Source organism: Colwellia sp. C2M11 (assembly GCF_018860915.1).
Lineage (GTDB): Bacteria > Pseudomonadota > Gammaproteobacteria > Enterobacterales > Alteromonadaceae > Colwellia.
This window is the reverse complement of record NZ_JAHKQD010000004.1, coordinates 57,672-112,338: the sequence shown is the minus strand read 5'-3', so window position 1 is coordinate 112,338 and position 54,667 is coordinate 57,672. Positions and strand designations below refer to the sequence as shown.

The window sequence follows — 54,667 nt, the reverse complement described above, 5'->3', positions numbered from 1 at the left end:
CGTGGCTTAGGCATAATAATTACCAAACTTAATCAAGGTAAATTAAGCTTAGTTTATGGATTGAATTTCATCCACGTTATTATGGGTGGCCTAATAAGTTGAGCTCATTGCAGCCGTAGCCCCTAAACTACTATATGTTAATTTTGAGCTTGAACAGTCGTAAATGTTTATAGGTAGTTATGATGTCATAAGCTCTGCTTTGAGATATCAAAGCAGAGCTTCAAGTTTAGGCTATGGTTTTAACTAATTTCTGAGCTTGTCCCTTTCGATCTAGCATTCCACTATATCGAGTGAGAATAAGTGCAATTAAAACAACAACAGCGCCAACCCAAGGAGTATTCATTAAACCATGCTCTTTAACAATGATACCGCCTCCCCATGCTCCTATTGCAATGCCTACATTAAAAGCTGCGATGTTTAGACCTGATGCAACATCTACCGCATCAGGTGTGTATTTTTCAGCTAGTTTCACAATATAAACTTGCAAGCCTGGTACGTTGCCAAAAGCAAATGCTCCCCACACTAAAATAGTTATCACAGCTGCAACCGGGTTATAAGCGGTAAAGTTTAATACTAATAATATCCCTGCAAGTCCTGAAAAAATAATCGTTAATGCTTTAATAGGACCAAGATTATCAGCCATTTTTCCACCCCATATGTTTCCGACAGCAACGGAAATTCCGTACACTAAAAGTATTAAACCTACCGAACTAGATTCAAAGCCTGTCACTTCATTCAGAATGGGTGCTAAATAAGTAAAAGCAATAAAAGTTCCGCCATAACCAATCGCTGTGATCGCATAAACTAATAGTAACCTTGGATGTGTTAACACTTTAACCTGTGCAGCAAGATTAGTGGGTTTAGCTTGCTTTAAATTGCTCGGAACGAGTATAGCGCTGCCAATCATGGCTAATAAACCTAAAATAGATACCGTTAAAAAGGTAGCTTCCCAACCAAAAACTTGACCGATATATGTACCTAATGGAACCCCTGTTACTAAAGCAACAGTTAAGCCTGTAAACATAATAGCAATAGCACTTGCTCCTTTTTCTTTCGGCACTAAACTTGTAGCAATGGTAGAGCCTATAGAGAAAAATACGCCATGCGCCAAACCTGTTAGTATTCTCGCTATTATCAATGCCTCAAAACTAGGTGCTTGCCAAGCGACTAAGTTTCCAATAACAAATAACCCCATAACCGATAATAAGACGTTTTTTCTATTCCACTTACTTGTAAAAGCAGTTAAAACAGGAGCACCTATCGCTACACCTAATGCGTATAGGCTAACCAATAAGCCTGCTGAAGGGATTGATATACTAAGGTCTTGTGCCATTGTTGGTAGTAATCCAACAATCACAAATTCGGTTGTTCCTATCGCAAAAGCGCTGAGGGCTAATGCAAGTAATGCTAGTGGCATCATAATCTCCAAGTTTAATGAATACAGTGGTATGAAGTTAGGGAGTTAAAGAAACCCTTACTTCTATTTGTTGGTGTAATTATTACCTGATAAACTGTTGCAATAAACAGTGTTATTTACAAAATACTATTGTAATAAATGAGGTTAATTTGAATTTAAAAACAAGATCAGATGATTTAGAGCTTTTATTAGCCGTTGTTGAGTTTGGCGGATTCTCTGCTGCCGCTGACGCATTGAATATTCAAGTTGCTCGTATATCACGCTCGGTAACGAAAATTGAAAAAGAGCTTGGCGCAACTATTTTAATTCGCACCACTAGACGAGTTATGCTGACAGATGAAGGTAAAAAATTTGTTGATGCAGTAAGTATTGGTCTTCAGCACATTCAAAATGCAGAAGCAGATATAACCGTACAAGGAGAGATCCTTCAAGGAAAGTTACGTATTGATGCTGCTAGTCCATTTATATTTCATCAAATAGTACCTCATATAAATGCTTTTAAAAAAGCTTACCCTAGTATTGAAATTGAACTTAATTCTAATGAAGGAATCGTCGATTTAATTGAAAAACGTACCGATGTAGCAATTAGAATAGGGAAGTTAGATGACTCAACATTGCATGCTAAAACTTTAGGAAAAAGCTCACTTTTTATTGTGGCATCTCCGCAATATATTGCACAAAACGGCTTACCTAAAACACCAACAGATTTGAAAAATCACACCTTAATCGGTTTTTCAAATATCAAAACACTTAATAAATGGCCGATTAGAGGGGGAGATATAATTATACCAACAATAACGGCAAGCAATGGAGAGACCATCCGTCAATTAGCTTTATCGGGAAGTGGTATAACGTGCTTATCTGGCTTTATGGTTAATCAGGATCTCGAATCAGGTAAACTGATGTCATTGATAGACTCATATAGAGTTCAGGGTACTGATCGCGAGTTGGTGAATGCTGTATTTTATAAATCGTCAGCAGCATCTGAAAGGGTTAAAGCATTCATAGGCTTCATCAAACCGAAATTAACACTATGATTAATGTTAGTTTCGGTTTGTCATTAGTTTGTCAGAATACAACCATGCTTGATGATTCTCTCAATGACAGTTTTGACGATAAAGGGGCAATTTATACCAAGAAGCCGGATCGAGGCTAGGTTAGAAGCTCGTTAAATGCTGAACCACCTAATTATCAATAAAGATTTCCACAATAAAGCTTACTGATAAATTATTGATAAGCATTCTGATAATATTAGTTGATAGATAAACTAATACTATCAGATAAAAACAATCTAATTACCTTATAAATATGATTAGAAACTTAACGCATAGAACTCAGCGTAAATGCTGCCTTTTGCATCTCTAAACTATCAACCTTTAGTTTTAAACAATATAATATTTTGTAGTAATGAAGAGGTTAACCCAGCAAAGGAACCAATAGTCACAGCAGCTGCTAACGCTAAAAAATTGTCAATTGATGGTGTATAATGCGAAGCAAAAAATGAAACTAATCCCAAGAAATAGCACAATAGGTTGTTTATTTTAGGAGCACTTCGTAGTGATACTACTAACATCCCTACAACAAAAACTACGATGGGTAATGCACCCGCACCTAATACAGGACCAATTATTTTTAAAACTATTCCTGCAATCATACCGATAGTAATACCTAGCCAAACACAAACTAAATTAGTAATAGTATGGTTTATATTTACCCCTCGGGTAAAAAATGCAATCCAGCCAATAAACATAGCCCATATAGGTAACTGTAAATCATCAACTCCTGCTGCCGCTATTGCTGCTATTAAAGCGGCTATCGTCGTATAATTAACGTGGCGCATTATTGATTGTATAGAGTTATTTTGTTTATTCATGACAAACCTCTCTTAGACCATTCCGCCATTAGCTCGTAAAGTTTGACCATTAAGCCACCCCCCTTGATAGCTGACTAGAAAAGAAACAGTATTCGCAATATCGGTAGGTTCAGCTAAACGCTCTAATGGATTCATTTTAGCAAGAGCTTCAATTTGTTCATTTGATTTTCCATCCAAAAACAATGCTGTTGCTGTCGGACCAGGAGCCACCGAATTAACAGTAATTGAACGACCACGCATTTCTTTTGAAAGGATTGCAGTCATTGTTTCTACTGCTGCTTTAGTTGCGGCATAAACTGAATAGGTGGGTAAATTAAGACCAATAACTGATGTTGATAAATTAACAATTCGACCACCATCTTTTAGCTTATTTGAAGCCTCGCGTAATGTATTAAATGTACCTTTAAGGTTAACGGCAACTGTTTTATCAAAAAGTTCATCACTATATTCGGCGATAGGTGATAAATACATTATCCCTGCTGAATTAATCAATACGTCAGGTTGGCCATATATAGCCTCTGTTTCCTCAAAAAGGTGAGCGACCTCTTTTGCATTAGATACATCTGCTTGAATAGCTACAGCGCTACCGCCTAACTGCTCGATTTTATGTACAATTTTTAATGCTTCTTTTTCATTATTGGCAAAATTAACGACGACCGAAAAACCGTCAGAAGCCAAGCGAATAGCAATAGCTGCGCCTATTCCTCTAGAAGAACCAGTAATAATTGCGACAGATTTTTTATCACACATAATGAATTTCCTGATGATTAATAAGAGTTGTTATATTACAACTACAACGATTTTCTGCTAATACACAATGCCATTATAAACTTGCCTAATCCTCTAGAGGATGTGATTAAATTTGCAATTGATATTTTTAATCATGTAAATTTATATATAAAATGTAGCGGTGTGTTGAAAATGGATGATAACGTAATAAATGAAATGAAAAGTATCATTGACCGATACTCTTTATGTGATGGTATTCATGCAACTAAGATTGAGGGCTTACATTTTTATAAAATGTCCTCATTAAACGTTAGGTTACCTGTCATCTATCGGCCTTCTATTTATGTTGTTGTTCAAGGGTGCAAACAGGTTTCACTGAACGGAGAAGTGTTTCAATATACTAATAGTAAATATTTAGTTGTTTCAGTTGATTTACCATTGATAGGTGAAGTGACGAGTGCAAATAAGGACAAGCCTTATTTATGTATTCAAATTGATATTGATATGAAAACAATGGCAAAGCTTGTCGCAGAGTTGAATCTTAAAGCCTCTCATAAAACCGGAAAAGGGATTTTTGTTGGGAATATGGATGAGGTATTGGGTGAGCCTATTCTTCGATTGATGAAGTTGTTAGACGCACCTAAAGATATCCCTTATTTATCAGGAGTTTACTTTCTAGAAATATATTATCGTCTTTTAAACACCCCTCATGGCTCTTCAATCATTCAAACATCCTTGCATGGAAGTAATATGTATCGGGTGGCTAAAGTCATTGAGATAATGAAATTAGATATTGCGAAACCAAGGAGCATTGATGAATTAGCAGCAATGATTAATATGAGTACCTCTAATTTCTACAATCAATTTAAGAAAGTAACGGGGTTAAGTCCTTTACAGTATTTAAAGCAATTACGTTTAACCGAGGCTCGCCAAATAATGATTTCTCATAATACTAATGCAACAAAGACAGCTTATATGGTTGGTTATGAAAGCCCTTCACAATTTAGCCGAGAATATACTCGCTTATTCGGGGCTTCACCAAGAAGAGATATAAAAGCGTTTAGAAAGTAAACTTTCAATAAATATTCAATCGAAATTTTAACTTTTAAGCATTACTTACTAAGTACAGCTTCTTTTTCCAACTTAAGGACTTATTTACATATGAAACGTCAATTTAACTTATAAATAACGGTTCCAAACAAATTAAGGCGCGGGATAATACCTTTTCTAAAAACAAGCTTTAATCTTTTCTTTAAAATGAATCACATCTTCTTTACTTGCTCGGTCTGCATTTTCTAAATAAAGATGCTGCTTAATGGCTAAGCCAGAGTAGCTATAAATACCTTTATCAGACGTTAATGAAAGTGCGCTTTGCATGCCACTGCTTTGGTATTCACTGAATGATTTTCCTTGGGTATTAATCACCACAACCTGCTTACCAGAGAGTAAACCTTGTTGAATACCATTAAGATAACTATAAGCGAATCCATAACTAAACACCCTATCAATGTAACCTTTTAATATCGCTGGTAAACCAGTCCACCAGATAGGATGAATAAAAGTGATGCATTCAGCCCAACTAATAAAATGCTGCTCTATAGCTACATCAGTGGAAACTCGACCTTCACGCTGCCCAGCCATATCAACCAAGGATAAAACAGGATCGAAGCCTAATTGATATAAATCTCTGACTATAACCTCTTGTTGTTGTTTTTTTAAATAAGTTTCGAGCATATCTTTTAATGAATTATTTAAACTACTTTGATTGGGGTGTGCAAAGATTATTAAGTGTTTCATCACTAACTCCATTGTTGTTAATTAGTGTTGGCACTATAAAACCTAGCAACAAATAAATATTGTAAGAAAACGAAATCGTTTAAGTACATATAGAATTACGAGAGGATATGTATTGGGAGGGAGTACAGTTAAGATAATACTTAAAATCACGAATAAAATGACTTTGATCGTAATAGCCGCAACTCAGAGCAATGGGTAACCAGTCAAGAGGTGAGTTGTTGTGCAGCAATTTATCAAGGTAGTGGGTCGTTTTTAAAAAACGTTGGTAACGATGTAGTTCTTTCGCCGTAAAACCAAAGTATTTTTTGTGATGCACTTGTATATGACGAACTGATTTCTGTAAAAAATCAGCCGCCATTTTAATAGGATCTGCGGTGTTATTTCGAGCATTCAATAAAGGCTCAATGACTTGATTGCGAGCTGACAAGTACGGACGACAAAAATCTAAAATAAAGTCAATTCGCTCTGTATTACACTTTAGCTTTTCAATTTCTTGCCAAATGGCTGTAAAACAGTGCTCATAGAATTTATTTGCAACACAATGACCACTGTCGATTTCATCAGCTGATGCGCCAAAAAACCGATAAAAAGCATCGTCTTTAAAATTTAAAACAAGTATTTCTGAGTTCGGCGGCATCAAGTAATCAATAGCCTGTTTGACTGGGCCTAGAAGAAGATATTTATCTATCGTGATTTGTGATTTATTCTTGTTAATAAAGCTCAGTTTTGATTTAAAATTAAAAATACATAAGCTTTGAAATGAAGGGAATAATGTTCTTTTTATTGTATTTAAAGAGTTGTTTTGAGCATAATAAAAATGAGAGATAACATGCTTGAATTCGAACGGAACTTCTACCTTCCCTTGTTTAAAAAGGTTTTTTTGTTCTATAGAATCAATGCCATTCATTTTTAAAATACCTCTAGCAATATACTACATCGCTAAAATAACGTTAGAGCAATAAAAAAGGCTTATAAGCTCCATACTATATAAGCCCCATACTATATGAGAGCGATTATTTTACTTTAGCAACGGCTTCGATTTCAATTAATGTATCAGATGAAACTAGGGAGGCGACTCCAATCCCTGTCAAAGCAGGCCTTGCCTCTCCTAATGTCCCAGAGATAATAGGGATTATTGTTTCTAACTGCTCTTCGACTTCACCTCTTACATAAACTCTTAATTGAAGAATATTACTGACTGAAGATCCAGCTTCTTTTAACACAGTAATCAAATGTAGAGCGGCCATTCTAGTCTGCCCAGCTAAATTCCCCTTATTTACCGTTAAGCTATTTTCCCAATCAACTTGACCCGAAATAAAAACTAAACCTAAATCCGTATCAATAGTCGCTTGTGACATACCAGAAGGGGCGCCATCATAAATACTAAGTGGGTTGATTCTTTTAATTGTCATTACCTTAAACTCCGTTTACGAACTTTTGTTCGATGAATTACCGAGGACATAAGATAACAATAACCTCTGTTTAAGCCGATCAACTCAGACTTGTTATTGTTACAAGCTAAGGCTGATTAACGTTTAAATAAAATTTTCTTTAATCAATTCAATTAGCCATTTCAATAAGGGGTCTCTTGAAGAGTTTTGATGATAAGCTGCGACCATTTCATATCCAGGCGGATATTTCTCAAGCGGTATTTCAAATACCCCTGGCACAGGGAGTAATCTTGAGGGGATAAAAGCTACCATGTCTGAGTGTAATAAAGATTTTTTAGCCATGAAAAATGAAGGGACAGATAAGACAACATTCCTCATTAAACCTTGCTGTTGAAACCAAGTATCTGCGGAACCAATAAAACTAGCAGTGCCAGGAGATGTAATAACAAAATCAAATTTAATTAAGGATTCAAGACTTACCAAATTATCAATATTGATATTTTTATTAGCTGAAACACACCGGTACTTTTCAGTAAATAACCCTACTGAAAGAAGTCCATCAGGTACATAACCACTTGTTGTAAAAACAACATCTATCAAACCTTGATGCATTTTTTTAGTTAGATTTACACTTTCTATATTAGTTACAATTATTTTTATTTTTGGAGCTTTTTTTCTAATTGCTTTGAGTGCAAGTGGAAGTAATACTTCTTGGGCATAATCAGTTGCACAGATAACAAATGTACGGTCTATTTCGCTGAAGGGAGTCTCTTCATACATGGGAATATTATTCAAATGCACCAATACTTGTTGTACATGTGGCATGATCTGTAATCCATATGACGTTGGTATCATGCCATGACCAGATCGAACAAAAACCTGATCACCTAACATATGTCTTATATTTTTTAACTGCGAACTAACAGCTTGTTGAGAAATAGAAAGTTGTTCTGCAACTCCAGAAACAGAGCCACATTGATATAATGCATCCAATATTCTTAGGTGACTTATTTCGATATTTTTGATCAAATTTGCCTCGTTAATAATAAAATAAATTAACTTTTTATAACTTAAGGTTTATTTTAGTATAAATCTTAATGCTCCCTAAATTAAATAGAAACATGAATATTTAGTTGCGAATACCGTGAATATAGCGATTAATCCTAATATACCTCGTCCTCTTTTCTATTGATTGATTTCAGGAACATATCACCTAGTTGGAATATTGATTGTTTGTTCAATTCTTATGTATATGCGGTAAAATTATTGCAGTTAAACGAAATGTTAATTGTCAAAAATGATTGCGGATTTAATGTGATTCGCAATCAATCTATATAATTTAAAAAATTCTCAATATAAAAGAAGGGGTACTTAAAAGTATATGCCAAGCTAAAATGTTCAGGCGGGTGTCTAACTTACCTTAAACTTATATCATGATTGCTTAGCACGATTTGAAAAACACAATAATTGTTCTTATACTGTCTAACTATTAACGGTTAAATTATTTTATGCTTTAGCCAAAGTTAACTTATCTAAAGTAACTTCACCAAAACGTGTTAATAAAAAATCTTCCGAAGCCTTGAGTGCGTCACCTATTTCCCTATTAACCGCTTTTTCGATTGGGCATTCTGTATATTCGTCACTTAACCCGATAGTAAATACTGAACTTTCGCCCAATGCATTGTGAATATCAAGTAAGGTAATATCTTTTAGCGCTACATTTAAACGCCAACCACCACCGTGCCCTTTTACAGACGTGACATAGCCTTGTTCACGTAGACAGCCCATTGTGCGCCTTACTACAACTGGATTAGTATTTAGCATAGTGGCGATATGTTCAGAGGTCGCAGCTTCTTCCATATGATCCATATGGATTAGAATATGAAGCATGCGTGATAATCGACTGTCTTTTCTCATAAAATCTTCGTTTTTTATTTACAGAATGAATAGAAAAACTATATCACGAAACTTTTAATGTTTCATGTGTTGACTTTGATAATTCATGTAACTTATTATGTTTCGTGAGTTGGATTCATGAGGAATAAAAATGCAACAAGATGTAATCATTATTGGTGGCAGTTTTGCTGGTCTATCCGCGGCTATGCAATTAGTAAGAGGTCAACGTAAAGTCACAGTTGTTGATGCAGGTAAACCAAGAAACCGTTTTGCTAAATACTCTCATGGTTTTTTTGGTCTTGATGGCCAAGCCCCAAAAGCTATAAAACAAAAAACATGGCAACAATTACTGGAATATGACACCGCAACGATTATTGACGCAGAGGCCATCAATGTTGAAAAAACAGGTGATGGATTTACTATTCAACTAAGTAATCAAAGTCAATTAAGTGCTAAAAAACTAATTTTAGCTACAGGTTTACAAGACATACTGCCTGATATCAAAGGGATAAAGTCGCGTTGGGGGGAAACCGTTGTTCACTGCCCTTATTGTCATGGTTATGAATTGCGTAATCGTTCTTTAGGTGTTATTGCCACTGGCCCAATGTCCCTACATCAAGCTGGTATGATTCCCGATTGGGGAGTAACTACTTATTTCTCTCAAGGAGAACATTTTCCCGATACCGAACAAAAAATATTTTTACAGCAGCGTGGCGTTCGTTTTGAAGATACGCCTGTTATTGAAGTTTTAGGTGAAGGTACAGATATATCTGCAGTTAAGCTAGCTGATGGACGAGTTATTGAAGTTAAAGGCTTATATGTCGGTCCAAAAACACAAATGGCTAGTTCAATCCCTAAACAACTAGGTTGTGAATTTACTCAAGGTCCTATGGGAGAGATAGTTATTACTGACGATTTCAAACAAACCTCGATTAAAGGAGTATTTGCTGCCGGGGATATTGTTAATCCAATGCAAAATGCTACTTTTGCTTCCGCTTCTGGTGTCATGGCTGGTGTTGGCGTACATCATCAATTGATACAGGAATTATTATAATACTTAATTAGTATTAACCATAAAAGGCTAATGCATATGTTGGGACGCAAAGATACTCCAGAATTTTGGGAAAACAGCTTCAAAGAAAAACAGGCTATGTGGGGATTTGAGCCTACTAATTCAGCTAAGTCAGCACTTGAGATGTTTAAAAATAATGATTTAAAAACCCTTTTAATCCCTGGATTTGGTTATGGCAGAAATGCCAAAATATTTTATGACGATGGATTTGATATTACAGGAATTGAAATATCACAAACAGCTATTGAAATAGCAAAAGCACATTATGGTAATACCATGAAAATATATCATGGTAATGTTACTGATATGCCGTTTGATAATAGAATATACGATGGTATTTTTTGTTACGCCCTAATACATTTATTAGGTGAGAACGAGCGTAAAAAACTAATACGGGATTGTTACCTGCAACTTAAACCTAATGGCTACATGATGTTTGTCACTATATCTAAGAACACTGCAACTTATGGTGAAGGAATTGAGCTCAGTAAAAATAGATTTACAACCAAACATGGTGTCAATTTATTTTATTATGATACAACCACAATTCATAGTGAGTTTACTGAATATGGTTTAGTGGGAACCAAAGAAATGAATGAATCATCACAAACATTATTGTCGATAATATGTAGAAAAACTCTATAGTATTATTGCTAGATTTGTCATAATTATTTTAATTTGAAATTGTCTATGATTAACGTTCTGTATAAATATTTATTTAACTAATTGAGTAATCAATTGATTTACTTGTTGTATAGCCGTCTAAGGATAAAATTCTATTGATATCTGGTATAAATTGTCAGTTATTATATTTCACTAATAAAAAACGCTGTGATTAGTACTATTGACACTAACCACAGCGTTTAACGTTTTGCTTTACACTGTCACATTAAAATCTGTAACTGGCTCCTACAGTGATGCGACGCTCTGTTAAACCTTGATAACAAAGTAAGCCGCCTTCATTCACACATGATTGTGTAATATCTGATTCAGTTAAGTTTACACCTTCAATACCAACATTAAGTTGTTCGTTAATGTCATAGCTAATACTGGCATTAAGTTGTCCTCTATCTTCTTGTACAACGGGGAAGCCCCAAGGGAAGCTAGTAGTACTGCCAAAATCTTCAGATCGGTAGGCTTCGCGCCATGTATAACGAGCTCTGGCTGAAAGGCCATATTTTTCATAATACAGTGTGAAGTTATAAGCATTTTCAGATAAATCGGTCAGTCCTTGTACACGAGTTACATTAATATCTTCAATGCCTGTTGTTAAGGAGAACACTTCATTAGCACGGCTTGTTGCGGTATCGAATGCTTCACCACCAGAAAACTCTTGTTTGGTATAGTTAGCAATAACACCAAAACCAGAAGCCCAGCCTAAGTCATCTTCGAAGCTAGAAAGATCATACTGAACGGCGACTTCTATCCCTTTTTGTGTAGTTTCACCAGTATCATTGATTGTGGTCGAAAACGGTACACATACGCCAACACCAATATCAGGGCCAAATACATTGATGTCTGCTATTGGGTTGAAGATACCGCCAGCTTCACATGGGTTAGTTATATCACGATATCCTGTAACAGGATCTTCATAAGGATCCTCTTGTTGGCTAACATGAAGATTGCTACGTTTTTTATGAAAAATACCAATACTTAATACACTTGCTTCGGCAAAATACCATTCGGCTGATAGATCAAATGACGTGACTTCTTCAGGAACCAAGTTTGGATTACCGATAGCGACAGCAGGGTTCGGGCTAGTATCAAAGGTAAATGAGGTTGATAAGTCGTCAAAGTCAGGACGTCGAATATCTTTACCCCAACCTGAACGTATAACTATATCGTCAGTTAAGTCTACGCTTAGGTTTATTCTAGGTAATAAGAAGTTATAATCACCCGTTGTTGTTACTTTTGATACTAAGTCATTTCCATTCGCATCCGTAGTGGTTGAATTACCAATAGATTTAACGTCAGTTGTTAAATAACGTAGGCCGAAATTTCCTCGGAATATATCGTATTCAAAATTTGCTTGTGCATATAGTGCGTTAGTTTCTTCTTCAATATCAAAGAAACCGTCTGAGCTTGATGTTGGTGCATCAAGTGCGATTGAGCCTCCGATTGTGTCGATAGCATTTTGTAATACCGCTAAAGCACCATCTTGATCAGCAGCGACAAGTTCGGGATCAAGTTGTAGATAATCACGAACATATAACTCTCTTCCGTCAGCATCGTTAAAGTTAGTCGGTCCAGGAATAAGAAGCCCTGCGAATAAATCACCTGTTGGGCTATCAGACATGTTTCTTAAACCAATACTACTGATAACGGTATCTTGAACGCTTGATGTTTTACTATAACGATAACCAAAATCTACGGAGGTTATTACAGAGTCTAAGTAATAACTAAAGTCCATTCTAAACGCGTCTTCACTATTATCAGCTGTACTTCTACCTATTTCTACATCGCGTAGTACCGTATTACTTGGATCAAGCAATTGAGCCGTCGTTGGCGCATTTGCTTCGCCTGATGCTATGCCAAATGCTAATGATCCACCGGTTAAATCATATTGGAAAGGGGTGCCGTTTTCATTTGAAGCATTTGTTGCAACATTTGGGTTAATGAAGTTTAGTGTAGAGTTAAAGCTAGGTGTAGTTGTATCCGATTTCGATGATGAAGCTTCGATAGTGACTTTAAGGTTATCACCTTGCCATTCTCCGCCAATTCTAAATATTTCGCTTTTTGTTAGGCGTGAGTTTGTATCACCAGAAAAGCGAAGGTTTGGATCGGCACCGCCATCTTCAACCGGAATTACCCCTTGAACTGCGGCTTGTATAGAGCCAAGATCTTGACCATCTATTGTGCCAAAGTTAACGGTTTCAAATTCAGTAGGAATTGAAACATTGATAAGATCACTAACACCAGACGCTTGAACCCTTGAACTTTCTTCGCGGCGTTCTTGATCATTAATAACAGCATCGAAATAGAGTCTAGTATTGTCATTTGGCGCCCATTCTAATGAAGAGGCTATATTTATCGTTTCAGATTCGTAGTTATCATAATCTTGAACAAAAAATTGAATGGGTAAGAAGTCGAATGATTGAGCGCTAGCAACACCGCTATTGGATGCTACAGAGTTATCACGATCTGATCTAGGACGAAATGCAGTCGCTTCTTGTTCTGCATAATTGGCACTGATAACAATACCAAACTTACCAGCATCAGTATCCCAATTATCGCCAAAGGTGCCCGATAGTCTAGGTTTTAAACCGCTATCACTTGATAAACTACTATTTTCACCTTGTACTCTTATCGTTGCTAATGTGTCGCTTAGTTGAAGAGGGCGGATAGTTTTTAAATTAATTGTTCCGCCTACAGAGCCTTCAATCGTCTTTGCTTCAGAAGCTTTCGTTACTTCAACAGCAGCGATAATACCTGCGGAAACATCTTCAAAGTTGATACCACTTCGGCCAGTACCTGAGCCTACGGTAGAAACACCATTGATTTCTGTTCTATTTGCGTTAGTGCCACGAATTTGTACGCCTGTACCTACACCCGCTGTTCTTGTAATTTGTATACCAGTCACATTTTCTAAAACCTCAGCAAGGTTTTGGTCGGGTAATTTACCAATGTCTATGGCTTTAATTACCTCAACTAGGTTATTTGCATCACGTTTCTCTAAAAGTGCACTAGTAAGAGAGCTACGTATTCCCGTAACCTCTATTACTTCAACTTCCGGTGTATTTTGTGCGGATTGAGCTTCTTGTGCTGAAACAGAAGGTACAGCCAATAATGTGGCTAAAGCGGCACAATATAGTGCCGAATGTGAGCTACGGTTTTGCAGTACAGAGCTTATTTTATTTAATTTAATTTTCATGAATTCCCCTTTTACTACGTAATGTTGTATTTATTGTTTATGTAAATAAATCGCTTACAAGATGTAAAACCACAAAACAAATCGTTTTACTAAACCGATTTACTAAGGTAAAGTTAACATAAAATAACCAAATGTCAATATTTCAATACTTAGACCTTTGTCATATAAAAGCGTTAAACCAACGATGAAGCAGGGTAAGGTTTTAAAGTTATCTTGTTGTGTTTTTTCGTAAGGCTCTCATCAAGGAGAGAAATTAAAATCGTTGTGATATGAAATAATAGTAGTTAGAAATTTAGTTGACCAAGTGATTTCACATCAGTAAGATAATCGTTTTAGTAAATCGGTTTAGTTATCTTTTGGTTTGATAACCTAAATAAGGAAAAGCAATGAAAATTAAAGAAATAAAAGTATTCGTGTGTAGTCCAGGAAGAAACTTCGTTACAGTGAAAGTGATTACTGACGAAGGTACTTATGGCTTAGGCGATGCAACAGTAAATGGCCGTGAAATGGCGGTAGTTGCCTACTTAGAAGAACACGTTGTTCCTTGTTTAATTGGTCGTGATCCACAAGAAATTGAAGATATTTGGCAATATTTATACAAAGGTGTTTATTGGCGTAAAGGGCCAATCACTATGGCGGCTATTGCCGCGATAGATATGGCGCTTTGGGACATTAAAGGCAAAATCGCGAATTTACCTGTATATCAATTATTAGGCGGAAAAAGTCGTAAAGGCGTTACTTTTTACGCGCACGCTAACGGCGAAAATATTGACGATACCCTAGATAAAGCACAAGAGCATATTGAAAATGGTTTTAAAGCTATTCGCTTACAGTCTGCTATCCCTGGTTTAAAAGTCACTTATGGTGTACTTGGGGATAAAAAGGATTACTTTGAATTGCAAGGTAGCCGCCCATTACCACCAGAGGAAGAATGGTCAACCGCTAAATACTTTAATTCGATTGTTGAGCTATTTAAAAAGGCGCGTGAACGCTTTGGTTATGAGGTTAATTTTACCCATGATGTGCATAGTCGCTTAACGCCTATTGAAGCCGCAAAACTAGGTAAATTACTAGAGCCATATAATTTATTATTCCTTGAAGATGCCGCCATTGCTGAAAACCAAGAAAGTTATAAAATTGTTCGTCATCACACAACAACGCCTTTAGCTATTGGTGAAACGTATAACACCATTTGGGACTGTAAAGATCTAATTCAAAATCAATTAATTGATTATATTCGTGTGGCCGCAACTCATGCTGGCGGGATAACCGCACTTAAAAGAATTACTGATTTTGCCAGTGTTTATAACGTTAAAACGGCACCACACGGTGCACCTGACTTATCACCCGTATGTTTTGCTGCTCATATGCATTTAAATATTTGGGCACCTAATTTTGGTATTCAAGAGTTCGTTGGTTTTGGTAACGAAAGCTTAAATCGCATTTTTAAACATAAGTTCACTGTTGAAAATGGTATGGGGATGATGAGTGAAGCGCCTGGTTTAGGGGTGGAGTTTGATGAAGAAGCGGCAGCAGAATATCCATACAAACGTTCATACTTACCGGTAAGTCGATTAGAAGACGGTACGCTTTGGAACTGGTAATCAACTGTATTAGTAGAGAAATTTAGAATGTTTTTTTTCAAATAATTCCCTACAAAGAAAGAATAAAGACATCTCTTTATAAATATTAAAGTATTAGGAATAAATCATGAGTAATAAAGTAAAAGTATTAGTGCACGGTACTGGTTTTGCCGGACAAGGTCATGCTGAAGCATTTAGATACGCTGGCGCAGAAATAGTCGGCATAGTCGGTAGAACAGAGAGTGTTGTTAAACAAGTGGCTCAAGATATAGAAATTCCATACGCAGGTACTGACTGGCAACAAGCCTTAACAGACTGTAAGCCTGATGTTGTGTCAATTGCCACGCCGGGTGGTGCGCACGTTGAACCTATTAAGCAAGCGATTGCTTTTGGTTGTCATGTGTTTTCAGATAAGCCATTAACTGCCGATGGCAGTACTTCAAAAGAATTACATGAATTAGCCGTTGCTAAAGGAGTAAAAACAGCTTTTGCTTCAAGCTTTAGATACATGCCTGAAATATTACACGCTAAACGTTTAGTTGCTGCTGGCGCGATTGGTGAGCCATTAGAAGTTGAATGTATTTCGCATTTTAATTTAGAGCGTGATATTCCGTTTGGTTGGTCACATCGTCAAGAAGATGGAGGTGGTCGTTTAAACAATAACTTCACGCACATGATGTCGATTGTAACTTCGGTTGTTGGTGAGAAGATCTTATCAATTATGGGCGAAGTGCGTGACGATTTAGGCAAAGCGCCAATTGTAGAAGGTGTTCATAACTTTAAAACCCGTCGTGACTTTATCCCTGAAGATATTAATGATCCGTCATTAAAATGGGGCGAATCTAACGTTGAGTGGTCTTATAACGTGTTAGCACAATTAGAAAGTGAGTTTGCTAAAAAACCGGTTTCAGTAATGTTCAAGCACGGCGGTTTACATCCTCGTTTTAATGAAGATCATATCGTATTTTATGGTAGTAAAGGCGCTATTTACATTAAAGGTCATTACGGTGCAGGTCCACTTTACTTATATGGTGAAAGCAATGGCGGCGATGCTAAAGAGTGGCTAGAGCAAGCATTACCTGCTGATATTGCTGCCGATATTCCTAATGTTGAAGGTGATACCGAGCGTAACTGGCGTTACCTTATTCGTGAAATGGTTAAAGATATTGAAGGTGAAGACGTTCCTCCTTACCAAACCTTTAAAGAAGGTAGTCAGTATCAGCAACTTATCGACTTAATTCGTAAAAACGATTATTGGGTAGACGTAAGCAAACTTTAATAAAAGGGCGATAACATGATCTATGATTACGCAGTAATAGTTGGTTACTTCCTGTTAGTTGTTGGTATTGGGTTTACCTTCAAAAAAATGGCAGCTAAATCAACAAGTGATTACTTTCGTGGCGGCGGCAGAATGTTGTGGTGGATGGTAGGTTCAACCGCCTTTATGTCACAGTTTTCAGCGTGGACTTTTACCGGTGCTGCCGGTAAAGCCTTTACCGATGGTTTTGCGGTAAGTTTGGTGTTTTTTGCTAATACCTTTGCTTACTTTTGTGGCTGGGCATATTTTTCGTATCGCTTTCGTCAAATGCGTGTTGATACACCAACAGAAGGAATTAAACGTCGTTTTGGTAGCCAAAATGAATTGTTTTTCTCTTGTGCATTAATCGTATTCAGCTTTTTAAATGCTGGTATTTGGTTAAATGCTTTAGGTGTATTTACCAGTGCTGTGTTTGAAGCTGATATTAACGTTACCATTATTGCTACTGGTTTAGCTGTATTGTTTATTTCAGTATTATCAGGTGCTTGGGGTGTAGTTGCATCTGATTTTGTACAAACCTTAGTGGTTGCTGTGGTATCTATTGCTTGTGCTATTGTTGCATTAGTCATGGTTGGCGGCCCAGTAGAATTAGTCACTAAGTTCCCGTCTGACTTTATTATGGGACCTGATATGAATTATGGTTTGCTATTGGTGGGAACCTTTGTGTTCTTCCTTGCTAAACAGCTTATAACCATTATGAACTTGAATGATTCATTTCGTTTTTTAAATGCGAAAGATTCTGACAATGCACGCAAAGCTTCATTACTTGCCATGGTGTTAATGGGGATTGGCAGTATTATTTGGTTTATTCCACCTTGGGCGTCAGCCATTTTGTACCCTGATGCTGCACTAGCTTATGCCGACCTTGGTAATAAAGCATCAGATGCGGTCTATTTAGTCTTTGCAAGAAATGCGATGCCTATTGGTACAGTCGGCTTGTTACTCGCCGCGTTATTTGCAGCGTCTATGTCGTCAATGGATTCAGCACTTAATAAAAACTCAGGTATTTTTATTCGTAGTATTTACCAACCGTTTTTAGCGAAACGTAATCGAATTGTTGATGACGCGCATTTATTAAAAATGGGTAAGATACTAAGTTTTGTTAGTGGTTTACTGGTTATTGTAATGGCGTTATTTTTCAAATCGTTAAAAGAGCTTAGCTTGTTTGATTTGATGATGTCTTTCTCGGTAATGATCCAAGTGCCTATTCTTATTCCATTAATATTTGGCTTGTTTATTAAGAAAACGCCGTCTTGGGCTCCGTGGGTAACAGTAGTAATTGGCTTGTTTGTTTCTTGGTTTGTGATGAATATACTGACCCCAGATGTGTTCTCTCGTTTTATTGGTATACCTGAGTTTACGCCAAGAGAAGCAACAGACATGAACTTAATATTAACCATAGGGGCACATTTAGTTATTACTGCTGGTTTCTTCTGCCTAACATCATTGTTTTATAAAGAAGAGAAAGATCAATATAAAGAACAAACCGATGAGTTCTTTAAAGACTTGGTTAAGCCAGTAATTGCTGATGGTGAGCAAGATGATTATGACCGTCAACAGCGTAATAAATTAGGCTCTATGGTGATGTACATGGGCTATGGTATTTTCATGATGACATTAATACCTAACTCATGGTGGGGGCGTTTAATTTTCGTTTGTTGTGCATTAGTTATTTTGGGCACCGGGTTTTTATTAAAAAAAAGCGCGAGTCCAAAGCAAATTACAGCACAAATTTAAGGTAAAAAAAACAACTTAAAATATATTTTTATTAGGCTTTATTCGGCGCTACAAACATTATTGATGTAGCGCCTTTTTTATATAAAGGTTAGTTAACAAATAATAGTTACAACAATATTTAAAGTTATAGTTTAAGTAAGCGCAATAAAATTTGGAGGGAGTTCCGTATGAGGTTAACAACATTAGCAACAATACCTAAAAATCTAACACGTTGGGTTTTATTAACAGGCGTACTATCTTTTATTTCGGGTTGTTCTAGTGACAATCAACAAAGCATAGCGACACAAGCTGTACAACTGACTCATGGTATTGATGAGACGGCAGGAGGTGTGTCTAGCTATATCATTACTACAACCAATGCGACTTATTACCTTGAAAAGGAAGGTGGTGGTTTATCAAGTATGCTAGATAAGGAAGGGGTAGATTGGATCGGTTTTCATAATGAAAAAGGATCAGGTCATAAAGGTGAATATCGCGGCTTTCCTAACGCCATTCATAAACAAGACGGTAATTACTTTCATGCGCTAAATGCTGGAACAGACTTATCAACGTCGGTGATTGATATTGACACTAAACAACATGTTCGTATTACATTCACATCAGCAAACAAAAAGTGGGAAGGGCAATGGGATTTTTATCCTGATCGCTTAGATTTTACTATGAGTAAAGTGAGTGCTGGATACAAGTATTGGGTGCAGTATGAAGGGGTGCCTTTTGGGGAAATGGATGATACTGATTTTTGGTTTAGCGCGAATAATAACAAGAAGAACTTAATCAATGACCCCTTTTTAGGTGACCTACCTTCGCCTGAATGGATCGCTTTTGGTGATGAAAAAAGCTCACGTATGCTTTATTTATTGCATCATGAAGATGATGAGTATCCAGATAACTATGTTAGTCGCCCTGATATGACGGTATTTGGTTTTGGCCGTAGTAATAAAGACAAATACCTACAGACACCACAAACGTTTTCCCTTGGTTTTGTTGAGTCGGTGAATTATGAAAAAATAAAAACGGTTATTGAAAAAGTGATACAATAATCGGCTGATGGAGTTAAGTGATGAGTGGGTAACGAAGAGAATCACGCTTCATTGATTAGTACTAAAGTAAGTCTGTTTTTAGGTAAATATTATGTGCAGCGTTATTAGTTTGTTTGTATTAACGTTGCCTATCTCATTCTTAGCCACGATTAAAAAAATAGAAAGCCGGTATTGCCGTAACACCTTTTTCGAGTATATTTTGTTTTTTGTCTACTAATATTTTTGGCGTAGGTGCATATACATCACCATAAGAGGGACCTGATATAACGACTTTCTCAGACAGCTGTTGTTGAATCTCTATGGGTAAACGGCCGGTAAATATAATAGCTTCAGGGTCTAATAAACTTTGAATAGCTTTTAATGGAAATTTCATCGATTCAATACAAGCTGTAATCCAAGATGCTATATTGGTATCACCAGCATGAAATGCAGCAACTATTTTTTCATTTGTTACCGGTTCATCCCAAAGATTACTAAGATAGCTGTATAATGATCCTTCTGTTGGTCTAATCGCATTAAGGTCTTTATTGAATAGTGTCGCCACTTCTCCTGCATTTCCGTAGGTTCCATTCACTAATTGCCCTTCAAACACGAATCCGCCACCAATATCTAAGGTAAATAAAAGTAAGAAAAAACTATGGAGCTTGGCGCCTTCTGTTGATAGTGAAAAACCAATAGAAGCGGCACAGCCATCATTTTCAACATAACATGGGCAGCTATATTTATAAGCAAAGGTTTTTTGCCAGTCAATTTTAGACCAACCTTGAGGATCTTTCTGAGAACAAACACCACCTTCTACGTTAGTGAAAAAGCCAGATATCGATATACCAATACCTAATATTTTCAGGGTAGGATCTATTTGTGAGTAGATGTGGTCAAGCATTTCTGTTGCTGATTTTATCGCAATATCAGCAGTTAAAAATGTACCTTTTTGACTTATTCTTAATAAGTTATCGCCACTTAAATCATCGACAATAACGACAATTTTATCATGTTCAAAAACAATGCCAATAGAAGCAAAAACACCGGGAATTATACGTAAATAAATAGCAGGTTGACCTCTTAACCCTGACACTTTTGAGTCAACAGAAATAATTTTTAAGTCGATTAACTGTTTTGTGAGGCGTGTTAATGTTTGGTTTGATAAACCGGTTGCTTTTGCTATTTCTGCACGAGTAGCCTTATTGTGGCGCTTGAGGTATTCAAGTACTTTTTTATGGCTAAGGTGTAATTGTTTTTCTATTTGTAACGTAGATTTTAATGCTGAATGCTCTGGCACAACACTTCCTTATTCTTATAAAAGAGCTATTCCGCACTGCTCTAGATGAAATATATAACTCACTAATATAACAATATCATATAATTAAATTTTCTACTATGGAGGTATTTAGCCTGTTTACTATAACGCGTTGTACAGGTTTTAAAGAATGTACTTCGTTTTACAATAACGAAATACATTAGTTTTTATAACACTAAAATTAAAACAATCGAGAGCCCTTTAGCTCTCGATAGTAAAGATGCCTAACATCAATTAAAACTTATGCGTTACACCTAGGTTTACAGTTCTACCCATAATGCGGTTATGGTATAAAACCCCTTCACCCGTCATTTCTACACTATCTTCAGATGTTAAGTTAGAGCCATTAATATAAACCTTAGTATTTTCTGAAACGTTATATAGTAGTTTCGCACTTAAGGTTGTTCTAGCTTGGTTATATTGATCACCATTAGCATCACTTGGGTTAAATACAGTCGGTAATTCAGCTGTTCTGTTTAATGAAAGACTCGCATCGAAATTATCATCAGTATAAAGTAATGAAACATTTACAATTGAATCAGGTTGATAAAGTAAGAAATCAACTTTACCTCTTTCACCTTTGGTATCAAATGTAGTATCCATAAAAATAGCATTTGAAGAAATACCAAAGCTATTATATGGCTCAGGTAAATATGATACAAAGCTTAACTCAACACCTTTGATGGTTGCTTTTGAAGCATTTACAGGTTGAGTTACTTCATCATAGGTAACACCATCGATAGTAACATCAGTTAACGTTTCAACTAATATTTCATCTTTAATATCTTTAGAAAAGAAGCCTATAGTAGCCATGCTATCAGAAGTGAAATACCACTCTAATGATAAATCTAGGTTAGTTGATAAACGTGGTTTAAGATCTGGATTAGAGCGAGTAAGTGTATTTTGTAAACCAATACTTTCCAGCTCTCCTGATGGCGATATTTCAGGGAAAGCTGGACGACCTAATGTCTTACTGGCTGCAAATCTTAAGATTAAATCATCTTGAATGTTATAGTTTACTAATAGTGAAGGTAGTATAAAGTCGTAAGAGCCACTATTTTCACTTGCTTCGTACGTCCCATCTACTTCTCTAAAGCCAGAGCCGTCAGTAGTTGTTTTCTCATAACGGAAGCCTAAGATCGATTGGATTTTTTCTGACTGGTATACACCTTGAACAAAAAGTGATACTACTTTTTCATCTATAGCATAATCAGCGCCAAGTCTATTTGAGTCAAGGTTCTCAAATCGAAAGATACTAGTATCAGACAATGATGGAGTAACTGTTTTGTTTATTTCATTAATGTCAGCAAAAAATGCAGGGAAGCCACTGCTAGAGCCTGGAGGTGATAAGTCGCTTGAGTTTTCAGCAAATACATCACTTAAAGAAAAACCAGTTCCCTCAACGGTTTCATTGGCGATATCGTAATGAGTTGTTAAGTCGAAGTCATAGCTTCGTTCAGTTGTTCTATATTGAACACCTGTTTTTAGGCCCCAACCTTCATCATCAATATCAGCATTGTAGGCAACATCTATAATAGCGTCGAGCACTTCTTCTTTTGCTTTCTCAGGCAACATATTACGGTACAGTAAATTATATTGACTAGGATCGAAGTAGCTTTCAGGTGATGGACTAATAACACTTAGGCTAGGCTCTGTGATATTACTACTGTCAAATGCAATATCAGTAACCCCACCTGTTCTCATATATAAATAATACTCAGCTTCTCTTGAGTTATTAGCTTCAGAGTAGCCTGCTTTTGCATTAAAAGTAAAATCGTCATTAATAATTTTGTTTATACCAGCCTGGAATAAGGTAAGGTCGGCTTTATTAATAAATTCACCTACTTCAGAAAAAGCTGATCTACCTGTTCCAAAAGCAACATCTGAATCATCAATACGTAATGTACCTGATTGACCGCTAGCATCTAATGTTAAGCCTTCTGCACTTGATGGAATACGTACGTCTGATTTATTATGGTTAATTGTTTGGTCAAGGTCATTGTATGCTGTTGTAAACCAAAGATAAGTGTCATCATCAGGTGTCCAATCTAATTTAGCTGATAAGCCTATGCGAGTTGTTGGTGCTGATTCAGAAAGTATTCTGTGTTCTCTAACCACTCTGACATCTTCTTGGGTTGGAAAATCGATACTACGTGAACGACCACGGGTTAATTGTGAAGGTTTACCGAGATCACGTTTGTTATAACTACCCGATAGGGCTATGCCTACATTTTCAGTAATTTGACCAGCATAAAGTGCTTCTAGTCTTAAAGGATCATCTACGCCTTGTACAGCGTCATCTATTTCGGCCACACCCGTTTCAGCTGTTACTGTAAATAATGGTTCTGCTAAGTCTACGCCTTTTCGGGTTATAAAATTAATTTGTCCACCAACCCCACCAGGATTCATTTCAGGGGTAAAGGTTTTAATTACATCGGTTCTTGCAGCTAAGTTTACAGGGAAAGCATCAAGATAAACGGCTCTATTTTCAAAGTTTGATGTTGCCAGTGTTAACCCATCTAATAAGGTAATATTTAAATCAGGACGTATGCCTCGAATGCTAACAAATCTAACTTCTGGACCACTTGAACCGCCACTACCACGACCACTTAAATCTTCAAAAGGATTAAGGCCAGGTACCTGTGCAAGTAACTCTGCAGCATTACCTACAGGTAATCCGCCTATTTCATCTTGGCCTATAGAATCAACGATTTGTGCAGAGTTTTGCTTCTGAACAATCACATTTCGACTTACTAGCCTAGTACCGGTAACTCTGATAGTTTCAACTTCAGCTTCTTTCTCTGCTGCTGTACTCTCAGCAGCATAAGCAGAATTTACTGGGGATACGTTATAAAGTAACCCTAATAAAACTGCGGCGGAGACCTTATTAAACTTGTTTAATGATTTGTTTGTTTTTTTTAAATTTCTCATATTAACCCTTAATTAATTTTTGATGGGAACTACAGTAGACATTTGTTTTCTTTTTACGAAAATTCTTATTTAAATTAAATACCGTTAGGTGATTTAATATACACGTTTGATTATCTTTTGCAATGATTTAGGTTTTTTTTACTTGTTTTTTTGGTTTTTATTCTTTCGTTTATTTTTATTTTGTTGTTTTTAAAGGTTTTATATTGTTTTAGTTGTTTTGTTTTTATGTTAAATAAGTACTGTATTTGAATTTAATCGTTTTTTTTAGCTGTTTTTTTATGCTTTAAAAGTGTTTTTTATCATGATACCTCAAGAAACAGTATCATTAATTTCCTTTGTGGTATTTAATTGTTGTAAGTTGCGTTTTTTTTAGGTAGCTTAAGTCTCTTAATGGTATTTAAGTTTTTGTTCACTTTTTCTGTCTTGTTTGCATATCGATTCGAGTAAAAATTGTATTGTTATTAAAGAAAAACATGCGAGTAAAATGAAAAATTAATGAGGTTTTAATGGAACGTATGGGACATGAAAAATATTTTTTAGGTATTGATGGCGGTGGCTCTAAGTGCCGAGCAATTGTTGTGTCTAACAATAATGAAATATTAGGAGAGGGCGTTTCCGGCCCTGCTAATCCAGTGAATGGTTTGGATATAACAATAGCTTCAATTGTTGAGTCCGCTAGATTAGCACTTGAAAATGCGCATTTAGAGAATGTTCAATTAAGTGATCTTATTGTTGGAGCTGGCATTGCAGGTGTAAATTTACCTATGTTGTATAAGCAATTAACTGACTGGGAGCATCCTTTTAAAGTTTTTTATTTAACAACTGACATATTAATCGCTTGTTTAGGTGCCCATAATGGTGATGATGGCGCTGTAATGATTACTGGAACAGGCTCTTGTGGCTTCTCGTATGTGGATAATAAAACTATGGTTGTTGGTGCTCATGGATTTCCGCAAGGTGATAAGGGCAGTGGGTCATGGTTTGGATTAAAAGCGGTTCAATATGCATTGCTTGAACTTGACGGTATTATTGATTCATCTGTTATGAGTAGTAAAATCAGAGAACAGATAAATATTTCTAGTGCTGTTGAACTAGTGGAAGCAACTTCGGGTCAAACAGCTGGATTTTATGCTCAGTTTGCGGGTATTGTTTTTAATGCTGCTAATAATAATGAATTTGCTTTAAAACTAGTGAATGAAGGTGCTGACTATATTAATAAAATGGCGAAGTTATTAATGAACAATAACCCTCCACGTATTTCTATGCTAGGTGGTTTGAGCCCATTACTTATTCCTTGGTTAGCTGCTGATGTGCAAGATATGTTATCTCCCCCTTTGAGCCCTCCGGAGATAGGAGCAATATTTTTTGCTCAGCAGCAAGATAGTATCGCTTGCTAAATTGATGCAATTTAATAAATTTTAACTTAACTAATCTTTATATAGTGGGACAGAAAATGAAAAAAAGTATAGTGATTGCTCTAGCAATGATGGGTATATCTGCGTGTAGTAACCAAAATGTATTAACAGAGGAAGTAGCAACTTATTCCTCACCTAAAAACATTATTATGGTTGTTGGAGATGGTATGGGGCCTGCGTATATCACAGCCTATCGTTACTATCGTGATAACTTGAATACTGCAAACGTAGAACAAACAGTATTTGATCGTCATTTAGTTGGGTCAAGTAGTACATATCCTGCCTTGGTGTCTGGTTATGTAACTGACTCCGCTGCGGGTGCTACTGCTTTATCAGCGGGGGTAAAAAGTTACAATGGTGCGATTGGAGTAGATGTAAATAAAAAACCGGTTGAAACGGTTTTAGAGTTTGCAAAAAAGCTAGGTAAAAAAACGGGTGTTGTTGTAACAAGCCAGATAAACCATGCTACGCCAGCAAGCTATTTATCTCATAATGAAAGTCGACAAAATTATAATGAAATTGCAGATAGTTATTATGATGAAAAACTAAATGGGCTCTTCAAAATGGATGTTATGTTGGGTGGTGGTTGGAAATACTTTTTGCGTGAAGATAGACAATTAGTAGATGAATTTAAAAGCGCAGGGTTTCAATATATAGATAAATATCAACAATTAGATACGATTAAACCAAACCAACCTGTTATTGGTTTATTTGCAGATGTCGGTTTGCCTTGGGCGCTGGATGATGTGATTCCAAATCGTTTATCTGTAATGGCAAAAGCAGCGGTTAAACAATTAGATAACGAAAACGGTTTTTTCTTACTTGTAGAAGCTAGTCAAGTTGACTGGGGCGGACATAGTAATGATATTGTGGCTGCTATGGGCGAGATGGATGATTTAGCTAAAACGTTAGAATATTTTGAGCAGTATGTTAAAAATAACCCTGATACTTTAGTGGTTGTAACCGCAGATCATAGCACTGGTGGTTTAACGATAGGGGCGAATGGTACTTATGAATGGAAGCCTGAAACGTTAAAAATCATGAAGCATTCCCCTAAATTTATTGCGAATAAACTAACGGATGAAGAAGTAACAGCAGAATCTACCCAGTTATTATTTAACTTTGAGCTTACCGATGAAGAGTTAACATCTTTGCGTATGATTAAACAGCATACACAAACAGAGAGTAAAGAGGCTAATGATAAGGGAAACCCATATAAAGATAAAGATGCGAGTCAAGTTAATACCGAGCTATATAATGCAATAAAGCTTATCGCTGATCAGAGAACGAATACAGGATGGACTACTTCGGCGCATACTGCGATAGATGTACCTGTTTTTGCATTTGGGTCACATAGTAAAGAATTTATAGGGTTAAATAATAATATTGATATTGCGAACAAAATTTTCACCTTGTTAGGTAAATAAGATTAATTAACCTAAGACGCTAAGTTACATGCAATGGGGAGGTTTAACTCCCCATTTTTATAATAATATTTTAATTAAAACGATCAATTTTTTGAAAACAGTTATCAATAAATGAATAACTCTTACCAATATAAATAGCACTTCTGCTATAAATACGTTTAAATACCCCACACAAGCTCGAGTAAATAGTAGCTATGCTAATAAATACTAATTCAACAATTTACTTTTAAACCTGAGTTGAGCTCTATGGATAAGTGTTTGGCCATTAAGCTTAGGTTAGTTAAATAAATATAACATTAGATTAAGGAAATATAATGGTTATGAATACCATCTCAAAATTTTGTAAATTCATGGTAATCCCTTTATTGCTTGGCTTCCCTATTGCGGTTATTGCGTATCGTCTACAGCTTTGGTCGATGGGCGTCTCTTTTCAAATAATTAAATATACTGGCTATGTTAGTATTGCGGTATTTTTAATCGCGATATTAGTCACTTTATTTGCTTTATTTAAAAAACAAAAAGAGGTGACTAAAACCTGTGTAGTTGTTGCTTTATTATTAGCAATTCCGGTAATAGGGCTATCAAAGCAAGCCGCTAAAGCTAAATCTTTACCATTCTTGCACCAAGTAAGTACTGATACGGTTAACTTACCTGCATTTGATGTGATTATTGCATTACGTGGTGATACGAGTAACCCATTAGATTATGATCGTGAAAAACTCGCACCGTTGCAGCAAGCAGCTTACCCTGAATTACAATCTATTCTATCAGAATTTAGTACTGAGCAAGTGTTTACTAAAGCTGTTAATACGGCAATGGGTTTAGGTTGGGAAATTGTTGCTAAGAACCAAGATGAAGGTAGAATTGAAGCGGTAGATACCACTTCATTGTGGGCGTTTAAAGATGATATCGCTATCCGCGTTCAACAAACTGAGACGGGGAGCAAGATTGATTTACGTTCAATCTCGCGTGTTGGTGGTACTGATCTTGGTGCCAATGCCGAGCGTATAAAAAAATTCATCACTGCATTTAACGTTAACTAATCAGTGGATAAATATGATATTAAAAAGGCTGTTGTTATTATTAACAACAGCCTTTTATATTTAAGAAAACTTAACTAAGCCGTGATCAACTTGTGTTTGTTAAAAGTACCATGGCGCGTTAATTCTGATTTTATTCATTACTCAAAATTACCTATTTGTCGTTTACGTTTTATTTTACGCGTAAGAAATGTTACTAACCCTGTGCCAGATAAGATAACAAGACTCAAACCGGTTAACAAAACAAGTATACTTCCGCCAAGTTTTCCAAAGCTATATCCGCCATGTAAAGAGAGAAGCATTCCGGTTGCTTGAGCCGAAAGGCTTAATGTTTCAGCGTTTTCAATATAGACCAAGTTTTTACATGAACTATGAACAAATATACGGCTGTCACCGTCACGTTTGTTGTTATCTTTACTTGATCTATACGTCAACATATAAGGACCATTTTTTTTGTTAGGAAGAAAAAATATCGCTAACTCTTTCGTTGGAAATGCTTTTATCCCAGCCATTTCCGCGTCAGAGGGGGTTATAGTTTCATGACAAGTTTTTTCAAACCCTGCACTGTCAGGTACTTCATAAGTGGGAGGCGATAACAAAGGAGAAAACCAAGCGGGTTTAGCTAAAGCTAGACCGGTTAAGCAAAAATAAACGATAAATAATGCACTCCAAGCACCAAGCCATAAATGCCAAGTAAAACAGATCTTTTTTATGTCACGACGAAAATCTATGCGCGTTAATTTTTCCCACGTTGTTCCTTGTTTTAAACACCATAAATAAATCCCGGTAATAACAAAAAACAATAACAATATAGATAAAATACACACAAAAATAATGCCTGTATTACCGAGTAAAAATGAATGATGAAAATCAATTAATTCATGTGCAAAAGCACCATTTAAAGGAAAGTCTCCTTTAAACTTTGCTATCCATGGGTCAACACTCAGCATTCTTATACCATCTATGGCGTCTGAGCCAGAAGGCATACCAAATACCATTGCGGTTTCAACATCGTCGACTCTACTGTGCGGCATTAAAACGCCTATCGTTTGAAACTGGTCTTTATATCCTGTTTTTGCCGTATCAATCAACTGAGTTACACTGACGATTTGTGTCGTTTGAGTGGGAGGGCTTGCTCGTAGTATATCACCGTACTGCACTAAAAATAGTTGGCCTACAAAAGCAAGCATAGCTCCAGAGCCGGCAACGAGTATAATAAATATTGCCGACAAGCTACCTAACCATCCATGTAAAAAAATCAACGTTTTTCGAGCTGATATAAACATTAGAATTGAGCCTCAACGCCCAAAATGAAGCTTCTTGGTTGTACTAATACTGCGTTATCAAAAGCGCTATCTGGTTGCTCACTTCCTTCAGGTGCTTTACCTGGATAACGCGCTACAGAACTATCTATATCACCGATATTTTTAATAGAGCCATAAATTCGTATATATTCGAAATCATAAGAGATTTTTGCATCAGCGATGATATAACTCTTGGTCTTCGCGTTATCCCTATTATTAACATCTGTAAAATAACCATTCGTAGAGCTAGTTACCATGCTTGCCGACCATTGGTTATGGGTCCAAGAAAAACCTAAATTCGACGTTATACTCGGGGCAGTTAATAACTCATTTCCCTCAATGCCTGAGCCTGGATATTTACTGATGTTAGTATTCAATAAACCAAGGTTCATAAACACGTTAAAACTAGGTGTTACGGATAATGTAGCACTTAGCTCTATACCACTTGTTTCAACACGATCAGCATTACGCACAACAAATGCTTCATCTCGAGAGTCATCTGGTGTTAGGTCAAATGGTAATTGCATGTCTTTGTAGCTAGAATAAAAAATATTTTGTGTTAAAAATAGATCACCATCTAAAAACTCTTGGCGTCCATAAAGTTCAGATGTCCATACATATTCAGCATCATATTCGTAATTAACAATAGGGAAGGTAAACGTAATTCCGCCACCACCCGCATTGTAGCCTCGTGAAATTTGAGCTCCCCAACTAGTTGTTTCGTTTTGCTGCCAATTCACACCTAACTTAGGTAATAAAGCACGATAAGTTTCATCGACAAAAATAGAGACTAATTCTCCTGTAGGGTCACCACCATTACGTTGATGATGTTCTTGTTCGTAACGTAGCCCGAAAGAAAGATCAATGTTCTGATTGAGTGGTAACACCGTTTCATTGTATGCGGCTATAGTATCGGATTTATCTTTAAAATTTTGCCCACCGAAAAATTCAATAAATTCATCTTGATCTGCTTGATGGTAATACAAACCACTCACGGTAGATAACCCTGAATCTGTTTCATAATAAATTCTTGGCTCTAGTACTATTTCCGTAGTCTCTATCGTCGCATTACTCGAGTTTGGAGCGGCTTTACGTTTAAATTTAAATTGTGTTGTTGAGGTACTAAATGTTAAGCGTGTCGTGTCTGAAATGTCAGTTTTAAAATCTGCTGCCACAGAAGTAGTTTTTGGGTTATGTACAGGCTGTTGTGGAAAGTTAGATAACTTATCGTCAAAGGGTTTGGTTATTATTTCACTATTAGGCGCTGTATAATCAGTTTGAGAAAATGTTAATAATAACTCGCTATCTGGAGAAAAGTCAGGCGTGATGAGTACCTTTCCTCGTAAAGATAAGGCATTTACTTCACCTGGATTATCGACACCCTCGTATGATGTATAATTAACAGGAGACTCTCGTTTGTACAAATCACCAGAAAGACGAATTGCTACTTGATCTTCAATAATCGGTGCGTTGATCATTGCTGATGTTCTACGTTGTTGATAGTTGCCAGTTGCTAATTGTATTACTGCTTCATTATTAAAACTTGGATCATTAGTCTTTATAATGACAGTGCCCGCAATTGCATTTCTACCAATTAAAGTACTTTGTGCGCCTTTAAGTACTTCAATACGGCTAAGGTCAAATATACCTATATCACCAAAAACAATTTCGTTATAGCTTGCTGGGCGGTTATCTATTTGCCAACTTAAACGTGAGCGACTACCTGCAAAAAATGCATTAGCGTTTTCAGAGGCTCCTGTTCCATCAACACCACGAACAGTAGGCGCTTTACCTGTGCCTGTTACAACGGAAACGTTTGCTGCTGAATTTAATATATCGCGCACTGTATTTAAACCCGCACGATTTTGAAGTATTGATTCATCTAATATTTCTGTGCTATTTGCCGTTTGATATATAGATCGTTCAATCAATTCACCTGTAATAATAATTCGTTCTGTTTTTTCTTTTTCTTCTTTATTTGTATTTTCTTCAATCTCTTGTGAATATGCTGATGAGCAATTTACAATCATTGCCACACAAACACTTAAGCATGGTAGTAACTTCATTTCCCTTCCTTTATATTTAATTATATTACTCAATTGCGAATAATTATCATTCATTGTAAGATGTTTGGATTTTTGATACCACTCCAAATAGGGGGATATCACTCCATTTGCGTAATCATTTAGGAATTAATTTTTGATGAGTATTAAAACGTGGCAGCAAGAGCATGATGACTTTAATCATCGATTAGCAAAGTATGGTGTAAAACCATCATTATCGCTTAGCAGTCCTAATGGCATTGCACAAATAGCACATGCACAATTTGATGCATTTGAACAAATTCAAGAGCCTAGTTCTCGTTTTATGATTAATTTATGCACTTCAGGTGTAAGTAAGTTTGGACGTTTTTCAAATGAGGCGAACTTAGAAGGAGTTATTCGAACAGGAGATGTTTTGATTGCATTGCCCAATTCTAAATCAGAAATATATTGTTCAGGCACATCTATGTTAGGCATTGCTATAGATCTTTCTTCCCTAGAGGAGAATCTTAATGAAAAGTTTATTATTGAAGATTTTATGTCTGCGGCATCAGTGTTTCATAAAGATCCTTTATTAACCTCTGTGTTAACGGCTTTATGGCGTGATGCTGAAGTTAATGGGTTAACTAGTGCGTTTTTTGAGCACGGCTTACTTATTGTTTTAAAGCAGCTAGCTAATTATCGAGCTAAAAAAACCGTTACCCAATTAGTTAAACCTCTTTCTGATAAGCTGCTAAAGCGTGCACTTGAGTATATTAATAGTCAAATTTATTCAGATATTCGTGTTAGTGCTCTTGCTAAATATGTCAATTTAGATATTCGTACATTTACTCGTTCTTTTCGAAGTGCTACTGGTTATGCACCTTTTGAGTACATTACTATGCGGAGAATGGTAATTGCTAAAGACCTATTACTTAAGGGGTATAGTGTTACTGAAACGTCAATGATTGTTGGTTATTCAAATCCCAGTAAATTTTCTGCAGCCTTTAGGCGTTTAAATGGCAGTGCGCCTAAAACTTGGTCAATGCTAAATAAATAACAGTAATTTTTAAGCGTTTTTTTGTATATATTTTTTGATCAAGAACATATGTCACTATGCCATGTTGTCACTATACCTTTGCCATTTCTTTTTGATTTATACATTGCTTCATCAGCATATTTAAGTAATTTATTTGGCTCTTCAGTATGATCCGGAAAGAGGCTAACACCAATGCTCAGTGTTACGTTACAGTTGTTCTTATCTAGTAAATAGGGTTTATTACATTTCGTTAGTATACTTTGTGCTATAGACTCTGCATCTTCTAACCTATTTAATTCTTGTACAAGAATTATAAACTCATCACCACCTATTCGGTAAATAGAATCTTGTTTTCTTACGCTACTTGTTAATCGTTCCGATAATAATTGTAGTAGTTTGTCGCCTATGTCATGACCATGAGTGTCATTGACACTTTTAAAGCCATCTAAATCAATGAAAAGTAATGCTAATTTACTATTTGATTTTTTATGTGAAGGTATCAAATTTTTTAAATTTTCAAATAGTTTTTTTCGGTTATACAGACCTGTGAGAGGGTCTGTAATACCAGTAGTTCGGTGTCCGTCTATGGTCCGATATAACCAATATAATAGTATTAAGAGTATAACTATTATTATTACCAATATAGCCGTAAACATGAGCACTTTAGTTTGAATGGTTTGATGAACCATGTCTGCTTCTACATAGATAGACGATAACTCATCAAAGAGGTTTGTTGATAGAGCTTCATATTCAGGATTATAAAAAGCCTCCCTAGCTTTGTGAGATAATAACACTTGCTCTTTTAAAAGCTCTAAATGTTGGTTAACTTTGAAAATAGCCTCATTTTGCTCCAAAGTACATTGTTGGCATTCAGCCGGCTTTTTTTGTTCTTTAAGATGAATATTTTGATTTGACGCAATTAAAGTTGTTAGCCTGTGCTGTGCGTAAGTCAGAAACCTAAGAATATTTTCGTCATTTTGATATTGAGAATGTAGAAAAAACAATAAAGTATCTAAAAATTTTAAAGAATTTCTAGTAACAGCAACTTCTGATAAGTAGTCGTTCATACTCTGTTTTTTCATCGATGATAAAATAACTAGGTCGGCTGTAGATTCTTGAATTGATTTTTTAAAATTGGCGGTTTTATTTAGAAATAGCATCATTTCTTTTTCATATTTTACCGCGGCACTGTTGACTAAATCAAAGTGAGGAATGTTATCACTGTGAATTCTATTCAATTCGATATCCCACTCAGCATTAGCAGACTTTAATTCTACTAATTGAAGAATGCTATCTTGTATTTCCATAGTGTTTTTGAGATTACTATATCGATGGTAAGCACCGTAAATAGCTAAGATAAGAGAAAAAGATAAAATAATGAGGACAAATATTAATTTAGTTTTTTTCATGCATATCACTCCATAATACTATCGAGTGACTTTAAAAAATCAGCGATTTGATCAATTTCTGTATCTGTTAGTTTTTGTCCAAGTTGATGCTTGGCCATTATTTCAATTGCTTTTTTTAGTGATTTAACCGTACCATCGCTAAAGTAAGGAGCTGTTTTTGCAACATTTCTCAATGAAGGAACACGTAATTTCTCCGTTTTGTATTGACCAATAATACCTTTGTAAGGAAGAACTACGCCAAGTTCTTGAAAAATATTTCCGCCAACGTTGGCTCCTTGATGACACGATGCACAGCCATAATCTTTAAAGTTATTATAGCCTTGTTTGGCTGATAAGCTTATTGCATCATTATCACCTAAAAGAAATTCATCAAACTTTGAAGGCAAAATTAAGTTGCTTTCATAGTATAAAATGGCATCGATAATATTTTCTTTTGAAATACCGTAGTTATAAATAGAGGAGAATAGTTTTGAATATAACTGATCTTTTTTAAATGCGGGTATTACAAATGCCCAATCTGTACCCATTACATCAGGCTTTTGAAGTATCATTTCTAGTTGAGGCTTTAATTGGCTATATTCACCTTTCCATCCAATATAATAATTTTTACTGACATTTAAAATGGTAGGAGAATTAAACGCTAGATTAACAGGCTTTTTTAAACCATCAGCTCCACCTAATGCTAAGTTATGGCAGGAATGGCAAGACCTATCCTGATTCTTGGATAACCTTGTATCTACAAATAATAATTTACCGAGCTCAAATTTTTTATTGTTGAGATGCTTTTTTTTTAAAATAGGTAGAATTGGCTCACTAGCAAGAGACTGAAAAGCAATAGAGGCTAGAACCACAATCACAATAAGCTTTGTGAAATATGATTTTAAATAAAAATAGGTCAAGGCGTGAGTTCTTAATAAATTATTTAATTGAGTAAGTATGCTATATATATTGATTTTTTCAAGCTTATTAGTGCTTAAGTAAATATAACTCAAAACTTTATTAGTTACTTATCTCAATAAATAGGTAAACAATATGTTTAGAGTCGTTAGTTCTATTTGTGATTGCTATTAAGCATCAGGTTTACTATTAATAATTTGGGCTTTAATTTTTTGCAATAAATACGTTTCACGCTGAATGGATAGCCCTTGCTTTTCATCATTTTTCATGGTCTCTTTATTATGCTTAATAGCTTCATCTATTGAAACCCAGCGTACTTGCATACCATTATTTACTTCATAATCTTCTAATTTATTTTCGCCTAATTGGTCTGCTATCTCACAGACATAACAATATGAAAGCATATGCATAATAGTACAGTTTGGAAAGTGTTTTTGGCTATTATGTGGGCGATACTCTTCGTATAAGCCAAAAGGGTTTATGTTGTTTATCTCTAATGCACCGGTTTCTTCACTTAACTCTCGCTTTAAACCATCAATTAAAGCTTCACCTTGGTCAACACCGCCACCAGGTAATGAGTAATCGTTATAACGCTCAGTAAACATTAATAATATTTTTTTGTCTTTTATGACTATTGCTCTGGTGGCAATTCGAGTAAAGCTTTTAGGGTGAGCAGGTGTTAAGTTTTGTTCTTCAATAGCATGATGAACAACTCGTTTTAATAAATGCATAAAATCTCTAAATGGTTTTTCAAATGGTTACATTATAAATATTCATGTTTAAAAGATTGCTATTGTACTTGCTTAGCTAGGAAATGTTGTTAATTTTTTACGACGTACTGCCATTATATTATTATGTCTAAATTGTTTTGATTAATAATGTTGATACAATTTGATGGTATAAGCCCATTGAAAAAACATTAGCTAGTAAAAGTATGAGGAAATAAAATGACAACAGATAATATATCCGTAATGAATAACCTTCCTATACTTTATTCCCTTAGAAACTGTCCGTATGCTATGCGAGCCAGAATAGCCGTATTTAAATCCAAGCAACCTATTGAATTACGCGATATTGTGTTAAGTAATAAACCCGATGAAATGCTCCTAGTATCGCCTAAAGGTACTGTGCCTGTTTTGGTGTTAGATAAAAAAGTACCAACCGTAATCGATGAAAGTTTAGATATTATGTTGTGGGCTTTAAAGCAGAGTGATCCTGACGATCTTTTGCATAACCAACAAGTTAATACAGGTACGAATAAGCTGGACGAAATGCTTAGGTTAATTGCTATTTTCGATCAGGAATTTAAGACGAAGCTCGAAGCATATCGATGCGCTAAACGGTATCACGAAGATAATATTACTGAATGCCGATATGCCTGTGAAAATCACCTAAAAATGATAGAAGAGCGGTTAAATTGTCATGCATTTATTATGTCTGATAAAGAGAGTTTAGCAGATATCGCGTTGTTACCTTTTATACGGCAGTTTGCCAGAGTAGAGCGTCAATGGTATTTACAAGCGCCTTATCCCAAAATCCGACAATGGCTTAACCATTATTTACAAAGTCCGATGTTTTCAAAAGTTATGTTTAAGTATCCGCTATGGCTAGATAATGATGAGACTGTTGTTTTTGGTTAATATCTGATACTGGGTAGCGCATTACTTTCGTTATTCTCTTACTCATCGCTACGTAGGTCATTGTGCTTGTCATTTCGTAGGTTACATAATACGGAATCTCCTGAGTTTATCTGTATGCGCATAGGATCCTGAGTCAAGTTCAGAGTGACTATTCATATATCTTATGGTTAATAGATATGAGTTTCTATTTAAATTTTACGTGCATTAAGATAGATTAACTTCAATTATAATAACATCAATTAGGGAATTTTATGAAACTAGCCTCTTTAGCACTGCACCATGGATATGACTCTGAAGCCACAACCAAGGCTGCAACAACACCTATATATCAAACAACTTCTTATACTTTTGATAGCACACAACACGGTGCTGATTTATTTGACTTAAAAGTTCCAGGTAATATATATACGCGTATTATGAATCCAACAACGGATGTATTGGAACAACGCGTGTCTCAAATGGAAGGTGGTATTGCAGGGTTAGCTGTTGCTTCGGGTATGTCGGCAATTACCTATGCTATTCAAGCTATTACATCAGCAGGTGATAATATTATCAGTACTAGTCAGCTTTATGGTGGTACTTATAATTTATTCGCACATACCTTGCCAAGACAAGGCATAGAAGTAAAGTTTGCTTCAGGTGATGATTTAGCTTCATTTGATAACTTAATTGATGAGAATACAAAAGCCGTTTTTTGTGAATCTATTGGTAACCCAGCGGGTAATATTATCGATCTTGAAGGACTCGCTAAAATTGCACACAAACATGGTGTGCCGTTAATTGTTGATAATACCGTTGCAAGTCCAGCTTTGTGTCGTCCGTTTGAGCATGGTGCGGATATTGTTGTTCACTCATTAACTAAATATATTGGTGGTCACGGTACCACTATTGGCGGCATTATTGTTGACTCAGGAAAATTTGATTGGGTTGCAAACAAAAATAGGTTTCCAATGTTAAATGAACCAGATCCTTCATACCATGATGTTGTTTATACTGAAGCATTAGGCGCAGCAGCTTATATTGGTCGTTGTCGTGTAGTACCACTTAGAAATACAGGTGCTGCTTTATCACCACATAGTTCATTTTTGATCATGCAAGGTCTCGAAACTTTATGTTTACGCATGGAGCGCCATTGTGAAAATGCACTTAAGGTCGCTAAATATCTGAGCAACCATGAAAAAGTAAATTGGGTTAATTATGCTGCTTTACCTGAAAGTCCTTATAATGCACTTTGCCAAACTGTCACTAATGGTCAAGCGTCAGGTATCTTAAGTTTTGGTATTAAAGGTGGTAGTGAAGCTGGTGGGCGATTTATCGATGCTCTTGGTATGATTTTACGCTTAGTCAACATTGGTGATGCAAAATCACTTGCGTGTCACCCTGCATCGACGACACATCGACAGTTAAATGCCAAAGAGCTTGAATCTGCGGGGGTTTCTGAAGATCTTGTTAGAATATCTGTGGGTATTGAACATATTGACGATATTATTGCCGATATTGAACAAGCGTTAGCAAAAGCTTAAGTAATGTAATCGAGCATATTGTATGAATGTGATAGCGCTTATAGGTTGATAGCCGTTATACTATAAGCACTTTCACTATTTTTACAGCTCAGGGCAAATTAATGATAAATAATGACCTTCTTCGTCGTATCAGTACGATTTTAAACTTTAATGATGAAAAAATACTTGTCGTGTTTGCGCTAGGGGAATGTGTTATTACCCAAGAACAGTTAGCCGATTTTTTCAAAGAGAAAAATGACAGTGCTTATCAAGTACTCTCTGATAGCGAATTAGCAAGCTTTTTAAATGGTTTAATCACTGAGAAAAGAGGTGCTAAGGACGATACGCCTCAACGTCAAGCTGAGCAAGTATTAACAAATAATGCTATTTTTAATAAGCTAAAAATAGCCTTTGGACTTAAGGCTGATGATGTTATTAATATTCTTGAATTAGCCGGTTTAAGCTTAGGTAAATATGAGCTAAGTGCTTTTTTTAGAAATGTAAACCATAAGCACTACAGAGACTGCAGTGATGATGTACTTTCAACTTTTCTAAATGGGTTAAAAATACAAGCACAACAATAGTTTGCTAACCTCTCTTTAATAAGCGACTTTACGTTGTAGTCGCTTTATTTATTCTAATTAACACAGTTTACTCTTCTGGATCTACATGTCATTTTCAACCCTTGGATTATCTGAACCCATTTTAAAAGCTGTTGCTGATTTAGCTTATACAGAGCCTACTGATATTCAAAAGCAAGCAATACCAGTTGTCTTGTCTGGTAAAGACCTTATTGCTGGCGCGCAAACAGGTACAGGTAAAACTGCGAGCTTTGTTTTGCCTCTTTTAGAGCAGTTACATACAAAAAAAATAAATACAGATCGTAAGTTGCGTGGCAAACGTATACGTGCACTTATATTGGTTCCTACACGTGAATTAGCGGTGCAAGTTGAAGCAAGTATTAGCTCATATAGTAAATATTTAACGTTAAGTTCTATGGCTATGTATGGTGGTGTTGATGCCGTACCACAAAAGCAACGACTAATATGGGGAGTTGATATTATTGTTGCGACACCTGGCCGATTATTAGATATGACACATCAACGTGCTTTACATTTTGATGAGCTTGAAATGTTAGTATTAGATGAAGCTGATAGAATGCTTGATATGGGGTTTATTGATGACATTAATAAAATTATTGAGCGCTTACCTACACAACGTCAAAATTTATTGTTTTCTGCTACTATTTCAGATGAAGTACGTGCCTTAGCTAAAAGAACTATTAATCACCCGGTAGAAATCTCTATCGCTCAAAACAGTGCTTCAAAGCCCCAAATAGCGCAATGGTTGGTAACTACCGATAAAGGTAATAAATCGGCATTATTAAGTCATTTAATAAAAAGTTTGCAATGGCAGCAGGCGCTTATTTTTATTGAAACAAAACATGGGGCTGCTAAATTGGTAAGTCAGTTAGAAAAACGTGACATAAAAGCAGAAGCTATCCATAGTGGAAGAACACAAGCCGTTCGTGAACAAATATGGCATGATTTTAAATCAGGGAAAATTAAATACTTAGTTGCAACAGGCATTGCTGCACGTGGTCTTGATATTGGCGCACTTGAGCGTGTAGTGAATTATGATCTGCCTGACAATGTTGATGATTATATTCATCGAATAGGTAGAACAGGTCGAGCTGGAGCATCTGGAGAAGCAGTATCTTTTGTTTCCAAAGATAACTTTAGAAACTTATGTGCTATTGAAAGTAGGCTAGGCCATGTGATTAATCGGAAAGAATTTGAAGGCTTTGATGTCAAAAAAGTCGTTCCCGTTTCTATTTTGAATTATATACCTAAAAGTAAGCGGAGCTAAGCATAAACGTACCTAAGTATAAATGCACATAAATAAGGTACTCAATAAAGATTTTCAATAAGTTAACGTAACGAATAAATGGCCCTAAAACTCATTTAATTAAGGAAGTTATATGAATAAAGCATTCGATAATAAACGAATATCAATTTTATTAGCCGTATTAGTTTTATTGCTTACACTCGTTATCACCCTTTATTCACACGAACCAAAGCGACCTAACTTTGAAGAATACGCTGCCGGTACGGAGAGAAAGTCCGCTTTTTTTAATTACTTTATTCCGCTTATTGATGAAAAGAATATAAACATAAAAAAGACGAGAAAACAGTTACTTTTATGGTCAGAAAATAGAAATAATATCAGTTGGTGGGATAAGCGAAAAATTGCCGATATAGCAATTCAGTATAGAGTCACAGACGCCACTATTGACGATGATATTTTTTGGCAAAAACTACTTAAGCGTGTTGATGTATTACCGCCATCACTTGTCTTAGCACAAGCAGCTAATGAAAGTGCGTGGGGAACCTCAAGGTTTGCTCAACTCGGTAATAATTTTTTTGGTCAATGGTGTTTTGAAAAAGGTTGTGGACTTATTCCTAATAAAAGAGACTCTGGTAAGAGCCATGAAGTTGCTGCTTTTGACTCACCTCAACAGTCACTTGAAAGCTATATGAATAATTTAAATAGCCATCCTGCATATCAGTCATTACGAAATATACGGGCACAACAAAGAGCTGACAAGCAGCCGATAACAGGGCTTGTTTTAGCTGAAGGTTTAAGTCGTTATTCTGAGCGCGGGATGGAATATATAACAGAGCTACGCGCCATGATTAAATTTAATAAACTGACTCAATATGATCAAAGCCAAGATATTCAGTAACATTTAAGCAATATTCTTCTCGGGTTATGTATGGGCTAACAAAGATGGTTCATGCTAAACTATTTCACCTTCACCGAATTTGGTTTAATGATCAAATTAGATGTTTTAACGCACTTTTTAAATAAAAGTTTTAATACACACTTTACTGTAGAAACAATACTATGATTATGTCGCTCATACGCTGGCCAATTGGTCGCCTTATTTTATTACTAAACTTTATTTTTTCACCAAAATCACCCAAAAGAACCGTTGAAGAACAGAAAAAAGTTGATGAGAATACTAAAAATTTAAGTTTGTACCAACTACCTAGTTGTCCTTTTTGTGTAAAAGTACGCCGTACAATTAAGCGTGAAGGTTTGAATATAGAATTGCGTAACATTAACCAAAAAAATGATTACCGCGAAGAGCTTATTCGTGAAGGGGGCAAACGTACTGTGCCTTGTTTGCGTATTGAGAAAAATAATGGTGAAGTACAGTGGCTTTATGAATCAAGTGATGTCATTACGCATTTACAACAGTTAGTAAAAACAGCATAGTTTTTCTTTTAATAATAATATCTCTCAGTTTAAGCAGTAAATGATTGTTTAAAAATTTAGTCAGTAATCGAGATAATTGAAATTATTTCTGCTATATCAGTGTCTACTATTTCATGTGCTTTAATATGAACCATTAGATACTGATATGCTGATTAATATCCCGACAAAAAATACCCTTAAAGATTGCAACGTTACCGATGAATCGGTATATCTTGAACGTCGAAGTTTATTGAAAAAAATGGGGTTTCTAGGTGCGAGTGCAGTAATGAGCTCTGCCATTACCTCTACAGCGCAAGCGGGCTTTTTTTCAGATGATGATAAAGAGAAGGTGAAGTTTCAAACCAAAGCGCTTAATTTCAGTAAAGACTCAACAAATGAGCACCTGCTTAGAACACCTGAAAATAAGGTGATTTCACATAATAATTTTTATGAATTTGGCGCTCAAAAGGATCAACCTTTAGCGCTATCACAAGGCTTTGATGTTGCCCCTTGGCAGTTAAAAATATCAGGCGAATGTGATAATCCAATAACGCTTGATTATGACAACTTAACTAACATGTTTCCTTTAGAAGAACGTATTTACCGTTTGCGTTGTGTTGAAGCCTGGTCAATGGTTATTCCTTGGATTGGTTTTTCTTTAGCTGATTTACTTAAAAAAGTAGCGCCTAATTCTCGTGCTAAGTATGTGGCTTTTGAAACGTTGTATGACCCTAAACAGATGCCTGGACAAGCTGACAGACGTTTAGGTGGTGGTCTCCTTTTCCCTTATGTAGAAGCTTTACGTATAGATGAAGCGATGAATCCATTAACGTTAATGAGCGTAGGCTTATATGGTAAAACACTGCCTCCGCAAAATGGTGCACCTATTCGTTTGGTTGTTCCGTGGAAGTATGGGTTTAAAAGTATTAAATCAATTGTTGGCATTAAATTACTTGAGCATAAGCCGCCAACCACATGGAATAAATTGGCACCAAAAGAATATGGTTTTTACGCTAATGTTAACCCTAATCATGATCACCCAAGGTGGAGCCAAGCGAGTGAACGTAGTATAACAACGGGAGGACTTTTTTCGCGTAATCGTGTTGCAACACTACCTTTTAATGGTTATGGCGAAGAAGTTGCTGATCTTTATAAAGGTATGGATTTATCAAAAAACTTTTAATGTTTATGATGTCTTTCTACAAACATAAGCTGTCTAGATAATATGAAAAATGATACTAAAGTGTTGTTATTAAAAGTACTTATTCACTTAGGTGCTTTGATACCATTAGTTAATTTATATTTTTTAGCTTTTAATGATAAATTAGGGGCAGATCCAGTTGAAAGTGTTATTCATTTTACTGGTATAGGAGCGTTTAATTTATTGTTAATAACGTTAAGTGTTTCGCCAATCGCTAAATTAACTAAACAAGGTTATTTGTTGAACGTTAGACGCTTACTTGGGCTTTATGCTTATACTTATGCTTTATTCCACTTAGTTAACTTTTTATCTTTTGAAATACAATTTGATGGCGCATTATTTATTAGTGAAGTATGGAAACGTCCATATATTACCATTGGTATGGCGGCTTTCTTTTTATTAACCGCGTTAAGTATTACATCTATAAATAAGTTAAAACGTAAAATGGGTAAATCATGGCAACAGCTACATAATGTTAGCTATATCATCATTTTATTGGTAGCAATCCATTTTTACTGGTCGGTTAAGTCAGAATTAACATCGCCTTTGTTCTATTTTGCTATGGCAATTATGTTACTGTTATTTAGATATAAAAAAATCAAACGGTTACTTTTATCGACGTTTAACTAAGTTTAATTGGTATAGTTTAATTGGCTTAGTTTTAGCTAGGTTTTATTGCTCCATTTAAATATTGAACCATTAAATATTTAAAATGCTCCTCAGTAAACTATCTCAATTTTTATACCATTGGTCGTAATTCTGTCTCAAACACGCTACTTATAGCGCTAAGGGCTTGTCGTTACTGGTCAAACATAATATTCTTTTTAGGTCTAAACTATTCTATTTAACCCCAGATTGGGTTGTTTAATATCAAAGTAAAAAATAATTTTCTTATATATTTTAGCTAGGAAAAACTTTTCGATACTACTTGAATAGCCATGAAAAATAATAATAGCTGTTATTTACCTAAAGGAATAAACATGAAAAAAATACCTTTTAAGCTGAGTTTAGCTTTGACCGCAGTGTCACTTACTTTGGCTGCGTGTTCACCCAACGAAAAACAAGATGATAAAGTCACGATAAATAAAAACCCATTCCCAAGCACATACAAAGTATTACCACAACAAAACACCTTATTTACTAATGCCACTGTATTAAATGGTATTGGTGAACGTATGGATAATGCAGATGTTCTTATTATTGATGGTAGAATTAAACAAGTTGGTGTTGATTTAACGGCAACCAATGTAGAAGTTATTGACGCGCAAGGTAAATGGATAACCCCTGGCATTATTGATGTGCATTCTCATTTAGGTGTATACCCAAGCCCTAGTGTTGAATCACACTCTGATGGTAATGAAATGACCTCGCCGAATACCTCTGAGGTGTGGGCTGAACATAGTGTTTGGCCACAAGATCCTGGTTTTGAAGCAGCTAGAGAGGGGGGGATAACTACCTTACAAATTTTACCTGGCTCAGCCAATTTATTTGGTGGCCGTGGCGTAACTTTACGAAATGTTCCTGGCCATACTATGCAAGCGATGAAGTTTGCTGATGCTCCTTACGGTTTGAAAATGGCGTGTGGAGAAAACCCTAAACGTGTTTATGGTAGCAGAAAGCAAATGCCTTCAACGCGTATGGGAAATGTTGCTGGTTATCGAGCAGCTTGGGCTGAAGCAACTGAATATAAACGCGCATGGGCTAAATATAATAGTGATTATGACGCAGGTAAAAATCCTGAAGCGCCGAAAAGAAACCTAGAATTAGATACTTTAATGGGCGTACTTGACGGTGAGATTCTTGTACATAATCATTGTTATAAAGCAGAAGAAATGGCAGTAATGGTCGACATAGCTAAAGAGTTTAACTATGACTCGGGCACTTTTCATCATGCAGTAGAAGCTTACAAAATTGCAGATGAGTTAGCTGCAAATGGAAACTGTGTTGCCATGTGGCCAGACTGGTGGGGTTTTAAAATGGAAGCCTATGACATGGTTGATGAAAACGTAGCTATTGTTGATGCTGTGAAAAACTCATGCGCTATTGTTCATTCGGATTCTGAAACGACCATTCAACGATTGAACCAAGAAGCCGGTAAGGTGTTATATCGTGCTATTGATAATGGTTTTAATCTAAAAGAAGAAGATGCTATTAAATGGATAACAGCTAATGCAGCAAAATCATTAGGCATTAACGATAAAACCGGTAGCTTAGAAGTCGGCAAAAATGCAGATGTAGTTTTATGGAATACTAATCCCTTTAGTGTTTATGCACGTGCCGAACAAGTTTTTGTTGATGGCGCAAAAGTGTACGATCGTTTTGATGAAAAATATCAAGCGAAAAGTGATTTTCTTTTAGGGCAAGAGTAGGGAATAACTAATGAATAATATTCAAGTAAAAAAACGAACATTCACTTTAAGCTCTTTAGTAACAGCATCTCTTACCGTATTAGCGTTAACGAGTACTGTAGTAAATGCTAAAATCACGGCTATTACTAATGCCACTGTTCATACGGTAGCGAGTCAAGGGATTTTAGAGCAAGCCACTGTTATTATTGATGAAGGCGTCATTACTCAAGTTTATGAAAATGAGAATACGCCTGAAAATATTGCAGCAGATGAAGTCATTGACGCCAAGGGAAGAATATTAACCCCAGGTTTTATTGGAACCATGAATTCTTTAGGCTTAGTTGAAGTTGGCGCTGTATCAAGAACGCGTGATGGTAGGGATGAAAAGGCAGATATAACCTTTGACGCTAGCTTAGCATTCAACCCTAAATCAACTTTAATTCCTTATACCCGTAAAGGTGGGATAACGAGTAATATATCGGCACCCGTTGGCGGAGAAGGTCTGTTTGCAGGTCAAACATTTGCTGTTGACTTATCGGGTGATTTTTCGAGTATTATTGAAAAGCAAAATGCCGTTATTATTTATTTAGGCTCAGAAAGTAAAGGCTCTAGAGCACAAAAGTTACAAGCGCTAGATTATAAGTTTGCTGATGCTAAAAAAGCGCTAGCGAAGCAAAAAAATCAAACAGCGAAAGAGAAAAAAGAAGCGAAAGAGCCAAGCCGTGATGAATTAGTTGTTAATGCTTTATTGGCGGGAGAAAAGCCATTATTAGCTTATGCTGACAGAGCAACTGACTTACTAGCTTTACTTACCTTGAAGAAAAAATATGGTATTGATTTAGTGTTGGTTGGTGCGAGTGATGCTGTACTTGTTGCCAAAGAAATAGCAGCAGCGGACGTACCGGTTATTTTAAGCTCAATTGATAATTTACCGAGTAGTTTTGACTCATTGCACGTTTCTTTAGCTAACATGGGAATATTAGCTAAAGCAGGCGTTAAGATTATTTTAGCACCTAAAGGTGAAAGTCATAATATTAATCAATTACGCTTTGATGCTGGTATTGCCGTTGCTAATGGCTTACCAAAAGCTGATGCTATTGCTTCGCTTACGGCTAATGTAGCTGATGTATTTAAACTTAACTCAGGTCGTATCGAAGTAGGAAAAAATGCTGATTTAGTATTATGGAGTGGTGATCCTTTGGAGTTAAGCACCAAAGTAGATTTTATGTGGATTAATGGTAAACCTGTTTCCACTCAATCACGTCAAGATGCTTTACGTGATCGTTATACTGAAAAGGGTAATATGCCAAAAGCTTATTATCAATAACACGTATTAAATTTTTATGAAAGGCGAACAATTTTGTTCGCCTTTTTTATTGGTAAATTGCGCTATTATTTCTATTCAAATCATATAATTTAACGATAAATTTCACTCTGTGTTAAAATTATGACGTATTTATGATAATTAAAAGTTGAATTTAGCTACATTAAATCAAAATTTAAATTACTTTATTTCAATCACTTAAGAAAATAATACATTTTAAATTAAATTATTTTTAGAATTTGACTAGCTAAATTTAAAAATAAGCGTTATGGTTTTAGTCGCCTTATGACAGCGTTGTCATGATTTATGACAGCGCTGTCGTAATATGAAAATAAAATATTTATATTACTGTATTAAAAAGATAGAGAGCTTCGATATAGTTTATTTCAGATAAGCTTGTGAAATTTATCAATAGTTCGCTGATACAAGAAAATTGAAATTAATTAAATAAAACAAAAATGAGTAAGGGAAATCTATGTCATCTAAAATATTTAAAAAAGGCGTGTTAGCTAGTTCAATCGCTTTAATCTTAGCTAGTGGTACTGCACCAATGGTAATGGCTGCAGAAGAAGTTACAGATAAAGAAATGGAAGTAATTAAAGTAACTGGTATTCGTGGTTCATTAAAAGCATCATTAAACGGTAAACGTTTTTCTGACGCCGTAGTTGATGTTGTATCAGCAGAAGATGTTGGTAAATTTCCAGATAGCGATGTTGGTGAGTCTTTAGCTCGAATTCCAGGGGTAGCAGTGTCCCGTCAGTTTGGCCAAGGTCAGCAAGTCTCTATTCGTGGAGCCTCAGCACAGTTAACACGTACTTTATTAAATGGCCACTCAGTTGCATCTACTGGTTGGTATGATCAACAAGCGATTGACCGTAGTTTCAATTACTCTATGCTTCCTTCTGAAATTGTTGGTGGTCTAGAAGTTTATAAGTCCTCTCAAGCTGATTTAGTTGAAGGTGGTATTGGTGGTACGGTGATCGTTAAAACCCGTAAACCACTAGATTTAGACTCAAATACAGCTTTTTTAAGTATTAAAGGTGACTACGGAACGGTTTCTGAAGCTCTTGACCCTGAACTATCTGGTTTATACAGCTGGAAAAATGATGATGAATCATTTGGTGTTTTAGTTGCGGCTTCTTATTCTGAAACTGACTATCAACGTAATGGCATAGAGTCGTTACTAGGTTGGGGAGAAATTGTTCCAACAACTTTCCAACAAGAACGTGAACGTACAGCGGTAAACGTAGCTTTTCAATATAGACCAACGGACAATTTAGAGTTTGGTTTAAATATAATGTCATTAGACTTAGAAGCTGATAATGCTAATACCTCTGTATTTACCATGTTTCCTGATGATAAAAATGCAGCTTGTGAGCAAACAAATGCTGCTGGCGCATGTACTTTTTATCGTCGACCAGGTACCGGTGCTGACTCAGGTTGGGCACAAACTTGGGCACGTGAAACAGGCATGACTTCTGAAACTGTTGATCTTGATTTTAAATATGAAGCGGATGCCTACACGCTATCTGGTCGTGTTGGTTCTACCAAAGCTGAAGGTGGTACTGATTTAACAGCAAACTATGGTACATGGTTAGGTACTGCTGAAGATTATGCTGGTACATATGACGCAACAGGTAAAGTGATTGCTATTGATATCGCTAGAAATAGTTTTACTGCTGATGATTTTCAAGGCGATTTAGCCTCGGCAAGTTGGGCACTTAAAACACAACCGAACTCTGACGAAGAAACGTATTTAAATTTAGATTTAGAAGTCCCTGTTGAACTGGGTGTTATCTCTTCGATAAAAACAGGTTTCCGTTATGCAGATCATAGCGTTAAACAACAAACGTTTGCCGCTATTGCTCCTGATATTACAGGACAAGATGCTTCTGCATTTTATTCAGGTACCATTTCTGCGGGTGCAGGTTTTACACTACCCGCGCCAAATTTATCAGCTATGTTAAGTGACTCTAAGTCTTTTATTACTGGTTATGAAGAAGATAGAGCAGGATACGGAACAGTGGATGAAGAAAATGTTGCAATATATGCAATGGCTGATTTTAGTACCGATGGTATTCGAGGTAACTTAGGTCTACGTTATATTACAACAGATGCTTCATCTGATCATTATGCACTTAGCTCTACAGGTGTTCGTGATACTAATTTAACAAACGAATCTGCAAGTTATAATGAGTTATTACCAAGTATTAATGTAGTAATGGATTTAGCAGACAATATCATTTTACGTACATCAGCAGCACAAGTTATCTCTCGTCCAAACTATTCAGATATGTTTGCTACACAAGCGTTAACTGGTTATCACGATGGTATAGCAGCTAATGAAGTTCAAAATACAGGTAACGTTAGTTTAAGCCCTTTCAAAGCATTCCAAGCTGATATTGGTATTGAATGGTATTTCAGTGATGATGCTATGTTAAGTGCTACTTACTTTACTAAAGAAGTAAGCTCATTTATTTCATCGCAGCAAACACTTAATAACTCAATCGGCATTGTTGATAATGACTCTGCTGCTATCGGTCTTAATTGTGGTGGTGCTGACGGTGACTGTTGGACGGTAAGTAAGTCTGTTAACGGTGCTGGTGGTTCAATTGAAGGGATCGAAGTTCAAATTCAAGATGCCTTTGATAATGGTTATGGTTATTCAGTTAACTACACTTATGCCGATGCAGAATCTCCAGGTGAAAACTACCCTGATGAAGTGAGTGTTTTTTCTGACTCGTCTAAGCATACTGTTAACTTAGTTGGTTTTTATGAAAATGATGACTTCTCTGCACGTATTGCTTATAACTGGCGTTCTGAGTACATGATGCGTGAATTACCTGGTTTTTACGGTAACAGAGAGCATCAAGATTACGGTTCTTTAGATTTTAGTGGCTCTTATGCAGCAACCGACTATATCGATATTACTTTTGAAGCGGTTAACATTACCGAAGAAGACAGTATTCAAATTGGTGTTGCGAGTTTAGATGCTAGTGTTACTGATGAATTTAAAGCGGGTTACCCTGCTTGGAGTTTTGAAGGTGAAGCTCGTTATAAAGTGGGTGTTAGCATACGCTTTTAATAAGTAGCTAATATTAGTTAATATTGCGAAAGCCCAGCAAATGCTGGGTTTTTCATTATTTAATGACGTTACTTTGTTTACTTATCTTTCATACTCTTGGCAAATAAATGCCGTCGACTATTTGAATTAAGTTACTTTATTCTAATAGTGAACATTTATTGTAGAGTAGTAAGTTAGTATTTATCTAGTACATCATTGTAATGAGCATCAAACAAATTTTATGGATTAGAAACATGAATCAAAAAACACTACCAAAGATGCGTTTATCAACATTTGTTGCTTTGTCATTGAGCTTATTTCTTTTAGGTTGTGAAAATAGTAACCAAAAACCAAATCAGACTATAGAATCTGTTGTGCCCAAAGCATTACCCGACGCTAAACAAAGCGATATTGATAATATTGCCAACAATCTTGACGTCAAATACCGAGTGATCAGTAATGTGCCAACACAATATTGTGATGCTAATGTTAGTGATGGTGCCTGTTTTGAAGTAGAGTTAAGTTTTACTGCAAAAGAGCCTATCGATACTAAAGGATGGTCGATCTATTTCAGTCAGATTTCTCCGGTCCAATCATCGATAAGTGATGAGTTTAGTGTTACGCATATAAATGGTGATTTACATAAAATTACTTTGTTAAACAATTTTTCAGGCTTTAAAGCTAATGAAACGAAAAAAGTAACTTTTAGAGCTAATTTCTGGATGCTATCAGAAACCGATGCGCTACCAAATTATCTGGTTACGTCGTTAGGTTTACAAGCTAGAGTCATTACCAGTACTAAACCGATAACAGACCAAGAAACTAAATTAGAAGTATTACCTTTTATTGTGCCTTTTACCGATGAAATTACTCAATTTAAACGCAGCAGTGGTGATAACACACGATGGTTAACAAGCCAAAGTTTATATAAGCGTAATGCTCAAGGAGTCGCTGATTTAGCGGAAGAGCTGCCGACAATTTCTCAAGCAATCATACCAACACCTAAATCAGTTCGCTTTGATGAAAACAATACTTTGGTTAATGTGGCTGAAGGAATTAATGTTGATTATTTAAATGTAGTCCCTAAGGCAGTGAATGCGGCGTTAAAGCATTTATCAATGCTAGGTCTTAAGCAAAACAATCAGGGCTACCCTGTTACATTAAAAGTGGAGCCAGATAATACTAAAGCAATCGGTAGCTATAAACTATCTGTTAATAGCAAAGAAATTAGTATCATTGGTGTTGATGAGAATGGTGTTTTTAATGGCTTACAGTCACTTGCAAGCTTGTATACCATAGGGCATAAAACCTTGCCTGTTGTTGAAGTAGATGATGAGCCACATTATGCTTTTCGAGGTATGTTGGTTGATGTTGCACGTAACTTCCATTCTAAAGAATTTATTCTAACGTTATTAGATCAAATGGCGGCTTATAAGTTAAATAAACTACATTTACACCTTGGGGATGATGAAGGTTGGCGTCTAGAAATTCCAAGTTTACCTGAACTTACTGAGCTATCAAGTAAACGCTGTTTCGATACACAAGAGCAAACATGTTTGATATCGCAGTTAGGTGCTGGTGTAGATAGTGAGTCATCGATTAATGGTTTTTATAGTGTAAGTGATTATCAAGAGATTTTAAAAGCAGCGACGGCAAGACATATTCAAGTAATTCCTTCACTAGATATGCCGGGACATTCACGTGCGGCGATGAAGGCTATGGCTGCTCGATATAATAAGTATCAGGCACTTGAGGAAACTGAAAAAGCAACACAATTCTTGCTTGATGACTTCGAAGATAAGACGGAATATTCGTCAGTGCAGTTTTATAATGATAATACGCTTAATGTTTGTCTTGAATCGACATACGATTTTATATTGGAAGTAATGACGCAAGTAAAACAAATTCATAGTGAGGCTGGACAACCATTAACTCGTTACCATATTGGTGCTGATGAAACTGCAGGTGCATGGCTTGAATCGCCTGCATGTAAAGCGTTTGTGGCAAAAAATGACCAAGGCGTTTCAAAGATGAGTGATCTTGGCGCTTACTTTATTGAACGAGTTGCTGGTATTTTATTAAGTCTTGATATTGAAGTAGCAGGTTGGAGTGACGGGATGGAACATACCCGTAAGGAAAATATGCCTGCTATAGTACAAGCTAATTCTTGGGATGTGCTTTTTTGGGAAGGGCATAAAAAAGTACATGCTTTAGCAAACCGTGATTGGCAAGTCGTGCTTTCTTCTCCTGATGTTTTATATTTTGACTTTCCATATGAGGCTGATCCAAAAGAACACGGTTATTACTGGGCATCTCGTCATACCAACACAGAGAAAGTTTTTCAATTTATGCCTGATAACTTACCAGCTCATGCAGAGTTTTGGTTGGACAGAGAAGACAATAGTTATGTTGCTGATGATACCAAGTCGACACTAGCTAAAGGACAAACCTTTTTAGGCATTCAAGGTCAACTTTGGAGTGAAAATACACGTAGTGATGAAGTTGCAGAACATAAAATATATCCACGTTTAATCGCTTTAGCAGAACGCGCTTGGCATCTACCTAGCTGGGCAATACCATATAATTATGATGGCGCTATATACAGTCAAACGACAGGCTTATTTACAACAGATATGAAAAAATCTCGAGATGATGACTGGCGTTTATTTGCACAAGTTTTAGGTCAAAAAGAGCTTCCTAAGTTAGAGTTAGCTGGAGTAGATTATCGCTTGCCAACAGTAGGTGCTGTAATTGAAGATGGGGTACTAAAAGCTAATATCGCTTTTCCAGGGCTTACTATTGAATATCAAATAAATAATACTGAAAGTGGACCGTCAATTTGGCACACGTATACAGCACCAGTTAAAGTAACTGGGGCGGTATCTGTTCGTAGTCGTGCTATTAATGGTTTAAGAACAGGGCGCATTACTAAAGTTACTAAGTAATGATTTTTATATTATCGATAAAGATGAAAAACAATAATCTTTTCGTCTTTATTGATAATTAATTCTTTATATTTCCTTTAATATCAAGATGTTATGTTTTTCCGTTAACTAAAATATTGGTAAATATTAATAATTAATGAAAAAATAAATGACAACGCTGTCATCTAAAGGTAAGATAAATGAATAAATCAATTTAATTTAATTCTTTTTATATTGCTTATTTATTAGAAGTAGCACTAACAATACGAAAGCAAGATATTGAATAATTGAGAAAAATTTTGAGGTTAGTATGCTCACAAGCTGTGACAATAACAAAGCGCTATTTCTAGGAATAGACGGTGGTGGAAGCAAGTGTAAAGCCATTGTAATGAATGAAAACAATGAAATTCTGGGAACAGGAATTTCTGGACCAGGCAACCCTCTACATGGAATAGGGCAAGCAACTGATTCAATTACAGAGTCTGCACTGTTGGCATTAAAAGATGCAGGATTAACACATATTAACTTAAGCGAAATTTATGCTGGCGTTGGTTTAGCAGGGGTTAATTTACCTATTCAGTTTAAGCAAATGCAAGAATGGCAAAGCCCATTTAAAGGCTTATTTTTAGCGCACGATTTACTTATTGCTTGTTTAGGTGCTCATCATAGTAGTAATGGTGCGGTCATCATTTCAGGTACAGGCTCTTGTGGATTTTCATGTATTGATGACCAAGAAGTTATCATTGGTGGGCATGGTTTTCCTCAAGGTGACATTGGTAGTGGTGCTTGGTTTGGGTTACAAGCAGTGAAGCAAGTATTACTTTCTCTTGATGGTATTGCTGAATATTCAATAATGAATGATGTGTTATTAGCAAAATTACATTGTGCTGATGCGACATCTATCGTTGAAAAAGTAGCGGGAAAAAAAGCAACTTATTTTGCTCAACTAGCAAATTTAGTGTTTGATGCTGCAGAGCAGGGCGATAATATTGCTATTGCAATTGTCACAGAGGGTGCCGAATACATTAATAGTATTGCTCGTGTGTTATTAACTAAAATGCCCGCGCGTATATCAATGCTTGGCGGTTTAACAATACGGTTGAAACCTTGGCTTGATAAAAATTTGCAAGAAAAATTAGCCGAGCCATTAAGTCCTCCAGAAGTTGGAGCTGTATTGTTTGCCCGTAAAGAGCTAGCAATGCAACAAAACTTAAGTGTAGTTCAAAGTGCGTAGTTGAGCTAGAAACGAGTCGATAACTAGCATAGGCACACTAGAAATATTTAAGGATTAACATTAAATGACACAACTTAGATTTCACGCCAAACGTTTATTTGATGGTCAGCAATTTATTGATGATCAAGTATTAACCATTACTAATGGTGTTATTAGCGCGATAGATCAAAATATTAATGATGTAGATATTGTAGCATCAGATTTAGTTGTGCCAGGGTTCATTGATTTACAAGTTAATGGTGGAGGTGGCGCTTTATTTAACGACTCTCCTTCTGTTGAGAAGCTTGAAATTATTATGTCAGCTCATGCAAAGTTTGGTACCACAGCAATGATGCCAACGTTAATCACTGACAAAGTAGACGTGATGACGCAAGCAGCTGATGCTATATCAGAAGCAATAACCAAGAAAATACCAGGCATAGTGGGTATTCACTTCGAAGGCCCTCATTTATCCTTAGCCAAAAAAGGCACTCACAGTGGTGACCTTATTCGTCCAATTTCTGATGCTGAATGGCAAATATTATCACGAAAAGACATGGGGCAAGTGATGGTTACTTTAGCCCCAGAGACTGTTTCTGCAAAAGATATAGCGCGCATGGTTGAACTAGGTATTAAAGTTTGTTTAGGACACACTAATGCAGACTTTTGTACAGCGCAAAAAGCGGTTGATGCTGGCGCAACTGGTTTTACGCATTTGTTTAATGCTATGTCACCATTACAAGGTCGAGAGCCAGGAGTCGTGGGTTGCGCCTTGTTAAATGATAATACTCAATGTGGTTTAATTGTTGATGGTCATCATGTTGATTATGCAAGTTGTAAGTTAGCGATTAAAACTAAACCTGCCGGAGGAATATTTTTAGTCACAGATGCAATGCCACCTGTTGGAACTAATATGACAGAATTCCCTTTATATGACAGAACGGTTTATGTAGACAAGGGCAAGTTAACGTCAACCACAGGTGAATTAGCAGGCTCATCTTTAGATATGGCTACAGCAGTAAAAAATACACATTTAGGTTTGAATATTCCTCTAGGTGAATCAATACGTATGGCGAGTTTATATCCAGCACAATACTTGTATGAAAATCAAAATATTATTCGTGGAGAGTTAAAGGTAGGGATGCAGGCAGATATGGTTGTTTTAAAAGAAGATTTCACTGTTTTATCTACTTGGATTGCTGGAGAAAAAGTTTAATTAATAGCGATAAAATTTATTTGAGTAGTAAATAAAAATAATTAAAAAGTTAGTGTTATTTTAATCGCTAACATACTAAAAAAGAGGAAGTTAGAGAAATGTCATTACCTATAAATGAACAAGAGCAATCAAATAACTCAAAGAGTAATGTGTTACCTATGGCAATAGTTGCAGGGCTATTCTTTATCTTAGGTTTTGCTACTTGGTTAAACGGCTCGTTAATGCCTTACCTTAAACAAATATTACAGTTATCACCTTTTCAAGCATCTTTGATCTTATTCTCTTTTTACATCGCAGTAACTTTTACCGCACTACCGTCTGCTGCCATTATTCGTAAAGTTGGCTATAAAAACGGTATGGCATTAGGGATGGCGACTATGATGGCTGCAGGCTTATTATTCATCCCTGCAGCTAAAACACAAATATTTGCTTTGTTTCTCTTAGCTCAATTAGTAATGGGAGCAGGTCAA

General features: G+C 36.0%; 43 protein-coding genes (1 of these 43 running past the window's edge). 27 read left to right on the top strand and 16 right to left on the bottom strand.

Annotated features, from left to right (window positions below; genetic code table 11):
* Nucleotides 1-226: 226 nt before the first annotated feature.
* Nucleotides 227-1,417 carry an MFS transporter gene (locus KO509_RS01265; protein WP_215971471.1) on the bottom strand — a complete coding sequence of 397 codons (1,191 nt, stop codon included), beginning with the start codon at nucleotides 1,415-1,417 and terminating at the stop codon, nucleotides 227-229.
* 149 nt (nucleotides 1,418-1,566) lie between these two features.
* Here KO509_RS01265 and KO509_RS01260 point away from each other — a divergent pair, with 149 nt between their 5' ends.
* The gene (locus tag KO509_RS01260; RefSeq protein WP_215971470.1) at nucleotides 1,567-2,454 is read left to right on the top strand and encodes a LysR family transcriptional regulator; all 888 of its coding nucleotides are present in this window, start codon (nucleotides 1,567-1,569) and stop codon (nucleotides 2,452-2,454) included.
* Nucleotides 2,455-2,786: 332 nt separating this feature from the next.
* On the opposite strand, the gene KO509_RS01255 is transcribed toward KO509_RS01260, so the two are convergent.
* Together KO509_RS01255 and KO509_RS01250 are read right to left on the bottom strand one after the other, a co-directional pair.
* Nucleotides 2,787-3,290 carry a DUF1097 domain-containing protein gene (locus tag KO509_RS01255; protein ID WP_215971469.1) on the bottom strand — a complete coding sequence of 168 codons (504 nt, stop codon included), beginning with the start codon at nucleotides 3,288-3,290 and terminating at the stop codon, nucleotides 2,787-2,789.
* A gap of 12 nt (nucleotides 3,291-3,302) precedes the next feature.
* Nucleotides 3,303-4,040 (bottom strand): SDR family oxidoreductase, encoded by a 738-nt coding sequence (locus KO509_RS01250; protein WP_215971468.1) that lies wholly within the window; start codon nucleotides 4,038-4,040, stop codon nucleotides 3,303-3,305.
* Between the two features lie 171 nt (nucleotides 4,041-4,211).
* Here KO509_RS01250 and KO509_RS01245 point away from each other — a divergent pair, with 171 nt between their 5' ends.
* Entirely contained in the window at nucleotides 4,212-5,090 is an 879-nt protein-coding gene (locus KO509_RS01245; protein WP_215971467.1) for an AraC family transcriptional regulator, read from the top strand.
* A gap of 156 nt (nucleotides 5,091-5,246) precedes the next feature.
* On the opposite strand, the gene KO509_RS01240 is transcribed toward KO509_RS01245, so the two are convergent.
* The 5 genes from KO509_RS01240 to KO509_RS01220 all read right to left on the bottom strand — a co-directional run bounded on the left by KO509_RS01240 (nucleotide 5,247) and on the right by KO509_RS01220 (nucleotide 9,124).
* Nucleotides 5,247-5,816 carry an NAD(P)H-dependent oxidoreductase gene (locus KO509_RS01240; protein WP_215971466.1) on the bottom strand — a complete coding sequence of 190 codons (570 nt, stop codon included), beginning with the start codon at nucleotides 5,814-5,816 and terminating at the stop codon, nucleotides 5,247-5,249.
* 79 nt (nucleotides 5,817-5,895) lie between these two features.
* The gene (locus KO509_RS01235) at nucleotides 5,896-6,723 is read right to left on the bottom strand and encodes a helix-turn-helix domain-containing protein (RefSeq protein ID WP_215971465.1); all 828 of its coding nucleotides are present in this window, start codon (nucleotides 6,721-6,723) and stop codon (nucleotides 5,896-5,898) included.
* A 106-nt stretch (nucleotides 6,724-6,829) separates the two neighbouring features.
* The gene (locus tag KO509_RS01230) at nucleotides 6,830-7,228 is read right to left on the bottom strand and encodes a RidA family protein (protein ID WP_215971464.1); all 399 of its coding nucleotides are present in this window, start codon (nucleotides 7,226-7,228) and stop codon (nucleotides 6,830-6,832) included.
* 123 nt (nucleotides 7,229-7,351) lie between these two features.
* Nucleotides 7,352-8,236, bottom strand: coding sequence for a LysR family transcriptional regulator (locus KO509_RS01225; RefSeq protein ID WP_215971463.1), 885 nt, complete (start codon nucleotides 8,234-8,236; stop codon nucleotides 7,352-7,354).
* 477 nt (nucleotides 8,237-8,713) lie between these two features.
* A complete protein-coding gene (locus KO509_RS01220; protein ID WP_215971462.1) occupies nucleotides 8,714-9,124 on the bottom strand; it encodes an Rrf2 family transcriptional regulator in 411 nt (136 codons plus the stop codon).
* A 130-nt stretch (nucleotides 9,125-9,254) separates the two neighbouring features.
* Between KO509_RS01220 and KO509_RS01215 the strand changes: the two genes are divergently transcribed.
* Together KO509_RS01215 and KO509_RS01210 are read left to right on the top strand one after the other, a co-directional pair.
* A complete protein-coding gene (locus KO509_RS01215; RefSeq protein ID WP_215971461.1) occupies nucleotides 9,255-10,157 on the top strand; it encodes an NAD(P)/FAD-dependent oxidoreductase in 903 nt (300 codons plus the stop codon).
* Between the two features lie 36 nt (nucleotides 10,158-10,193).
* Complete coding sequence (locus KO509_RS01210; protein ID WP_215971460.1) at nucleotides 10,194-10,820, top strand: class I SAM-dependent methyltransferase; 627 nt, start codon at nucleotides 10,194-10,196, stop codon at nucleotides 10,818-10,820.
* 244 nt (nucleotides 10,821-11,064) lie between these two features.
* On the opposite strand, the gene KO509_RS01205 is transcribed toward KO509_RS01210, so the two are convergent.
* The gene (locus KO509_RS01205) at nucleotides 11,065-14,046 is read right to left on the bottom strand and encodes a TonB-dependent receptor (RefSeq protein ID WP_215971459.1); all 2,982 of its coding nucleotides are present in this window, start codon (nucleotides 14,044-14,046) and stop codon (nucleotides 11,065-11,067) included.
* 386 nt (nucleotides 14,047-14,432) lie between these two features.
* Here KO509_RS01205 and manD point away from each other — a divergent pair, with 386 nt between their 5' ends.
* The 4 genes from manD (at nucleotide 14,433) to KO509_RS01185 (ending at nucleotide 19,724) form a co-directional block, all read left to right on the top strand.
* Entirely contained in the window at nucleotides 14,433-15,650 is a 1,218-nt protein-coding gene (gene manD, locus KO509_RS01200) for a D-mannonate dehydratase ManD (RefSeq protein WP_215971458.1), read from the top strand.
* A gap of 106 nt (nucleotides 15,651-15,756) precedes the next feature.
* Nucleotides 15,757-16,908, top strand: coding sequence for a Gfo/Idh/MocA family oxidoreductase (locus tag KO509_RS01195; RefSeq protein WP_215971457.1), 1,152 nt, complete (start codon nucleotides 15,757-15,759; stop codon nucleotides 16,906-16,908).
* Between the two features lie 15 nt (nucleotides 16,909-16,923).
* Entirely contained in the window at nucleotides 16,924-18,684 is a 1,761-nt protein-coding gene (locus tag KO509_RS01190) for a transporter (protein WP_215971456.1), read from the top strand.
* A 167-nt stretch (nucleotides 18,685-18,851) separates the two neighbouring features.
* Nucleotides 18,852-19,724 (top strand): hypothetical protein, encoded by an 873-nt coding sequence (locus KO509_RS01185; protein ID WP_252727325.1) that lies wholly within the window; start codon nucleotides 18,852-18,854, stop codon nucleotides 19,722-19,724.
* Between the two features lie 139 nt (nucleotides 19,725-19,863).
* On the opposite strand, the gene KO509_RS01180 is transcribed toward KO509_RS01185, so the two are convergent.
* Nucleotides 19,864-21,003 carry an ROK family transcriptional regulator gene (locus KO509_RS01180; protein ID WP_215971455.1) on the bottom strand — a complete coding sequence of 380 codons (1,140 nt, stop codon included), beginning with the start codon at nucleotides 21,001-21,003 and terminating at the stop codon, nucleotides 19,864-19,866.
* Between the two features lie 252 nt (nucleotides 21,004-21,255).
* On the bottom strand, nucleotides 21,256-23,952 hold the full coding sequence (locus KO509_RS01175; RefSeq protein ID WP_215971454.1) for a TonB-dependent receptor: 2,697 nt from the start codon (nucleotides 23,950-23,952) through the stop codon (nucleotides 21,256-21,258).
* Between the two features lie 506 nt (nucleotides 23,953-24,458).
* Here KO509_RS01175 and nagK (KO509_RS01170) point away from each other — a divergent pair.
* The 3 genes from nagK (KO509_RS01170) (at nucleotide 24,459) to KO509_RS01160 (ending at nucleotide 27,837) form a co-directional block, all read left to right on the top strand.
* Entirely contained in the window at nucleotides 24,459-25,349 is an 891-nt protein-coding gene (gene nagK, locus KO509_RS01170; protein ID WP_215971453.1) for an N-acetylglucosamine kinase, read from the top strand.
* A 56-nt stretch (nucleotides 25,350-25,405) separates the two neighbouring features.
* The gene (locus tag KO509_RS01165; RefSeq protein ID WP_215971452.1) at nucleotides 25,406-26,794 is read left to right on the top strand and encodes an alkaline phosphatase; all 1,389 of its coding nucleotides are present in this window, start codon (nucleotides 25,406-25,408) and stop codon (nucleotides 26,792-26,794) included.
* A 320-nt stretch (nucleotides 26,795-27,114) separates the two neighbouring features.
* Nucleotides 27,115-27,837: a DUF1499 domain-containing protein gene (locus KO509_RS01160; protein ID WP_215971451.1), complete on the top strand. Its 723-nt coding sequence runs from the start codon at nucleotides 27,115-27,117 to the stop codon at nucleotides 27,835-27,837.
* 137 nt (nucleotides 27,838-27,974) lie between these two features.
* On the opposite strand, the gene KO509_RS01155 is transcribed toward KO509_RS01160, so the two are convergent.
* The gene (locus KO509_RS01155) at nucleotides 27,975-29,120 is read right to left on the bottom strand and encodes a PepSY-associated TM helix domain-containing protein (protein WP_215971450.1); all 1,146 of its coding nucleotides are present in this window, start codon (nucleotides 29,118-29,120) and stop codon (nucleotides 27,975-27,977) included.
* A complete protein-coding gene (locus KO509_RS01150; RefSeq protein WP_215971449.1) occupies nucleotides 29,120-31,204 on the bottom strand; it encodes a TonB-dependent receptor in 2,085 nt (694 codons plus the stop codon). Before KO509_RS01150 ends, KO509_RS01155 begins: the two co-directional genes overlap by 1 nt.
* Nucleotides 31,205-31,340: 136 nt before the next feature.
* On the opposite strand from KO509_RS01150, the gene KO509_RS01145 reads away from it, so the two are divergent.
* Nucleotides 31,341-32,219, top strand: coding sequence for an AraC family transcriptional regulator (locus KO509_RS01145; protein ID WP_215971448.1), 879 nt, complete (start codon nucleotides 31,341-31,343; stop codon nucleotides 32,217-32,219).
* Between the two features lie 38 nt (nucleotides 32,220-32,257).
* Here KO509_RS01145 and KO509_RS01140 read toward each other — a convergent pair whose 3' ends face one another.
* From KO509_RS01140 to KO509_RS01130, 3 genes are all read right to left on the bottom strand, one after another.
* Nucleotides 32,258-33,607 carry a GGDEF domain-containing protein gene (locus KO509_RS01140; protein WP_215971447.1) on the bottom strand — a complete coding sequence of 450 codons (1,350 nt, stop codon included), beginning with the start codon at nucleotides 33,605-33,607 and terminating at the stop codon, nucleotides 32,258-32,260.
* 5 nt (nucleotides 33,608-33,612) lie between these two features.
* Nucleotides 33,613-34,599 (bottom strand): cytochrome c peroxidase, encoded by a 987-nt coding sequence (locus KO509_RS01135; RefSeq protein ID WP_215971446.1) that lies wholly within the window; start codon nucleotides 34,597-34,599, stop codon nucleotides 33,613-33,615.
* Nucleotides 34,600-34,674: 75 nt separating this feature from the next.
* Nucleotides 34,675-35,235 carry an NUDIX domain-containing protein gene (locus KO509_RS01130; protein WP_215971445.1) on the bottom strand — a complete coding sequence of 187 codons (561 nt, stop codon included), beginning with the start codon at nucleotides 35,233-35,235 and terminating at the stop codon, nucleotides 34,675-34,677.
* Between the two features lie 216 nt (nucleotides 35,236-35,451).
* On the opposite strand from KO509_RS01130, the gene KO509_RS01125 reads away from it, so the two are divergent.
* From KO509_RS01125 to nagP, 15 genes are all read left to right on the top strand, one after another.
* On the top strand, nucleotides 35,452-36,144 hold the full coding sequence (locus KO509_RS01125; protein WP_252727324.1) for a glutathione S-transferase: 693 nt from the start codon (nucleotides 35,452-35,454) through the stop codon (nucleotides 36,142-36,144).
* A gap of 251 nt (nucleotides 36,145-36,395) precedes the next feature.
* Nucleotides 36,396-37,667 (top strand): aminotransferase class I/II-fold pyridoxal phosphate-dependent enzyme, encoded by a 1,272-nt coding sequence (locus tag KO509_RS01120; protein ID WP_215971444.1) that lies wholly within the window; start codon nucleotides 36,396-36,398, stop codon nucleotides 37,665-37,667.
* A gap of 101 nt (nucleotides 37,668-37,768) precedes the next feature.
* Nucleotides 37,769-38,230 (top strand): DUF1456 family protein, encoded by a 462-nt coding sequence (locus KO509_RS01115; RefSeq protein WP_215971443.1) that lies wholly within the window; start codon nucleotides 37,769-37,771, stop codon nucleotides 38,228-38,230.
* Nucleotides 38,231-38,315: 85 nt separating this feature from the next.
* On the top strand, nucleotides 38,316-39,515 hold the full coding sequence (locus tag KO509_RS01110; RefSeq protein ID WP_215971442.1) for a DEAD/DEAH box helicase: 1,200 nt from the start codon (nucleotides 38,316-38,318) through the stop codon (nucleotides 39,513-39,515).
* Between the two features lie 112 nt (nucleotides 39,516-39,627).
* On the top strand, nucleotides 39,628-40,392 hold the full coding sequence (locus KO509_RS01105; protein WP_215971441.1) for a glucosaminidase domain-containing protein: 765 nt from the start codon (nucleotides 39,628-39,630) through the stop codon (nucleotides 40,390-40,392).
* 167 nt (nucleotides 40,393-40,559) lie between these two features.
* Nucleotides 40,560-40,928, top strand: coding sequence for a glutaredoxin (locus KO509_RS01100; protein WP_159822533.1), 369 nt, complete (start codon nucleotides 40,560-40,562; stop codon nucleotides 40,926-40,928).
* Between the two features lie 145 nt (nucleotides 40,929-41,073).
* Entirely contained in the window at nucleotides 41,074-42,090 is a 1,017-nt protein-coding gene (msrP, locus tag KO509_RS01095) for a protein-methionine-sulfoxide reductase catalytic subunit MsrP (protein ID WP_215971440.1), read from the top strand.
* A 42-nt stretch (nucleotides 42,091-42,132) separates the two neighbouring features.
* Nucleotides 42,133-42,738, top strand: coding sequence for a protein-methionine-sulfoxide reductase heme-binding subunit MsrQ (gene msrQ / locus KO509_RS01090; protein WP_215971439.1), 606 nt, complete (start codon nucleotides 42,133-42,135; stop codon nucleotides 42,736-42,738).
* A 350-nt stretch (nucleotides 42,739-43,088) separates the two neighbouring features.
* Nucleotides 43,089-44,477 (top strand): amidohydrolase, encoded by a 1,389-nt coding sequence (locus KO509_RS01085; protein ID WP_215971438.1) that lies wholly within the window; start codon nucleotides 43,089-43,091, stop codon nucleotides 44,475-44,477.
* A gap of 10 nt (nucleotides 44,478-44,487) precedes the next feature.
* On the top strand, nucleotides 44,488-45,783 hold the full coding sequence (locus KO509_RS01080; RefSeq protein ID WP_215971437.1) for an amidohydrolase family protein: 1,296 nt from the start codon (nucleotides 44,488-44,490) through the stop codon (nucleotides 45,781-45,783).
* 472 nt (nucleotides 45,784-46,255) lie between these two features.
* The gene (locus KO509_RS01075) at nucleotides 46,256-48,865 is read left to right on the top strand and encodes a TonB-dependent receptor (RefSeq protein WP_215971436.1); all 2,610 of its coding nucleotides are present in this window, start codon (nucleotides 46,256-46,258) and stop codon (nucleotides 48,863-48,865) included.
* Between the two features lie 233 nt (nucleotides 48,866-49,098).
* On the top strand, nucleotides 49,099-51,789 hold the full coding sequence (locus KO509_RS01070) for a family 20 glycosylhydrolase (protein ID WP_252727323.1): 2,691 nt from the start codon (nucleotides 49,099-49,101) through the stop codon (nucleotides 51,787-51,789).
* A 289-nt stretch (nucleotides 51,790-52,078) separates the two neighbouring features.
* Complete coding sequence (nagK, locus tag KO509_RS01065) at nucleotides 52,079-53,002, top strand: N-acetylglucosamine kinase (RefSeq protein WP_215971435.1); 924 nt, start codon at nucleotides 52,079-52,081, stop codon at nucleotides 53,000-53,002.
* 64 nt (nucleotides 53,003-53,066) lie between these two features.
* A complete protein-coding gene (gene nagA, locus KO509_RS01060; protein WP_215971434.1) occupies nucleotides 53,067-54,197 on the top strand; it encodes an N-acetylglucosamine-6-phosphate deacetylase in 1,131 nt (376 codons plus the stop codon).
* 98 nt (nucleotides 54,198-54,295) lie between these two features.
* Nucleotides 54,296-54,667: the 5' end (the start) of an N-acetylglucosamine MFS transporter NagP gene (gene nagP / locus KO509_RS01055; RefSeq protein ID WP_215971433.1), read on the top strand. It continues 939 nt past the right edge of the window; only the first 372 of its 1,311 coding nucleotides appear in the window; it begins with the start codon at nucleotides 54,296-54,298; the stop codon falls past the right edge of the window.

Coding starts and splice junctions, on each gene's coding strand:
- KO509_RS01265 (WP_215971471.1), bottom strand. CDS start 1,417: ATGCCACTAGCATTACTTGCATTAGCCCTCAGCGCTTTTGCGATAGGA.
- KO509_RS01255 (WP_215971469.1), bottom strand. CDS start 3,290: ATGAATAAACAAAATAACTCTATACAATCAATAATGCGCCACGTTAAT.
- KO509_RS01250 (WP_215971468.1), bottom strand. CDS start 4,040: ATGTGTGATAAAAAATCTGTCGCAATTATTACTGGTTCTTCTAGAGGA.
- KO509_RS01245 (WP_215971467.1), top strand. CDS start 4,212: ATGGATGATAACGTAATAAATGAAATGAAAAGTATCATTGACCGATAC.
- KO509_RS01240 (WP_215971466.1), bottom strand. CDS start 5,816: ATGAAACACTTAATAATCTTTGCACACCCCAATCAAAGTAGTTTAAAT.
- KO509_RS01235 (WP_215971465.1), bottom strand. CDS start 6,723: ATGAATGGCATTGATTCTATAGAACAAAAAAACCTTTTTAAACAAGGG.
- KO509_RS01230 (WP_215971464.1), bottom strand. CDS start 7,228: ATGACAATTAAAAGAATCAACCCACTTAGTATTTATGATGGCGCCCCT.
- KO509_RS01220 (WP_215971462.1), bottom strand. CDS start 9,124: ATGAGAAAAGACAGTCGATTATCACGCATGCTTCATATTCTAATCCAT.
- KO509_RS01215 (WP_215971461.1), top strand. CDS start 9,255: ATGCAACAAGATGTAATCATTATTGGTGGCAGTTTTGCTGGTCTATCC.
- KO509_RS01210 (WP_215971460.1), top strand. CDS start 10,194: ATGTTGGGACGCAAAGATACTCCAGAATTTTGGGAAAACAGCTTCAAA.
- KO509_RS01205 (WP_215971459.1), bottom strand. CDS start 14,046: ATGAAAATTAAATTAAATAAAATAAGCTCTGTACTGCAAAACCGTAGC.
- manD (WP_215971458.1), top strand. CDS start 14,433: ATGAAAATTAAAGAAATAAAAGTATTCGTGTGTAGTCCAGGAAGAAAC.
- KO509_RS01195 (WP_215971457.1), top strand. CDS start 15,757: ATGAGTAATAAAGTAAAAGTATTAGTGCACGGTACTGGTTTTGCCGGA.
- KO509_RS01190 (WP_215971456.1), top strand. CDS start 16,924: ATGATCTATGATTACGCAGTAATAGTTGGTTACTTCCTGTTAGTTGTT.
- KO509_RS01185 (WP_252727325.1), top strand. CDS start 18,852: ATGAGGTTAACAACATTAGCAACAATACCTAAAAATCTAACACGTTGG.
- KO509_RS01175 (WP_215971454.1), bottom strand. CDS start 23,952: ATGAGAAATTTAAAAAAAACAAACAAATCATTAAACAAGTTTAATAAG.
- nagK (WP_215971453.1), top strand. CDS start 24,459: ATGGAACGTATGGGACATGAAAAATATTTTTTAGGTATTGATGGCGGT.
- KO509_RS01165 (WP_215971452.1), top strand. CDS start 25,406: ATGAAAAAAAGTATAGTGATTGCTCTAGCAATGATGGGTATATCTGCG.
- KO509_RS01160 (WP_215971451.1), top strand. CDS start 27,115: ATGAATACCATCTCAAAATTTTGTAAATTCATGGTAATCCCTTTATTG.
- KO509_RS01155 (WP_215971450.1), bottom strand. CDS start 29,120: ATGTTTATATCAGCTCGAAAAACGTTGATTTTTTTACATGGATGGTTA.
- KO509_RS01150 (WP_215971449.1), bottom strand. CDS start 31,204: ATGAAGTTACTACCATGCTTAAGTGTTTGTGTGGCAATGATTGTAAAT.
- KO509_RS01145 (WP_215971448.1), top strand. CDS start 31,341: ATGAGTATTAAAACGTGGCAGCAAGAGCATGATGACTTTAATCATCGA.
- KO509_RS01140 (WP_215971447.1), bottom strand. CDS start 33,607: ATGAAAAAAACTAAATTAATATTTGTCCTCATTATTTTATCTTTTTCT.
- KO509_RS01130 (WP_215971445.1), bottom strand. CDS start 35,235: ATGCATTTATTAAAACGAGTTGTTCATCATGCTATTGAAGAACAAAAC.
- KO509_RS01125 (WP_252727324.1), top strand. CDS start 35,452: ATGACAACAGATAATATATCCGTAATGAATAACCTTCCTATACTTTAT.
- KO509_RS01120 (WP_215971444.1), top strand. CDS start 36,396: ATGAAACTAGCCTCTTTAGCACTGCACCATGGATATGACTCTGAAGCC.
- KO509_RS01115 (WP_215971443.1), top strand. CDS start 37,769: ATGATAAATAATGACCTTCTTCGTCGTATCAGTACGATTTTAAACTTT.
- KO509_RS01110 (WP_215971442.1), top strand. CDS start 38,316: ATGTCATTTTCAACCCTTGGATTATCTGAACCCATTTTAAAAGCTGTT.
- KO509_RS01105 (WP_215971441.1), top strand. CDS start 39,628: ATGAATAAAGCATTCGATAATAAACGAATATCAATTTTATTAGCCGTA.
- KO509_RS01100 (WP_159822533.1), top strand. CDS start 40,560: ATGTCGCTCATACGCTGGCCAATTGGTCGCCTTATTTTATTACTAAAC.
- msrP (WP_215971440.1), top strand. CDS start 41,074: ATGCTGATTAATATCCCGACAAAAAATACCCTTAAAGATTGCAACGTT.
- msrQ (WP_215971439.1), top strand. CDS start 42,133: ATGAAAAATGATACTAAAGTGTTGTTATTAAAAGTACTTATTCACTTA.
- KO509_RS01085 (WP_215971438.1), top strand. CDS start 43,089: ATGAAAAAAATACCTTTTAAGCTGAGTTTAGCTTTGACCGCAGTGTCA.
- KO509_RS01080 (WP_215971437.1), top strand. CDS start 44,488: ATGAATAATATTCAAGTAAAAAAACGAACATTCACTTTAAGCTCTTTA.
- KO509_RS01075 (WP_215971436.1), top strand. CDS start 46,256: ATGTCATCTAAAATATTTAAAAAAGGCGTGTTAGCTAGTTCAATCGCT.
- KO509_RS01070 (WP_252727323.1), top strand. CDS start 49,099: ATGAATCAAAAAACACTACCAAAGATGCGTTTATCAACATTTGTTGCT.
- nagK (WP_215971435.1), top strand. CDS start 52,079: ATGCTCACAAGCTGTGACAATAACAAAGCGCTATTTCTAGGAATAGAC.
- nagA (WP_215971434.1), top strand. CDS start 53,067: ATGACACAACTTAGATTTCACGCCAAACGTTTATTTGATGGTCAGCAA.